Raw genomic sequence first — 56214 nt, forward strand, 5'->3', positions numbered from 1 at the left:
CAGACAAGATAGGCCGCCCCGGCAAATTTCACGGCCATATAGAGCATCGGCACGGCGTGGAACAGGATCGACAATCCGGCGGCGGCGGCAAAAACATGGACATAGCCGCCGAGATGAATGCCCAATGTGGCCATCAGCCCCGACCACCGGCCGCGCGCGATCGTCTGGGCCGCGGCATAAAGCATGGCAGGGCCGGGGATGTAGGCAAAGACCGCGGTCGTGGCAAGAAAGGCGATCAGCAGGTCGGTCGATGGCATTGTCGGCTCCGTTCCGGCATGCGAGGGCGGAAGTCTTCTCTACAATGGAATTGACGGATTGTCGCGCTCGTCGGTCGCAAGACTGCCGGACGCGCGTCAAGCCCAGCGGGAGCGCGCGCATATCGGGCGCAGTACAGAGCGATTTCAAAACCGATAGCGCAAGAGCCAGCCGATTCGCCCAAGGGCCGGGACTGCGGCAAAGGCGAGAATCGTCAGACGCGCCGCCCAGGATAGCCTGGCGATCTGTCTCGGATCGTAACCTTCCGGATCATAGGCCGGCAGTTCAGTCTGCAGTTTCAGCCGCGGAACCTGCTTTTCGAGGTCGCGCGGATCGCTTATCGCCCAACGCAGGCTTGCTCCGGTCGCGCGCACCGAAGGCTGCCAACTGATGAGTTCCAGTCCGAGCCGGCTATAGCCGTCAAAGACCAACTCACCGCGCGAGAGATGCGCGGTAAGCCGCCGCAGCAGCTTCGGGACCTCGTCGGCCGGCAGATAAGGAAAAAGCCCCTCGGCGACAATGATCGTCGGACGGTCGGCGGGCACATCTGCGAGCCAATTCGGGTCCGTCACGGACGACCCGATCAGGCTATAACCGTCGCGCCCGGGATAGAGTTTGCGGCGCAGCGTGACAACCTCGGGATAGTCCACGTCGAACCAGCGGATGTTCGACGCCGGATCGATGCGGAATATGCGACTGTCCAGCCCGCAGCCGAGATGCAGGACGGTCGCGTCGGGATGGCGTGTGATGAAGTCACGTGTCCAGCCGTCGAGAATATGGGCGCGCAACGCCACACTGATCATCACGTCGCGATCGATTTTCAGCCTCGAAAAGTCATAGTCGATCCGGCTGACGACCTCGGCGGCGAAACGATCCTGCAGAAGCGAATCCGGCAGGCGGCTTTCCCCGGCCTTCGCGTAAAGCGTGATGAGGAGGGTTTCCTTCTCTTCGGTCAGCGACACTTTTTCGGTTGTCATTGTGATCCCGCGCCGTCAGAGCCGGCGCACCAAGCCCGTCGTCCCAGCGCAAATATCGTCGGACGACAGGACAGCGATCCCGCTGCAATGCGCGCGAAACTGCACCGAGAGTATAGGCGACAATGCGGTTGTGAACAGGGTCGAGGCGATTAAGGGCAGGCTGGCCGGTCTCGCATCATTGAAAATATGTAACGAAAAAGGGCTGCACCATCAAGTGCAGCCCTTTGAAACTGGCTCCCCGGGCCGGATTCGAACCGGCGACCTGTCGATTAACAGTCGAATGCTCTACCGCTGAGCTACCAGGGATCATCTGCGCGCTGCAGAAGTGAGGCTGCTAATACAAATGCTTTTCCGATTTGCCAAGCGGTTTTTCAAAAAAAGTGCACAATCTTGTCTGACTGTGGAGAACTCCCCATCTGGAGAGAGCGTGCCCGCGCGAAGCGGGAGCAATTGAAATCCCTCTCCGATGGACTGCATCGAGAGTTCGACAGGTGAGTTTATGGCAGAACCGCAGAAAACGAAAAAATTCGGTATCGATGCGAGCACGCATGAACTCATTCTCGGGTCGTGGCGCCTGCGCCTGCCTCAATCGCGGGCCTTGCGCATTGCCCTTGGCGCCGTGCTGCTCTTTGGCGGCATCCTGGGTTTTCTGCCGGTTTTGGGATTCTGGATGGTGCCCCTGGGCCTGATCGTGCTGTCGCATGACCTCGCCTTCGTCCGGCGCCAGCGCCGCAGACTTTCCGTCTGGTGGGCGCGCAAGCGGCAGACGTCGTAAATCCGGTGCCAATCTGCAAAGGCGCGCCGGGGCCGGAAGGCCTTCAACCATGACGTGGCAGGATGGCTTTCCTAGCCGCCGGAACCGGTTTGCGGGGTCGGATCCTTGTCGGTCGGGGCTGGTTGCATCTGTTTGCCTGTCGCCGGCGTATTGTTGACGGTACCCTGATCGGCCGGGGCCGCATCCTTGGCCGCAGGCGTCGTTTCCTGAACCTGCGTTGCGGCATCATTGCCGGTGCTTTCGCCGAACATCTCGGCGCCCGCCAAGGCAATGAGGGCAAGCACGAGGCTGCCGATCAGAACCATTAATACCGGGCGGCCCAGCAACCCCTGCCACGCCTCGACCGCGCTGACCTTCACGGTCCGGTTCGTGTCTTCGGTCGAAACCTTGTTGCCGCGTTCATCGGCATGGCCTGCCATTTCAGCCTCCTCGCAACGGCGCCAGACCGTGCCGCTCCAATGGGTTCAACATGGGCGGAAAACGGACGGACGGTTGCAAATGTTCCTTGGCGGCGTGCTGAATGCCGGTTTTCGGCGCGGCATGCCAAAAAATTCGCGCTTTGAAAAAGTTCAACGAATTTTAGGGGCTTGCGGAACACATATGGAACATATAGTGTTCGTTCTTGATTTGTTTCTCGATTCCGGAGTGATCTTTCATGCTGACCCGCAAGCAACAGGAACTGCTTCTGTTCATTCACGAAAGAATGAAGGAATCGGGCGTGCCGCCGTCCTTCGACGAGATGAAGGATGCGCTGGACCTCGCTTCCAAGTCCGGCATTCATCGGCTGATCATGGCGCTCGAGGAGCGCGGCTTCATCCGGCGTCTGCCCAACCGGGCTCGCGCGCTTGAAGTTATCAAGCTGCCGGAGGCCTATTCCATGAGCCTCCAGCCCAAGCGCGGCTTTTCGCCGAGCGTCATCCAGGGCAGCCGCGGCGCTCCGCCGGCGCCGACCGCTGCCAAACCCGCAGCGGCCAACAATGAGAACAGTTCTGTCTCCATCCCCGTCATGGGGCGAATCGCGGCCGGTGTGCCGATCTCGGCGATCCAGAACAATACGCACGATATTTCCGTGCCGCACGAGATGGTCGGGGCCGGCGAACATTATGCGCTGGAAGTGCGCGGCGACTCGATGATCGAGGCCGGCATTCTCGATGGCGACACCGTCATCATCCGCAATACCAACAGCGCCAACCCCGGAGAGATTGTCGTCGCCCTTGTGGACGATGAGGAGGCGACTCTGAAGCGGTTTCGCCGCAAGGGCGCATCGATCGCGCTCGAGGCTGCCAACCCTGCCTATGAGACCCGGATTTTCGGCCCCGACCGGGTGAAGATTCAAGGCAAACTGGTGGGTCTGATCCGACGTTACCATTAAGCGGCAGGCCGAATACGAACGCCAGCGGATGCAGACGGCTGATTTTCTTTGGAAATTGACGGTAGCGGCGGCGTGACAATGAGCGCTGGCGGACTGGCGCATCCAGCAATGCGCGGCATTTCCTGACGAAGCGAAGCGGCAACGGATGGGAGACTGGTTTCGCCCATGAGAAAAAACTGGAATTCGGTCAAGGCGTCTTGCACTGGATCGGAAATCGGTCTAAACGCCCGTCACGATTAAGTGATGATCGTTACGAGGCCTCGTGGCGGAGTGGTGACGCAGAGGACTGCAAATCCTTGTACCCCGGTTCAATTCCGGGCGAGGCCTCCAAAATTTTCCACAATATTCGCAATTGGATAGGGTCGCCGCTTCAACTATGTTGGCAGCCTTGTTGCATCACGCCGCCATGAACGGATATTGGCGTGATGTTCTCGCCGGCCAGCGGCCGACGACGCGCCTCTCGCCGCGTTGAACGAACAATTCCGACGTTTCGCGAAAACCGGCAAAGGTGCGTTCCATATGCGCCACGGGGCGACGCGGCCGCCGGAGACGATGCAATCCTGTGGAGATAAGCCACGCCGTTCGCAAAACCGAATCAATGGCGACGAAGCGAGGGAGAGCCTCGCTGCGGAATGCGGCCGGTCGTCAATGATAGTAGAAGCATTCGCAATCGGCCTTGCTGTCGTCCGGCGCATTCCAGACGCGGACTGCCAATTTCTTGGCCGCACCGGTCTCATCCAGCCTCAGGCCCAACAGTGACACGGCCGCGAGTTTTGCATTGACCGCATCGATCTCGATCGTCGAGCCGACTTGATGAACGCCCTGTTTTGGCGTCCAGGTGAAAAACTGCACGCTGTAATGCATGGCGTTCTCCTTCACCGCGGATGGGTCAAATCCCAGTCCAAAGACTGCACTGGCGATCCGATAGGCAAACAGAGCCGGGTCGCAACAACCGGTGTGGTCTGCCTCCATGCGGAACCTAGCACAATTTGGCGATCGAGTGAATCGTTATCGCGTGATTCCCGTCAGAAAGTGCCGCTCCGGCTTTCAAAATTCGCGCTGGCCCGACCACCAGCGCGCGGGGTTGGTTCCCGCGGTGACAGCGCCCTATTGTTCAATCTGAAATGCTGTGTTCACTGAACGTCGTCTTCTAAAATTGAACGCCCGGTGCGATATTGTCTTCAGAAAATCTGGATTTGAGATGACTGTGATGAAAAAGAGAGAACCACTGTTTCGTATCGGGGATTTCGCCATTTGGTCGGCCATTTTGGCGAGCGTGGTGGGATACCAGCTTTGGGCGCAGACCAATACACCGGCCCTGACGACGGTCATCGCAATCACCGATAAAGTCACCGGCTGAGCGCTCCTAGTAAGCCGCGGCAATCTAGACTTCCACGTAATGCCTCCCAAGGCTCAACTACTTGGAAAACGCATTCATCCAAACGCCAATACCTGTCACGACGATTGTAATGCCAACAGCTTCTGACAATTCCATACAATTCCCTCCTTGCGCGCCGGCGGATTTAGGCACGAGTAGGCTAGCGCGGTAATGCTAATTGCGATCAAAGACGCCAAACGGAACCCCAATGCAAAAATGCTCGAGGAGGCAAGCCGGAATCGCCAGTAATGATTTGATTTATTTGACTTTTTTGGTGAGCGCGCAGGGATTAGAACCCTGGACATACTGATTAAAAGTTTGTTTCTTCCGTCAATCATGAAGGTGAACAAATTCTGCAGCCGTCCGTGTTACCAGGCCGCCCGCAAAGACCAGCGTCACCTCCGGCAATGCGAATGCTGCGGGTCGTCGTTCGTTACGAAGGTGTCAACTTCGAGATACGGCAGCAAGGCGTGTATCTCGAAGATGCACTACTACTGCAAGAAGGCAGCCGTCATCCTGACGTTCCCCACGCTCTCGCCGGCGGTGTTTGATCAGGAGTTCGCGATCGCGGCGTGAACCGGAATGTCCACATCAATAGTTATCTGCATTTTGAATGAACAACTCGATTTCTTCGAGAGTCATGGCTTCATCTGCATCGGCTGCGGAGCTCACCACGATTTTAGACACGTCCAATGCAGCAATCAGGTCTTTGCTTGCGATCCAACTGTTTTCCCAGAGTTTCGCTGACTTTCCGTTCACGATCTCGCATATTGGTTCGGAGCTTACGAATTCAATGCCAACAGACTTTGGTTTTGTCACCCGCTGCAGCCATATCTCGAGATATCCATTGTGAGGCACTCTCGCCATCTTTCTGTGCACGCCTGCCCAGAGTATCTCTTTTTCAGCTTTTGGAGCTAGTGATATCAGGTTGCTGAGAATGCCGGCGATCGCAGGAAAGGTGGATGGAGACACCATCGCAATATCTGTTGCAATTGCCACCTGCACGTCGAGATCGCCGGGATTTAGTTTCTGGCCCGCAACTTTTTTATGAAGACCTCCGACAAGCTTGCGAAGAGCGCCGCTATTTGGAAAACGGCGCCCAAACGCATGGAGCCTTAAAAGTTGTTTTTGGATTGTGGCGGCATTAGCAGTGCCCAAATCTTGCAACTCGATACCAGCCAATTTGTCTTCTTTGACTGAGCCGGCAACGACGTTTGTATTCGAGACTGTTTTCCCGACGTTCAGCTTCATACCAACTGACCGCAGCTTGTCGCTTACTACCTTGAGTATTTGCTCGCATTTTTCATCACTATTCGCGAAAATCCGGAAATCATCTCGATATCTCAAAATTTTAAAGTCGGCCGACTTAGTCAAGACAAGTGAAATTTGTTGGTCTACATAGCCTAAGACAAGCTCGGCAAGAAAGTCCATAAGACTAGAGCCTTGTGGAATGCCATTTGTCTGGCCATACCGGCCCGCCTGAACATGATTGTCGATTTTATTGCCAAGAACCGTTCCTTTGCCTTTCTCTTTTTTTGCGATTTCAAGTCCATGCAAAGCCCAACAGATACTGTGTGTGTAGAGCGATCCATAACAATCGGCGACATCCGTATGCATGATATGACTAAATTCAAGAGAATGGACGATAGATCGTTGTTCAACGCGTTGCCACCAGCTGGATATTTGAGTGGCGTTGTCAGATTGTTCGTCAACCGACAGGACTGGAGCGCTGCAACACTCGACAACGCCTTGCTCAAATTCCTTAAACTTAGAGACAATATGCTGCCAATTGCCTGGCTCGCAAATCAGATTGACCAATGACACATATATAGCCGGATGAATCAGTTCGAGCGGGCGCCAAGCGAATCTGCCGTCCTTATTTGAGATCAAGCTGTAGTTTACGTCTGGAAGATTCGCGGGGTTCTCGCTTTTGAATGCGGAAAAGTTGCCGCCTTTTAAAACCGCTTCAACGCCGTTTAGGATCGGTTCGAAATTCAGGTAGTCGGGGAAGTCTCCGCTGAAGTAGCTGCTACCTTTGAGAAGATGTTTTCTCGCTTCATCCGGTGTTAGGACGCTCCGAACAATAACTGAATCGTCATTTGTCGAGGGTGCGTCTGATTGACTCATGTGCGGGGGATTCCCGGCCGGATCAGATAGACGTATGTCGATGGCATGATCGACGAGGATGGCATCAGATACCGCTGGGAGACAGTGGGGCGCAAGCTCGATGAACGCGGGCGTCGGATGTTCGCGGCGGCCGAGGCGAGCACGGCGGGATGGGGCGGGCTTGCGGCAGTCTCGCGGATCACCGGGTTGGCGCGGTCGACGATCAATCGCGGACAGGACGACCTGGATGCCATGCCTCTGGGGCTGGGTCAGGTTCGGCGTGCTGGCGGCGGGCGCAAGGCGGTGAGCGCGCTTGATCCTGGGCTTGTTGCGCAGTTGAAGCGACTGGTGGAGCCGGCCACGCTGGGCGATCCCGAGCGGCCCTTGCTCTGGGTGTCGAAGAGTATGGATAAACTCGCCGACACGCTGACGGCGATGGGCCACCCGATCAGCGCCGACACGGTGGCCAAGGAGTTGGTGAAGCTGGGCTTTTCGCGTCAGCGCAACCGCAAGGCGGACGAAGGCTCGCACCATCCCGATCGCAACGCCCAGTTCGAGCACATCAACACGAAGGTGATTGCGGCCCAAGCCAAGGGCCAACCGGTCATCTCGGTCGATACCAAGAAAAAGGAACTGGTGGGCAACTACAAGAATGTCGGCAGCGACTATCGCCCGAAAGGCACGCCGATCCGCGTCAAGGTGCATGACTTCGAGGACAAGGAACTGGGCAAGGTGGTGCCTTACGGCATCTACGACGTGACGGCGAACGCGGGCTTCGTCAGCTTGGGCATTACCGCCGATACGGCCGAGTTCGCCGTCCAGTCGATCCGGTGCTGGCTCGATCGCATGGGACGAGAGCGCTATCCCAAGGCAAGTGAACTGACCGTCACGGCCGACTGCGGCGGCTCAAACGGCGCGCGCGTCAGGCTATGGAAGTTGGAATTGCAGAAACTGGCCGACGAGACCGACTTGGTCCTTCACGTCCACCATTATCCGCCCGGCACCTCCAAGTGGAACAAGATCGAACACCGCCTGTTCTGCCACATTACCCAGAACTGGCGCGGCCGCCCGCTCGAAAGCCGCCTGGCCGTGGTCGAACTGATCGGTGCCACCACGACAAAGACCGGCCTCAAGGTCGAATGCGCCCTCGACACCCGCACCTACCACAAAGGCGTCAAGGTCTCCGATGCCCAGATGGCAGGCCTCCATGTCAAAGGCGACGCCTTCCATCCAGAGTGGAACTACACCATCACCCCAAGAAACACGTAGCGGTTATTCCGCGAACTGTCCTAAGGTCAATTAGCCGTTTCATTATCCCTCCCCAAAAATCCGCAGCAAAAAATTAACCCGATCACAAATCCTCTGGTCTTCCGATCGTTGTAGAACGTCCAGGCGTTGTCGGCAGCGCTCGCCAAACGTCAAACTGATCCGTTTCTGCGAGAACCTTGATGTTTTCTTGCCAGTACCTTTTGGCCTCCGGATTATCGTCCATCCAGTTTACGACCACGGTCGCGCCATTAGAGTAGGACGTGGTTTGTCCGCCGAGATCCAAATAGCCCTGTACGAGCCGCCTTGCATCTGAATGATCCATACGATTCCCTCCAAACTGCGGTGGATACTGCACAAGTCGAAAGGCCGGGGCAATGCAGATTCCAAGCATGTCGCTGGCCAGAACCCCAGCGGACCCCAGCGAGCGATGCATGGTTGGGAATAAGTAGGAGGCAGACGTAATTAGCTGATATCGTTTGACTTTTTTGGTGAGCGCGCAGGGATTCGAACCCTGGACCTACTGATTAAAAGTCAGTTGCTCTACCGGCTGAGCTACGCGCTCCCAGAAACCGGGGCGTTTCGTGCCCGGCGGAAGTGGGCGGACATATGCACAGCGGGCTTGTTTTGGTCAACCCAAAAAACGGGCGACAAGTGTAAATTCGATGATTTGCAGGGAGATCGCCAAAAGGTGATTGGTTTGGCGGCGGCATCGGCGCTAAGACGGCGCGAGCTTGTTGCAAGCTGGAGTTCTGAACTGGTGTCGATTGCTGATATTTCCATCTGGACCGCCATTTTGGCGGGCGCGCTGTCGTTTCTTTCGCCCTGTGTCCTACCGCTGGTGCCGCCCTATCTCTGTTACATGGCGGGCATTTCGGTCGATCAGTTTCGCGGCGGCGAAAGTGGGGCCGCCATCGCCGGCACGCGGCGCGCGGTGTTCGGAGCGGCATTCTTCTTCACGCTGGGCTTTGCCACCGTCTTCGTGGCGCTCGGGGCAGGGGCGTCGACCATCGGCCTCGTACTGCGCCAGCATATCGACATCCTGTCGCGCATCGGCGGTATCGTGATCATCATCATGGGCCTGCATTTCCTTGGTGTCTTCCGCATCGGCTTTCTCGGCCGCGAAGCGCGGTTCCAGGGCGGCGGGAAGCCGGCGACATTGTCCGGCGCCTATATCATGGGGCTTGCCTTCGCCTTCGGCTGGACGCCCTGCATCGGCCCCGTGCTGGGCACGATCCTTGGGGTCGCAGCCGCGCGCGACACCGTCGGCGATGGCGCGATGCTGCTGGCGGTCTATTCGCTGGGCTTAGCGATCCCCTTCTGGATCGCCGCCGGGTTCTCCGGCGCCTTCATGAGGTTCCTGTCGCGCTTCCGCCGTCATCTCGGCCTGGTCGAAAAGCTGATGGGCGTTTTCCTGATTCTTGCAGGCCTTGCCTTCGTTTTCGGCTTCATCAGTTCGATGGCGATCTGGTTCCAGGAGACCTTTCCCGTGCTGATGCAAATCGGCTAAGCACGGACCTCAAACAGAGGCTCCGCGGAAGAAAATGGCCGAAATATCCGGTCTGGTATTGCCGTTCTTCGGCCTGATCTTGCTTGGCTATCTGACAGCCAGGCTGGCAAGGAATCCTGCCGGTGAGGGTGCAGACGGCCGTGCTGCTTGCCTCGCTGCCGACGGCGACCAACGTCTTCGTCATCGGCCAGCAATATGGTGTCTGGCAGGAGCGGACATCGGCGACGATCCTGATCACCACCGTCCCGTCGGTCGTGACGGTAACGGCGCTGCTTTACCTGATCGGTTCAGGCGCGCTGCCAGCCGATCTTTTCCCGTATGGAACTGCGCAGCGTTTGCAATGCGCTGCCGGGGTTCAGCCCCTCGTGCATCATCAGATTGCGCAGCAGCGGAACGCTGGCGAGCGCCTGCAGCCCGGCCGCGCGCAGCATCTGCACCGGCAGGAAATCGGACAGCAGTGACCGGTTGAGCAGATCGACACTGACGGTGCGGGTGAGAACGTCTGCTCGCCGCCTGCGGTCATAACGTCCGCCAAAATCGTCCGGGATGGTCGGCAGGTCGGAAAGCAGCGAGGTCGCCGCCATGATGTCGCGAAGGCTGAGGTTCAGTCCCTGCGCGCCGATCGGCGGGAAGGCGTGCGCCGCCTCACCGATGAGAATGGCGCGGTCCTTGCCGAAAGCCTTGGCAGCCATGCCGGAGAGCGGGAAGGATTGCGCCGTGCCTTCGACAGTGACTTTGCCCAGTATAGACTGCATGCGCTGTTCCACCGCCAGCGAGAGTTCCTCGGGTGAAAGCGAAAGCGTCGCTGCGGCGGCATCCGGCTTTTGCACCCAGACGAGGCTCGAACGCGGACCGGGCAGCGGTACTTGCGTGAACGGACCGTCCGGCGTGTGGAACTCGGTCGAGATGTTCTGGTGCGGCACCTGGTGGGCGAAGTTGAGCACCACGGCGCTTTGCGGATAGGACCAGTTGCGGACGTTGATTGCGGCCGCCTCGCGCACTCTCGATTTTCGTCCATCGGCGCCGACGACGAGATCGGCGATGACAGCGCGGCCATCATCAAGGGTCAGGATCGCCCGCTTGGTGTCGAATTCGATCCTCGCCAGGCTGGCGACGACGCGCGTGAGCGACGGGCGGGTTTCGGCCTCCTTTTCCAGCAGCGAGAGGAAGGGGGCATTGGGGATATTGTAGCCAAAGGCGTCGAGGCCCACTTCGGCAGCATGAAAGGTCACTGTCGGTGCGCGCAGCAACCGGTTGGTGCCGTCAATAATGCGCATGGTGGAGAGCGGCGCCGCCAAAGGTTCGATCGCATCCCAGAGGCCCAGCTGCCGGACAAGATCAAGAGAGCGATCCATCAGCGCCGTCGTGCGCGCGTCGGGGTGTGCGGGCACGGGGGGTGCGATCAGCGCGACACTACGCCCGGAATCGGCCAAGGCGAGGGCGGCGAGCGATCCGGCAAGCCCGGCGCCGACAACCGCGATTTCAAAGTGATCCATGACGTTCGTTTCCTGCTCATGCTTGGCGATATTGCACCAATCTTACCCGCCACCGCTGATGATGGAAATGGGGTGAAGTGGCGCAAGCGGCCAAGATGTGTCCACAACTGATTCCCGCGCTTTATGAAGGGCCGGTGATTTTTGCTGGCAGCCAAACTGAAAGGGTGCATATTACCGCCAACACCGCGCGACAAGGCGGGTACGGGAGCGTGGGCCCTCAGCAGGGGCCGGTTTAGCATGCTTCGGGGGGAAAGCGCAGAGTAAGGACAGGGTGCGTCTGCCGATGAAGTTTTTCAATTACAAGCGCGTACCCTACGCCGAAATCCGTGCCTTCTCCGTCCATATCCTCACCGCATCAGGCTCTTTTCTGGCCTTTCTCGGCGTTGTTGCTGCGGCCGAGCACCGGTTCGTCGACATGTTCTGGTGGCTGGGCCTGGCGCTGGCCGTCGATGGCATCGATGGGCCGATCGCGCGGAAGGTGCGGGTCAAGGAAGTGCTGCCGAACTGGTCGGGCGATACGCTCGACAACGTGATCGATTATGTCACTTACGTCCTCCTGCCAGCCTTCGCGCTCTATCAGAGCGGCATGATCGGCGAGCCCTGGTCCTTCGTCGCCGCCGGCGCCATCGTCATGTCGAGCGCGATCTATTACGCCGACATGGGCATGAAGACGGACGAATATTTCTTCTCCGGCTTTCCCGTCGTCTGGAACATGGTGGTGTTCACGCTGTTCGTCATCGACGCCAGCGAGATCGCTGCTTCGATCGTTGTCTTCGTCTCGGTCTTCCTGACCTTCATGCCGATCAATTTCCTTCATCCGGTCCGCGTCCAGCGGTTGCGATCGCTCAATCTTGCCGTCTTTGCCATCTGGTCGGTGCTTGGTATCTACGCGCTGCTGTTGCATTTCGACACGCCCGGATGGGTCGTCGCCGGCGTCGTCGGCACGGGTCTTTATCTCTATATCATCGGCTTTATCTTGCAGATATTTCCCCGCCTCGGGCGGGGTTGAGGAGGTTTTATGGCACAGGCCATTGTCGTGCGCGCTCTTGGCGGGCCGGATGTTCTGAAAATCGAGGGGATCACGCTGACGCCGCCAGGACCTGGCGAAGTCCAGATTCGCCAGGTCGCCGTCGGTGTGAACTTCATCGACGTCTACTTTCGCACCGGCCTCTATAAATCCGCAGAGGGACTTCCCTTCATTCCAGGCAAGGAGGGCGCAGGTATCGTCACGGCGGTGGGCGATGGCGTGAGCACCTTCGCGGTCGGCGACCGCGTCGCCTATGCCTCTTCTGACGGTGCCTATAGCAGCGAGCGCAACATCGAAGTTTCGCAGCTCGTCAAGGTGCCTGATGATATCAGGCTGGAAACGGCGGCGGCGATGATGCTGAAAGGCATGACGGCGCAGTATCTGCTCAACCAGACTTTCAAGGTCGGTTCGGAAACCACCCTGCTGTTCCATGCAGCCGCTGGCGGCGTCGGCCTGATCGCTGGACAATGGGCGAAGGCGCTTGGCGCAACCGTGATCGGCACGGCCGGTTCGCAGGAGAAGATCGACCTCGCGCTCGCTCATGGCTACGATCACGTCATCAACTACCGCACGGATAATTTCGTCGCCCAGGTCAAGGAGATCACCAACGGCAAGGGTGTCGACGTCGTCTATGATTCGGTCGGCCGCGATACGTTTCCGGCGTCGCTCGACTGCATCAAGCCGCGCGGTCTCTGGGTCAGCTTCGGCAATTCCTCCGGGCCGGTCGAAGGTGTCAATATCGGCATCCTCGCGCAAAAGGGATCCTTGTTTGCCACGCGGCCGACCCTGTTCAGTTACGTCTCGACGCGGCCTGCTCTGGAGGCGTGTGCAAACTCCCTGTTTGATGTTGTGCAAAGCAACAAAGTGCGTATCAATATCAACCAGACTTATGCGCTTGCCGATGCAAGCCAGGCGCATGCGGATCTCGAAGCAAGAAAAACGAGTGGAACAACATTGCTGATTCCTTGAGAAAAGCCAAAAAGGCAGACAAGGCAGCAAGATACAGAAAATGAGGGCGGCGTGTCGGCTGAGGGACAACCCGCCAACGGTCCATTGCTGGCTGTTGGCCAACTGACGAAACTGTTCGGCACATTCGCTGCCTGCAACGGCATCGATCTCGATATCAAACCGGGTGAAATTCACGCGCTTCTCGGCGAGAACGGCGCCGGCAAATCGACGCTCGTGAAGATGCTGTTCGGCGTTCTGGCGCCGACGAGCGGCGAGATCGTCTGGCAGGGAAAGCCTGTGCGGATAACCAGCCCGAGTGCTGCGCGCAAGCTCGGCATCGGTATGGTGTTCCAGCATTTTTCACTGTTCGAAGCGCTGACGGTCGCGGAAAACATCGCATTGTCGATGGCGCCGGGCATCTCGCTGAACCGCATTGCCGAGGAAGCCTCCGCGCTGTCGCACAGTTATGGCCTGCCTCTCGATCCGAAGGCGCATGTCGCAGACCTCTCGGTCGGCGAGCGTCAGCGCATCGAGATCGTCCGAGCGCTCCTGCAGAATCCGAAGCTGATCATCCTCGACGAGCCGACCTCCGTGTTGACGCCGCAGGAAGCTGACCGCCTGTTCGAGACGCTGAACAAGCTGAAGGCCGAAGGTCGATCGGTCCTCTATATCAGCCATCGGCTGGAGGAGGTTCAGCGGATCTGCGACCGTGCAACGGTCTTGCGGCACGGCAAGGTCACCGGCGCATGCGACCCGCGCCGGGAAACGCCCTCTTCGTTGGCGCGCATGATGGTCGGCAGCGATGTTGCGCATGTGAGTGCGGAAGGAACGAGCGCAAAGGGCGCCGTGAAGCTGGAAGCCCGCCATCTTTCCGCGTCCGCCAGAACGCCGTTTGCCGTTTCGCTGAAGAACATCTGTCTCAAGGTGCATGCCGGCGAAGTGCTGGCGATTGCCGGCGTTGCAGGCAATGGTCAGGGCGAATTGTTCGATGCGCTGTCCGGCGAATATCCGGCTGGCAGCGATGACGTCGTGCGCATCGCGGATAAACCTGTCGGAACACGCGGCATCAACGCCCGCCGGCTGATGGGCGCCGGCTTCGTGCCGGAAGAGCGCCATGGCCATGCGGCGGTCTCGGCTCTTTCGCTGTCCGACAATCTCGTGCTGGCCCGCAGCCAGTCAGACCGCAGGGCGTTCCTTGGCGGTGGTGTGCTTGGCCTCATCCGCCAGGATGCGGTTAAAAGGGCGGCCAAGCGGATTTCCGAAGCGATGGATGTGCGCAAGAGCGGCGAAAATCCGCCGGCCGGCTCCCTGTCCGGCGGCAACCTGCAAAAATTCATCGTCGGCCGCGAACTCGATCGCCAGCCGACTGTGCTGGTCGTCAACCAGCCGACCTGGGGCGTCGACGCGGGAGCTGCGAGCCGCATCCGCCAGGCGCTCGTCGATCTCGCCAAATCCGGCTCCGCCGTTCTCGTCATCAGCCAGGACCTGGACGAGATTTTCGAGGTCGCGACCGAGATCGCGGTGATCAGTGAAGGCAGGCTTTCGGATATCTATCCCGCGGCCAAGCTCTCGCGTGAAAAGATCGGACTGCTGATGGGTGGCATGTACGGCAAGACCGAGACTGCGGAGACGGCGCATGCGCGTTGAACTGGAAAAACGGCCGAACGTCTCCAAACTATTTTCGATCCTGTCGCCTGTCATTGCGCTTGTTCTGACGATGATCTTCGGCGGCATCATGTTCCTGCTGCTCGGCAAGAATCCGGTGACGGCGCTCTACAGTTTCTTCATCGAACCGCTGATGGAAGTGTGGTCGCTGCATGAACTGGCAATCAAGGCCGCCCCCCTGATTCTGATCGGCGCCGGTCTTTCCGTGTGCTACCGGTCGAACAACTGGAATATCGGTGCAGAAGGGCAGTTCATCATGGGCGCGATTGCCGGCTCGGTCCTGCCGGTGGTCTTCTATGAATGGCATTCGCCGCTTGTGCTGCCGCTCATGCTGTTGCTCGGAATGCTGGGCGGCGCGCTGTTCGCCGGCATTCCGGCATTCCTCAAGGCGCATCTCAACACCAACGAAATCCTGACCAGCCTGATGCTCGTATATGTCGCGCAGCTGTTTCTGGACTGGCTGGTGCGCGGCCCCTGGCGCAATCCGGGCGGCATGAATTTTCCGGAGACGCGGACTTTCGATCCGGCTGCCGTCCTGCCTGAGATGATCGCCTCCGGACGAACGCATTGGGGCTTCGGCTTCGCCATCCTGGCGGCCATCGTGATCTGGTTCATGATGCGCTACACGCTGAAGGGCTTTGAGATCACCGTGCTCGGCCAGTCCGAGCGGGCAGGGCGCTTCGCCGGTTTTTCCTCGCGCAAGATGATCTGGTTTTCTATGCTGCTCTCCGGCGCGCTCGCCGGCCTTGCGGGAATTTCGGAAGTCAGCGGTGCGATCCAGCAGTTGCGCCCCGTCATTTCGCCCGGTTACGGATTCACCGCCATCATCGTCGCCTTCCTCGGACGGCTCAATCCTTTGGGGATCGTCGTGGCCGGCCTTGTGCTGGCGCTGACCTATCTCGGCGGCGAGGCGGCGCAATTGTCGCTTGGTGTCTCCGACAAGGTGACCCGCGTCTTCCAGGGCCTGCTCCTCTTCTTCGTGCTCTCCTGCGACACGCTCATTCACTACAAGATCAAGCTCGTATGGTCGAATCTGACGACCGCTGCGACGGCGGACGGAGCGCATTGATGGGAATTTTCGAAGCCATCCTCCTGACTGTCATTACCGCTGCCACGCCGCTGGTTTTGGCGGCCGTCGGCGAACTTGTTACGGAACGCTCGGGCGTACTCAATCTTGGCGTCGAGGGCATGATGATCATGGGCGCCGCCTGCGCCTTCATCGCCACGCAGGTGACGGGATCGCCGTATATCGGCATTCTCGCCGGCATTGCTTCGGGCGCCTTGTTCTCCCTGCTGTTCGGTTTCCTTACTTTAACGCTTGTGGCCAATCAGGTTGCGACGGGTCTGGCCTTGACCATTCTCGGTCTCGGCGCATCCGGCATGATCGGCGAAGCCTATGTCGGCCAATCCGGCATCAAGCTGCCGCAGATCGTCTTTCCGGTTCTGTCGGACATCCCGTTTCTCGGCCGCCTGCTGTTCAAGCAGGACCTGATCTTCTACCTCTCGATCGCTGTCGTCGCCGGCGTCCACTGGTTCCTGTTCAAGAGCCGCGCCGGACTGAAACTGCGCTCGGTCGGCGATAGCCACGCCTCGGCCCATGCACTCGGCATCAACGTCATCCACATGCGCTATCTTGCCGTCATGTTCGGCGGCGCCTGCGCCGGGCTCGCCGGTGCGCAGCTGTCGCTGGTCTACACGCCGCAATGGGTGGAAAACATGTCGGCCGGACGCGGCTGGATTGCGCTGGCACTGGTTGTCTTTGCCTCGTGGCGGCCGTGGCGGGTGGTTGCCGGCGGCTATCTGTTTGGTGCGGTTTCGATCAGCCAATTGCACGCCCAGGCGTTCGGCATCGGGATTCCCTCGCAGTTTCTTTCTGCTCTTCCCTATCTGGCGACGATTATCGTACTAATTCTCATCTCGCACAATCGGCGCACGACGTTGATCAACACGCCGGCATCGCTCGGCAAACCGTTTGTGCCGGACCGGTAAACAAGAACAACAACGGAAACTCTAGAAACCTACAGGGGCCACAATGAAAAAAATTCTCTTCGCACTCGCAACCACCGCGGCCGTTCTCGGCTTTTCCGCGGCGGCAAGCGCACAGGAAAAGGCCAAGGTCTGCTTCGTCTATGTCGGTTCGAAGACGGATGGCGGCTGGACGCAGGCCCATGACCTCGGCCGTCAGGGACTCGAAAAGGCGCTCGGCGACAAGGTCGAGACGCAGTTCCTCGAAAACGTTCCGGAAGGTCCGGACGCCGAACGTGCCATCGAGCGTCTGGCCCGTTCCGGCTGCGGCCTGATCTTCACGACGTCCTTCGGGTTCATGGATGCGACGGTCAAGATCGCCGGGAAATTCCCGGACGTGAAGTTCGAGCATGCCACCGGCTACAAGACGGCTCCGAACCTTGCCACCTACAACAGCCGATTCTATGAAGGCCGCTATATCCAGGGCCAGATCGCTGCCAAGATCTCGCAGAAGGGCATTGCCGGTTACATTGCTTCCTTCCCCATTCCGGAAGTGGTGATGGGCATCAACTCCTTCGTCACGGGCGCTCGCACCATCAACCCGGACTTCAAGATCAAGGTCGTCTGGGCAAACACCTGGTTTGACCCCGGCAAGGAAGCCGACGCTGCCAAGGCGCTGATCGACCAGGGCGTCGATGTGCTGACCCAGCACACCGACACGACGGCGCCGATGCAGGTTGCTGCCGAGCGCGGCATCAAAGCCTTCGGTCAGGCCTCCGACATGATCAAGGCGGGCCCGGAAACGCAGTTGACGGCGATCGTCGATACCTGGGGCGCTTACTACATCAAGCGCACGCAGGCCTTCATCGACGGCAAGTGGGAAACCACGTCGAGCTGGGATGGCCTGAAGGACGGCATCCTGACGATGGCGCCTTACACCAACATGCCGGATGACGTGAAGGCGATGGCGGAGGCGACCGAAGCCAAGATCAGGTCCGGCGAACTGAAGCCGTTCACCGGCCCACTGAAAAAGCAGGATGGCTCCGAATGGCTGAAGGCCGGCGAATCGTCCGATGACGGCACGCTGCTCGGCATGAATTTCTACGTCGAAGGCGTGGACGACAAGCTGCCGCAATAAATCTTCGGCATCATTTCGATTGCAATCAGGGAGGGCGGCCGCACGGCCGCCCTCTTTCGATTCTGGCCGGGGAAAATTTACGCAAACCGCGCAAAATCCGGTTTACATAAGTCATATAGTATGATTTTTTACCCTCGCTGCTGAGGAGCAGCTTTCTTTGGGAGGACATCATGAAAATCAAGACTGCACTCGCGAGTGCCACGATTCTGGCTGCCTGCATGTTTGGTTCGGCCTCTGCTGCCGATCTGACGATCGGTTTTTCGCAGATCGGGTCGGAATCCGGCTGGCGTGCCGCTGAAACCACGCTGACCAAGCAGCAGGCTGAAAAGCGCGGCATCGACCTGAAATTCGCCGACGCCCAGCAGAAGCAGGAAAACCAGATCAAGGCACTGCGCTCCTTCATCGCGCAGGGCGTCAATGCCATCCTGATCGCCCCGGTTGTGGCGACCGGCTGGGATGAAGTGCTGACGGAAGCCAAGGACGCGGAAATTCCGGTGATCCTGCTCGACCGCACGGTCGATTCGTCCGACGATCTTTACCTGACGGCGGTCACGTCCGATCTCGTGCACGAAGGCAATGTCGCCGGCAAGTGGCTGGTCGACACCGCCGCTGGAAAGCCGTGCAACGTCGTCGAGCTTCAGGGCACGACCGGTTCATCCCCGGCGATCGACCGCAAGAAGGGCTTCGAGGAGGCGCTGAAGGGTCATGACAACCTGAAGCTCGTCCGCAGCCAGACCGGCGACTTCACCCGCACCAAGGGCAAGGAAGTCATGGAAAGCTTCCTGAAGGCGGAAGACGGCGGCAAGAACATCTGCGCGCTCTACGCTCACAATGACGACATGGCCGTCGGCGCGATCCAGGCGATCAAGGAAGCCGGCCTGAAGCCGGGCACGGATATCCTCGTTGTCTCGATCGACGCCGTTCCGGATATCTTCCAGGCAATGGCCGCGGGCGAAGCGAATGCCACTGTCGAATTGACCCCGAACATGGCCGGTCCGGCACTCGACGCGCTCGACGCCTTTCTGAAGGATGGCACCAAACCGGCGAAGTGGATCCAGACGGAATCGAAGCTCTACACCCAGGCCGACGATCCGCAGAAGGTCTACGAGGAGAAGAAGGGCCTCGGCTATTAATTAGCCGCCGGCCGTCGCAAGACCGTGATGCTTCCTGTCTCATGGACAGGAAGCATTGGCCGGAACGCGGTGCTGGTCAAATCGTCGTTAATGCCGTCGAATCTGATGGACGCTTGGCATCCGGATGTCCACCACGCTGGGCGCGATTTGCGGCAATCCGTAAGTTACGGGTAACCTACGTTTCTTAGGACGCTGGTTTTCATGCATAACAATACCAACGATATTCTCACCGCCGTCGGGATCGTGAAAACCTTTCCGGGCGCAATTGCGCTCGACAAAGTCGATTTTTCGCTCCGTCGCGGCGAAGTGCACGCCCTTCTCGGTGAGAACGGTGCCGGCAAATCCACACTGATCAAATGCATGACCGGCGCCTACCGCCGCGATGCCGGGACGTTGACACTCGACGGCACGGAGATCGATCCGCACGACACGCTCGACGCCCAGAAGCTCGGCATCGGCACCGTTTACCAGGAAGTCAATCTGCTCGGAAATCTGAGCGTCGCCGAAAATCTCTTTCTCGGCCGCCAACCGCGCCGGCTCGGTCTCGTCCAGACGGGCGAAATGAAGAAGCGCGCCGATGCGCTGCTCGCGCAATATGGCATAGACATCAACGTCTCGGCAGCACTCGAAAGCTATTCGGTGGCGATCCAGCAGGTCGTGGCGATCGCGCGGGCCGTCGATCTTTCCGGAAAGGTGCTGGTCCTCGACGAGCCGACCGCCAGCCTCGACGCGCAGGAGGTGGAGTTGCTCTTTCGCATCGTCCGCGACCTGAAGGCGAGGGGTCTCGGGATCGTTTTCATCACCCATTTCCTCGAACAGGTTTACGATCTCTCGGACCGCATCACCGTGTTGCGCAATGGCCAGTTGGTCGGCACACGCGAGACTGCGTCTCTGCCGCGTCGGGAGCTTGTGACCATGATGCTCGGCCATGAGCTTCAGTCCGCCGAAAAGGCGGTAGCGGCAGCCGAAACATCGAGCGGGCCGGTTCAGTTTCGTTTTTCCAACTATGGCAAGGCCGGCAAGATCAAGCCTTTCGATCTTGACGTGCGCAAAGGCGAGGTCGTCGGCATCGCCGGTCTGTTGGGCTCGGGGCGCACCGAAACGGCGGAACTGCTGTTCGGCGTCCACAAGGCGGACAGCGGCATCGCCGAAATCGGCGGCCGGCCAGCCAATCTTTCGTCGCCGCGGGCTGCGATCGCCGAACGTTTCGGGTTCTGCCCAGAGGACCGCAAGGTCGACGGTATCATCGGCGAACTGTCGGTGCGCGAGAACATTGCCCTGGCTTTGCAGGCGCGGCGCGGCTGGGCGCGTCCACTGTCAACCGCTGACCAGAACGCCCTTGCAGACCGCTACATCAAGGCGCTCGATATTCGCACCAGCGACCGCGAGAAGCCGATCAGGCTTCTGTCCGGCGGCAACCAGCAGAAAGCCATCCTGGCGCGCTGGCTGGCGACGAACCCGGAATTTCTCATTCTCGACGAGCCGACGCGCGGCATCGATGTCGGCGCCCATGCCGAGATCATTCGGCTGATTGGCGAACTCTGCGGCCAAGGCATGTCGCTGATCGTCATTTCCTCGGAACTCGAGGAACTCGTGGCTTACAGTTCGCGGGTCATCGTGCTCAGGGACCGCGCCCATGTGGCGGAACTGACCGGCAGCGAGATCACCACGGAACATATCGTCAATGCCATCGCCGCCGCGCCCGGCGCGGGAGAACATGTATGATTGAAAGTGCAACACGTCTCAGCCACCGGCTGCTCCCTCAGCTTATAGCGTTGACTGTGATCCTCGTGCTGATCTGGCTCGTCTTTCCGGGCTTCTTTTCGATGGAGATCCAGAATGGCCGGCTCTACGGCAGCTTGATCGACATTCTCAACCGCGGCGCGCCCGTCGCCCTTCTTGCGGTCGGCATGACGGTCGTCATCGCCACCAAGGGTATCGACCTGTCCGTCGGCGCCGTCATGGCCATCTGCGGCGCCGTTGCCGCCGCCTCCAGTGTGCGGGGCGACCCGCTGGTCGTGACGCTGATGCTCGCGATTGGCACAGGCCTCATTTGCGGTGTCTGGAATGGCTTTCTTGTGTCCATCCTCAATATCCAGCCCATCATCGCCACGCTGGTGCTGATGGTCGCAGGGCGCGGCATCGCCCAACTGGTGACCGAGGGCGCAATCCTGACCTTCAATGATCCCGGTCTGATCTTCATCGGCAGCGGCGCTTTCGCGGGCCTCCCAATGCCTGTTGTCATATGGCTGGTATTCGGCATCGCGGTTGCGCTTCTGGTGCGGCGCACAGCGCTCGGCATGCTGATCGAGGCCGTTGGCATCAACCGCCGCGCCAGCACGCTTTCGGGCATTCAGACACCGCTGCTGCTGATGGCGGCCTATATGCTTTCGGGCCTTTGTGCAGCCATCGCCGGCCTGATCGTCACCGCCGACATCAAGGGCGCGGACGCCAACAATGCCGGCCTGTGGCTGGAACTGGATGCCATCCTCGCGGTCGTCGTCGGAGGCACCTCTCTGCTCGGCGGCCGCTTCAGCATCATCGCCTCCCTGGCAGGCGCGATGATCATTCAGGCGGTGAACACCGGTATCCTTCTGTCCGGCTTCCCGCCGGAATTCAACCTGATCATCAAGGCCGCCATCATCGTCATCATCCTCGTCATCCAGTCGCCGCGCGTGCAGGCCGGAGTGACCTTTCTCAGCCGAAAATCCATCCGATGAACCAGAAATACCTTCCGCTGATTGCGACCATCATCATCTTCATCGTTTCCTATGCCGCCTGCGCGGTGCAGTATCCGAACATCCTGTCCACGCGCGTGATCGGCAATCTTCTGACCGACAACGCCTTCCTTGGCATCGCCGCCGTCGGCATGACCTTCGTCATCTTGTCTGGCGGCATCGACCTGTCGATCGGCTCGGTCATCGCCTTCACCGGCATTTTCCTCGCCGTCATGCTTGAAAGCACCAGCATCCACCCGCTCGCAGCCTTCGTTCTGGTCCTTGTCATCACCACGCTATTCGGCGCGATCATGGGCGCGATCATCCACTATCTGGAAATGCCGGCCTTCATCGTCACGCTCGCCGGCATGTTTCTGGCGCGCGGCATGGCCTTCGTGCTGTCGATCGATTCCATCCCGATCAAGCATCCGTTCTACGGCACGATGAAGAGCTTCTATTATAAACTGCCGGGCGGCGGCCGGATCACTTTGATCGGCGGATTGATGCTTCTGGTCGTTGCGATCGGCATCCTGCTTGCCCAGCGGACACGCTTCGGCACCAACGTCTACGCGCTCGGCGGTGGTGCGCAAACCTCGGCTCTGATGGGCGTTCCGGTCGGGCGCACAACAATTCTGATCTATGGTCTGTCGGGCTTTCTCGCCGGGCTTTCGGGAATCGTTTATTCCCTATACACATCAGCAGGTTATTCGCTCGCAACCGTTGGTGTCGAGTTGGACGCGATTGCCGCGGTGGTAATCGGTGGAACGCTTCTGACAGGGGGCGCCGGGTTTGTTGGAGGAACACTCGTCGGCGTTTTGATCCAGGGACTGATCCAGACCTACATCACCTTCGATGGTTCGCTATCGAGTTGGTGGACGAAAATTCTGATCGGTGCTTTGCTGTTTGCATTCATTCTGATGCAAAAGGGCATACTGTTGTTGTCGCGCCAGAACAAAAGGTATTCCTGAGGAGGGAGACACTTGCGTAAGGGGCTGCTCGAAACCGTCATGACCGGTGCCAACACGCGCACAAGCCACGCGCAGGTGGTGGACGAACTGGGCAAAGCCATTGTCTCGGGAGAGTTTCCCGTCGGCTCCATCCTGCCGGGCGACCCCGAACTTGCGATGCGATTCAAGGTTTCCCGCACTGTTTTGCGCGAGGCGATGAAGACCTTGGCAGCAAAGGGCCTGATCGTCCCGCGCGCCCGAATCGGTACAAGGGTCACCGCCAAGAACCAGTGGAACCTGTTCGACGGCGATGTGCTGACATGGCACTTCCACCGCGGCGTCGACGAAGATTTCCTCTACCACCTCAGTGAAATCCGGCTCGCGTTTGAGCCGCATGCGGCAGCCCTTGCCGCAGTCAACGCAACGGAAGCGGAAATCAGCGGCATGATGCGGCTGGCTGTCGCCATGGGTGACCCCGAGCACACGGCCGAGACGCTGGCCGTGGCCGATCTGCGCTTTCATCTCGCCGTGGTCGAGGCTTCCGGCAACCCGTTCATGCGCACCGTCGGCAGTCTGATCGAGGCCGCACTCGTCGGCATCTTCAAGCTGAGTTCGCCCGCATCCGGCCGAGATCAGATCGACGATGTTGCGCGCACTCATATCCGCATCGTCGAGCAGATCAGCCGGCGCGACGAGGCAGGCGCTCGCGCCGCGATGGAGAATGTCATCCGCGTCGGGCGGGACCGCGTTCGCGTGGCACTTCGGGAACTTGCTGAAGCGAAACCTCCAAGCCGATAGGCCTGCCGTCCAGCGGCAAAACCCAGACGTGTTCGTTCTGACAATTGAGCCTTTTGGCAAAAGAACGGCAATTCCACCGTTGCCGCCTTGCTGCCATTGTATCTTCCGCCTATTTGATAGGACTACAGCTTGTGTGCCGCGTATCCGGCGCGCAGATCTCTATTCAACGGTGTCCGAGGGTTATGTTCGAACTGACTGTCATTTTCGTGCTCTTATTGATCAATGCGTATTTCGCGCTTTCGGAAATGGCAATTGTATCGGCAAGCCGGCCTCTGCTGCGGCAGATGGCAAAACAGGGCAACAGCCGCGCCGAACTGGCGCTGCGGCTTGCCGAAGACCCCGGCAAATTCCTCTCGACCGTCCAGGTCGGCATCACGCTGGTCGGCACGCTGGCCGGTACCTATGGCGGTGCCACCATCGCCGAAAAAATTGCGCCGGCGCTCAACACCGTCAGCTGGATCAATCCCTACGGCCATACGGTCGCGCTTGCGGTCGTCGTGACGCTGATCACCTACATGTCGGTGGTGATCGGGGAACTTATCCCGAAGCAACTCGCCCTGAGGAACTCGGAACGCGTGGCGATGTTCGTCGCTGGACCGATGTTGTTCCTCTCGCGCCTGGCGGCACCCATCGTCTATCTGTTCGAGACCTCGGCGGCGCTTTTCATAAGGATGTTCGGCGTATCGATCGACAGCGATCACGTGACGGAAGAAGAGGTGCAGGCGATCATGGCCGAGGGCGTCGAAAGCGGCGCGATCGAGAAGTCGGAGCATGAGATGCTCAGGCGGATCATTCGGCTCGGCGACCGCAACGTCAAATCGATCATGACGCATCGTACCGAAGTGAGCTTTATCGAAGCCACCGATAGTCTCGAAGCGATCCGCGCCAAGATCGAGCAGTCTTCGCATTCGCGCTATCCGGTCCTGGATGCGAGTGGTGAAGTGCTGGGCGCGGTGCTTGTCAAGGAAGTGCTGAATGCGCCGGGCAGGGGCTTCCATATTCGCAATTTCATCAAGGATATCCACACATTGCCGGAAACGGCCTCCTGTTTGAAAGCGCTTGAGGCCTTCAAGTCGTCGCACATCAACATGGCGATGATCGTCGATGAATATGGCAGCATCGAAGGCATCATCACCACCGCCGACATTCTCGAGGCGATCGTCGGCGTCCTGCCGTCCAACTATGACGACATCGAGCACGCGCTGATTCGCTTGCGCGATGACGGCTCTTATCTGGTCGACGGACGCACGCCGATTGATGAAATCCATCTGACGATCGGCATCGATGAAATCGATTCGGACGGAAATTACGAAACGATCTCCGGTTTCCTCGTGCAGCAGTTGCGCAAGAACCCGGAGGAGGGCGATGTCACGGAAGCCTTCGGATATCGCTTCGAGGTCATCGACATGGATGGCCGCCGCATCGACAAGATCCTGGTCTCGCGCGCCGCGCATTGAAGCGTCCTTGAAAAGCAAAAGGCCGGGACAAACCCGACCTTTCCTCAATTCGCCTTGCGTATGACCTGCTAGTCCATCCGTAGTCAGATCAACTGGACGAATTATTCGACTGCTTTGGTTAATAAAGGATTGCCATGTCGATCTCGTGACAAAACCTTGAAGGTTTTTTTAGTTTTCCTGGATCGAAACGCCACCGTCGCCGATCTTGAGTTCGATGTCGGCCGGCTTGGGTTCCTTGTCGTAGAGGTAGACCCCAATGACGACAGCGAGAAAGGCGAGACCGCCGATAATCCGGTAGAGCGCATTGCGGCGCACGTTGGTTCCCTCCCGTCTTCACAATCGTTTGTCCTGCGATAAATAGGTGCGGGCAGCCATTCGGGAAGGGTCGGAGGCTCGCGGCGGAAGAAGCGGTTAGAGAGCCGGTTGCCGCAGGATCATGACATCGCAGATGGTTCCGGCTTTCGCTTCCGGCGCAAACGGCGCTCGGATGATCAGGCAATCGGACTGGGCGAAGACCTGCATCATCGAGGAATCCTGACGCGAGAACGTCTCTGCCTTAAGTGTTCCGTCGCTGTCGCGCGACAGCCGCGCGCGAACATAGTCCTGGCGCTTGTCGTTAGCGGCAAGCACGGTCACAGTCCTTGCCTTGCCGCCGCGGTCGCGCGCGGGCAGGGAGCCGAGATGGCGCAGCAGCGGTTCGAGGAACAGCAGGGCGCAGACGAGGCTCGACACCGGGTTTCCGGGCAGGCCGAGCACGGCCATGCCATCGAGGGTTCCGACCATCAGCGGCTTACCGGGGCGCATGGCGATCTGCCAGAAATCGAGCGTCATACCGCTTGCGACCAGTGTCGATTGGACGAGATCGTGATCTCCGACCGAAGCGCCCCCCAAAGTCACCAGCACATCGGCGCCCGCGGCGCGTGCTTCGGCGACGGCCGCCGCGATGGCGGCCCTGTCGTCGCGAACGATCCCGAGGTCGATGACCTCGGCACCGTTGTCGCGCGCAATCGCTGCTACGCCGTATGTGTTCGATGCGATGATCTTGTCGGGGCCCGGAATGCTTCCAGGCGGCAGGAGTTCGTCGCCGGTTGCAAGGATCGCCACCTTCGGGCGCACGAAAACCGGAAGTTCCGGATGGTTCATGCCCGCAGCGACGGTCAGCCGCCCGGCATCCAGCAGTTCGCCCTTCCGCAGCACCACGTCGCCAGCACGAAAATCCTGACCCTTCGGGCGGATATGGCGGCCCTTTGCGGGAGCGAAGGTGGGGCGGATGCGCTTATCCGCGGTAATCTCCGCATCTTCCTGGATCAGCACAGTATCGGCGCCGGACGGAACGGGCGCGCCGGTGAAGATACGCACGACCTCGCCGGGGCCGATATGGCCTGTAAAGCCACACCCGGCCGCCGATTGGCCGATGACGGTCAGTTCAGCGCCAATGGTTGCGAAGTCCTCATGGCGTCCGGCATAGCCATCCATGGCAGAATTGTCGAAGGCCGGATGCGTGAGCCGTGCGGCGACATCTTCGGCCAGCACGCGCCCCGCGGCCGCGTGCAGCCCGATCATTTCAGAACGCCGTATCGGCGCTGCTCCACGGAGCAACCTGTCCAGCGCATCCGAAACAGGCAGCAAAGCCATCAGCCCTCCTTGCGGACATAATCGCCCGAGCGCCCGCCGGACTTCCGAACAAGCCGGATGCCACCGATCTCCATCTCCCGATCGGCCGCCTTGGCCATGTCGTAGATCGTCAGGCAGGCGACGCTTGCGGCAGTCAGCGCTTCCATTTCGACCCCGGTGCGGCCAGTGAGCTTGGCCATCGCCTCGATCCGCAAGCCGGGCAGGGTCTCGTCCGGAGTAATCTCCACAGAGACCTTGGAGAGCATGAGCGGATGGCAAAGCGGAATGAGATTGGCCGTCTGCTTGGCCGCCATGATGCCGGCAAGACGTGCAGTGGCGATCACATCGCCTTTTTTGGCGTTACCCTTCAGGATGAGAGCGAGCGTTTCCGGCCGCATCCGGACATGCCCCTGCGCAACGGCGATGCGAACGGTCACTTCCTTGTCGCCGACATCAACCATGTCGGCCTCGCCGCCAGCACCGATATGAGTAAGGGAGGGACCGGACATTATTCAGCGGCCAGGATGCCGGCGGAGCCGGTGAGAAGCGCGCGCGTCGCGGCGGTGACATCGTCCTTGCGCATCAGGCTCTCGCCGACGAGGAAGGTGTTAATGCCGCATTTTGCCAGACGGGCGCAGTCCTCGTGCGTGAAGATGCCGCTTTCGCCGACCAGCAGCCGGTCGGCGGGAACCAGCGGCGCCAACTTCTCGGACAGGGCGATATTGACCTCGAAGGTTTTCAGGTTGCGATTGTTGATGCCGACGAGCGGCGAGGCGAGCTTTAACGCGCGCTCGAGTTCTTCCTCGTCGTGGACCTCGACAAGCACGTCCATGCCCAGCAAAAACGCCTCGTCCTCAAGCCTTTGTGCGTCGCTGTCGTTGAGCGATGCCATGATGAGCAGGATGCAGTCGGCACCCCAGGCGCGGGCTTCATGAACCTGATAGGTATCGAACATGAAGTCTTTGCGCAGCGCTGGAAGCGAACAGGCGTTTCGCGCAGCCGTCAAGAACGCGGGCGCGCCTTGGAAGCTCGGACTGTCGGTCAGCACCGAAAGGCAGGCAGCGCCGCCAGCTTCATAGGCCTTCGCAAGAGCCGGCGGGTCGAAATCCGGACGAATGAGGCCTTTGGAGGGGCTTGCCTTCTTGATCTCGGCGATGAGTCCGAAGGCATCTTGGGCTCGCTTCGCGTCGAGCGCCTTAAAGAAACCCCGCGGCGCCTCCTGATCCGCGGCCATCGATCTCAAGTCCGCAAGACTGACGCCGGCCTTGGCTGCGGCGATTTCTTCGCGCTTGTAGATCTCGATCTTCTGCAGAATGTCGGCCATCGAATTTCTCCTTACGCCGCGTTCGAGACGCGGATAAGCCGTTCCAGCGTTGCATTCGCCGCGCCGCTTGTCAGCGACTGACGGGCGAGAGCCATGCCTTCGCTCAGATCAGCGGCGCGCCCGGCAATCACCAGCGATGCGGCGGCATTAGCAAGCGAGATGTCGCGGTAAGGCGTTGCATCGCCCTCGAGGACGCCCTTGAGCGCCTCGGCATTGTGGGCCCCGTCGCCGCCCTTGAGGTCGGCGAGCAAAACGGTCTCCAGCCCGAAATCGTCCGGCGTCAATTCGAATGTGCGGATGACGCCGTTCTCCAGCGCTGCGACCTGCGTCACACCGGTCGTGGTGATTTCGTCCAGGCCCTCGCCATGTACGACCCAGACGCTTTTCGAGCCGAGATCGCGCAAGACTTCGGCCATCGGAACGAGCCATTGCGGGGCAAAGACGCCGACCAGCTGCCGGGTGACGCCGGCCGGGTTGGACAGCGGCCCAAGCAGGTTGAAGATCGTTCTAGTGCCGAGTTCGACGCGAGTCGGGCCGACATGGCGCATGGCCGAATGATGCTGTTGGGCGAACATGAAGCCGAGGCCGGCTTCCGAGATGCAGCGCGAAATCGCCTCCGGCCCGATATCGAGTTTGACGCCGAGGCATGAAAGCGCGTCCGCCGTGCCGGACTTCGAACTCAGAGCGCGGTTGCCATGCTTGGCCACGGGTACACCTGCACCGGCAACGATCAGGGCCGCCAGCGTCGAGATATTGTAGGTCCCAGCACCGTCACCGCCAGTACCAACAATGTCGATGGCGTCGGCCGGCGCCTCCACGGTCAGCATGCGTGCCCGCATGGCGGTAACCGCGCCGACGATCTCGTCCACCGTCTCGCCGCGCACGCGAAGCGCCATCAGGAAGCCGCCGATCTGCGAAGGAGTAGCTTCGCCCGACATGATGATCTCGAATGCGGCGCGCGCATCCTCGCGGTTGAGCGCCTCTCCCGCTGCGGCCTTGGCGACAAAAGGCTTCAAATCCGGCATGCAGGTATTTCCTTTGCTTTACCGCTGCTGCGACAGGGCGAGGTCTGCGAGCTGCTGATTGATCGTCACACCGTAGCCCTTCTGAAGCTCGCTGACCATCTGGTCGAGAATATCGTCGCCGCTGGCCTGGGCGACAGCATTGATCTGCCGGTCGTCATTGTCGAGCGCGTCGCCGGGGTTGCTGTCGTCCACCTCCGTGACCTTCAGCAGGATCTGGCCCTCGCCACCGACGCCGGGAGCATTGGCTACGAGGCCGTTCGCGCCGCCGAAGGCGGCGGTGACAGCCGCAGGGCTGAGAGCCGCGTCTTCCGTGGAACGACGCACTCCCGATTTGGTTTCGACCGAGATGCCGAGCTCGGCGGCAATCGCTGCCAATGTCTCGCCCTTCGCGACGCGGCCTTTCAGCTCGGCTGCCTTTGCCGCAAGCGCATTGCGCTGCTGTTCCGCCGTCCAGTCGGCCACCACCTTTTCGCGGGCTTCGTCGAGCGTCCGGTCGCGCGCGGGCGTGATCTCTTCCACATCGAACCAGACATAGCCGTCGCGGCCCAGATTGACCGGCAGGGTTTCCGCGCCGATCTCGGCCTTGAAGGCCTCGTCCAGCAAGGTTTTCGCCTCGGGAATTCCGGCGATTTCCTCGCCTTCGGCATTGTTGCCTCGCGCGTCGACGGCATTGAGGAGCACCAGCTTGAGATTTGTCTGGTCAGCCGCTTCTTTCATCGACGCGCCGGAAACGCGAGCATCCTCGAACTTGTCATGGATAGCCATGATCTCGTTGCCGGCATTGGCAAGCGCCAGCTCGTTGCGCAGCTCTTCCTTGACGTCGTCGAAGCCGCGAATGGTTTCCGGCTTGATGTTGGTGACGCGCAGGATAACCGGGCCGAATGCGCCATCGGTGACTGGCGTGGTCTGGCCATCGGCTGTAACTGCGAAGGCGGCATCGGCAATCTTGGCATCGGGCATGCGGTCGCGGCTAAAGTCACCGAGCAGGACATCGCTGGCCGTCTTGCCGGCGGCCGTGACCAATTCGTCAAAGCTTGCACCAGCAGCAAGCTGGCCTGCCGCAGCGTCAGCTTCCGCACGTGACGGGAAGGAGAGCTGCTCGACTGTACGCGTCGCCGGCGTGCGGAAGCTGTCCTTGCGCTTGTCGTATTCGGCGCGGATTTCCTCTTCGGTCACCGACGCAGGATCGGCGATGTCGGAGGGTTCCAGCTTCACATAGCTGATCTTGCGGAACTCCGGTGCGCGGTATTCTGCCTTGTGGCTCTCGTACCAGGGTTTCAACACGTCGTCGGACGGGGCCTTGACCGGATCGATGTTCGCATTCGACAGCAGCAGATAGTCTATCGTGCGTGTCTGGTTGCGGTATTGGCGCAGCGCGTCGGCCAGCACCTTCGGCGGGGTGTAGCCGTCCGACAGCGCTTCAACGATCTGCGAGCGCACGGCAACCTGGCTGCGGTTGTTGATGTAGTCCTGCTCGCGCAGTCCGGCGTTGCGCAGGACGCTCGAGAAGGTCAGGCGGTCGAACTGGCCGTTGACCCCGCGAAATGCCGGGTCTTCGCTGATCAGCGTTGCCAGCCGATCCTGCGATAGGCCGAGGTTCATGTCGTTTGACAACTGGTCGAGCGTCGCGCCCGCCACGAGCTGGGAATAGACCTGCGCCTCGACGCCGAATGCCTTGGCCTGCTCACGGCTCAGGCGGGTGCCGAACTGCCGGGAAAGCTGGGCGACCTGGCGCTCATAGGCGAGGCGGAAATCGCTCGGAGATACCTTGACGTCGCCGACCGTCACCACCGCATCGGAAGAACTCGTAACAAGCGACGTGGATACACCCCAAACACCGAAAGACACAACAAGAAGGGCCATAAGCCCTTTGACAACCCAAGTCTGGGCGCCTCTTCTCAGGATTTCAAGCATGGGACTGCATACCTCGTCGCAATTCAGGCCGCCGGACGGCAACCGGTTTCGTTCCTTAGAGCAATCCGGTGCGGAATTGAAGGGTCGAAACATGCAAAAAATCGGAGAAACCGAGCGCCGGGCGGAGCGAAATGGGGCGGGTCCGGTGGCCGGGGCTTGCGGCGGCGCGACGATCGCTTCCCGGCCAGCGTATAGCCTATAGCCGTCTGGCGTTGCGAGGCCTTTTCATGTCGGAATCATTAGCCGGCAATTGAAAAATATCTGTCACAATCCGCCATTGAACGCGTGATCACGTGTCTGAAACTGCTAATGTTGATCCACCAGAGTATGTCGACTCGCCTTGTCGCGAAGCAGCCTTGGCGGGAAAGCCGGAGTGCCCATATGGAATCTACCATTGTGATGGTCAATTTGTTCGGAGCAGTCGCGCTACTGCTCTTTGGCCTTTCCCAGGTCAAGGAGGGAGCGACACGCGCCTTCGGCATCAAACTCAGGACAGGGCTGGCGCAGGGTACAAACGGACAGGCGCGCTCGTTTGTCGCTGGCTTCGTCGCGACGATCGCGCTGCAGAGTTCGACTGCGACGGCACTGATGATTGCCTCTTTCGTCGAAAAAGGCCTGGTGCGGGCGCGGATGGCACAAATCGTATTGCTCGGCGCCAATGTCGGCACGGCAGTTACGGCCTGGATCGTCGCAACCGGTGTCGACTGGCTTTCCCCCTTGCTCATTCTGGCCGGTCTCATGCTCTACCGGGCAGGGCGGTCAAGCGCCAAGCAGGGGGCGGGAACGGCGCTCGTCGGCATTGGCTTGATGCTGTTGTCGTTGCATCTGCTCGGGCTGGCGACGGAGCCGATGCGGCAATCGCCGGCGCTTGCGGCGTTCCTCACCATGCTCGACAGCGCCTGGCCGGTGGCACTCATTTTCGCCGCTGTTCTTGCTTTCGTCTCGTCCTCCAGCCTCGCAGTGGTCGTCCTTATTCTCTCGCTCTCGGCTGCGGGCATTCTGTCGTCAGGCTTGACGATCGCGCTTGTGCTCGGCGCCAATCTCGGCGGCGCGATCCCGCCCTTCGTCGCGACCCTCTCCGCCGCGGCGTCCGCCCGTCGTGTGACTGGCGGCAATCTCGCCGTTCGCGCGATCGGCTGTCTCATAGCGTTGCCGCTGGCCGCACCAGCGGCGGATTTCTTGCAGACGCTCTCCTTGTCTCCGGCAAAATTGCCGGTCGATATCCACCTGTTGTTCAACGTTGCGCTTGCCATTGCCGCCTGGCCGTTCTCGTCGCTTTTATCGGGCGTCATGCTTCGCCTCATTCCGGACGAGCCGAAAGCGGAGACGGGACCGCTCTACCTTGATGACGGCGCACTCGCCACGCCGGTTATAGCGCTTTCGGGGGCGACCAGAGAGGCGTTGCGCGTCGGGGACCTGATCGAGACCATGCTGATCGGAACCATGAACGCCTTTGACCGCAATGATCTCAAAGAGCTCAAGGACATCGGGAAACTCGAGAAGCAGGTGGATATGCTGCAGCAGGAGGTGAAGCTCTACCTGTCCCGGCTTGGACGCGGCGGTTTGAGTGATGAGCACGGCCGGCGGTCCATCGTGATCATCGACTATGCGATCAACCTCGAGCACATGGGCGATATCATCGAAAAAAGCCTGATCGACCAGGTTAAGAAGAAGATCGACAATGGGCTGAAGTTCTCAGAAGAGGGCTATCAGGAACTGATGACGCTCTTCAATCTGACGATCGACAATCTGCGTATCGCCCAGACCATCTTCGTCACGCGGGATACCGATCTCGCCCGCCATCTGATGGAAGTGAAGGTCGATGTTCGCCACATGGAGAAACGGTCGTCGGAGCGTCATCTGGAGCGTCTGCGCGACGGCCGCGCGGATAGCCTGCAGACGAGTTCACTGCATCTCGACATCCTGCGCGACCTCAAGCGCATCAACGCGCATATTGTTTCCGTAGCCCATCCCATTCTCGACGAGGGCGGGCTTCTGATCGAAAGCCGGCTGCGGCTGCCGCGATAAAAGGTCAGGGTCCAGCGGCAAGCCCGTTGCGCACGAAGGCGTCGAAACAGGGTGTCAGCGTGATGCGGCGGTGACCGGCGGCAAGGGCCGGTTCGTAGAGTTTCAGGAGCTTCAACCGCGCCATGGTCGGCGGGCAGGTCGGGTAAAGGGCAAGATCGACCGCGCTGACGGCCTCAAGCACGCGCTGATCCGGCGGCGGTACGGCGCGATAGGGGTCAGCGCCGATGGCGATGTATTTCGGGGCGTGGCGATCCATCAGCCAGGGAAATGGATTGGTGAAATCGATCGTCATGATCGTCTCGAACCGGACCTTGTTGGCGGCCTCGTAGTCGCCGATCGCCGAGATGGCGTTATCGACGGCTCGAAGCCAGAGCACCTGGAAATCCAGGTCGCTGTAGAGCAGGAAAGAGGGAAATTCGCCGGCGGAGGCCAGTGCTTCGTAGGTTGCGCGATAGTCAAGATAGTGCGCCCGCAGGCGCTCAGCCCGCTGGCTGAAGATGTCGCGAACACCGGCGGCGCCCATGCCTTTCAGGTTCTGGTTTTCGAGCGGCGCGGTGTTGACTGCGCCAATCCAGGCGCGCGCCGCTTTTTGGGCGACGCTGACTGCTGGCGGCAGTGCGGCGCCCAATGCGACGATCGCGATCGTTGCAAACGCAGCGGAGGGGCCTTTGCGCCGGTAGCTTCCGAGCAGAATCGCGAGCAACAGAGGCCACAGGAAAATGAAGGCCTGGCTGCCGGTATTCTGGCTTTCGAAGAGAAGGCCCGCGGCAACGAAACTTGCCAGCCAGAAAAAGGATTGGTCGGCGACATCGCCCAGCGACGCAAAACCTGGTTTCGCTGCAAACGCCCGTATCGTCTCAAGGAACCTGGCAAACTCATTGAAGAACAAAACGAAAGAGAGGATACCGCAAGTGAGGATCACACCGAAGTTGATCGACGCTGCCTGCAGCAGACGCGGCAACAGGCTGGCGTCATTGATCGAGAGCAGCGACATGATGTCAGCGGCATAGGCAGAAACGACACCGGTGGCGATTTCAAGAAGGCCGATCGTCACCAAAAATACCACTGCGGCCGTGAGCGCCGCGCGCAATGGCAAGCGCCCGGCCAGAAACGCCATCAGGCAAAGGACGCCGCCAGCGGCAACGCCGGTCACCTTGGTGAAGAGAAGCGCAAGCATCGAAAGCGCGGTGACCGCCGTCAGTATTCGCCAGCCGCGCACGAAGACGAGAGCCGCGGCAAGTGGATAGAGCAACTGGCAAATCTGTCGATTATAGATCCCGAAGCCGTCCGAACCGGGATAGGGGTAGAATTCTCCCGTGTTGAAGGGCAGCAGCGAAAAGAACAGGAAGGGTAGAAGCAGGGCATAGGCGATGGCAGACGAGCGTTTCTGCACGTCGCAGACAACCAGCACCAACAGCGGCACGGTCACCGTCATCATAGACCAACTGGACAGCAGAAGCGCGTGGCCGTTTGGAAACAGATAAAGCCACCCGGCAAAGAGATAGTAGCCGAGGCCGCCAACCGGGGCAAAGAAGTCGATGGACGGGATCTGGCCGTCGAAGATGCGGTTTGCCGCGTCGAGATAGATATAGTGGTCCCAATACATCGGACCGACCGGCATGACGATGGTTCCGAGCAGCGCCAGCGGCAGGGAGGCAACGGCCAGTGCCAACACGATCAGCGGCTGGCGGGCGAGGATCGCGCCAAGCCCGGGTCGTCTGCCGGGCGACACTGTATCGGTAGAAGCCTGCATCGTCGGTATCATTCCCGGCCATTGTCGAACACGATCAGCCCCCGCTTATGACATGATGGAGTTTTATCCGGGTTAACGGTCGCCCGCCGGCCCGGATTATGTTCCTTGCAATATCTTCCTGCTATGTAACGAGCAGAATCGTGCCGGCTGCGAAGCGGGAAGCCATGAAAGCGGGAGAATTTGGGATGACACGAACATGCCTGGCGGTGATTTTGGCAGCGGGCGAAAGCACCCGGATGAAATCGTCCATGTCCAAGGTGATGCACCCGGTCGGCGGTCGGCCAATGATCGCGCATGTGGTCGAATCGCTTGTCAATGCCGGCATTTCGTCGGTCGCATTGGTGGTCGGGCGGGACGCCGATTCGGTTACGTCGGCGGCGAAACGCGGTGACATCGAGATTTCGGCTTTCCTGCAAACCGAACGCCTTGGCACCGGGCACGCCGTTCTGGCGGCGAAGGAGGCGATCGCCAAGGGGTATGACGACGTTCTGGTCGTCTTCGGCGATACGCCGCTGATCACGGCCGCACCGCTGATGGCCGCCCGAAAGGCGCTGGCCGAGGGCAATGATGTCGTCGTCGTCGGCTTCCAAACTGCCGACCCGACCGGATATGGCAGGTTGATTGTCGAAAACGGCGAGCTCCAGGCGATCCGCGAGCAGAAGGATGCGTCCGAAGAGGAGAAACGCATCACCTATTGCAATGGCGGTCTGATGGCGATCAATGGCGAGAGGGTGTTGGACCTGCTTGGCAAGATCGGCAATGCCAACGTCAAGGGCGAATACTACCTCACCGACATCGTCGAGATCGTTCGCGCAGGCGGGGGGAGGGCCATTGCCGTAGAGGCGCCCGAAGCGGAACTGATGGGCTGCAACAACCGCGCAGAATTGGCCTTGATCGAGGCCGCTTGGCAGAAGCGCCGCCGCCACGAATTGATGGTCTCCGGCGTCTCCATGATCGCGCCGGAAACCGTTTTCCTCGCCTTCGACACTGAGATCGGCCAGGACGTGATGATCGAACCGAACGTGGTCTTCGGCCCCGGCGTCACCGTCGAGAGCGATGCCGTCATTCATGCCTTCTCTCATCTTGAAGGCGCCCATGTCAGCGCTGGCGCAACGGTTGGCCCCTATGCACGGCTGCGCCCGGGTGCCAATCTTGGGCGCGGTTCCAAGGTCGGCAATTTCTGCGAGGTGAAGAAGGCCGAGATCGGCGCCGGTGCCAAGGTCAATCACCTGACCTATATTGGCGACGCCTTTGTCGGCGAGAAGACCAATATCGGTGCCGGAACGATCACCTGCAACTATGATGGCGTCAACAAGCACATCACCCGCATCGGCGCGAATGCCTTCATCGGTTCGAATTCCTCCCTCGTCGCACCTGTGTCGGTGGGCGACGGCGCGCTGGTCGCATCCGGCAGTGTTGTGACGGAGGATGTCCCGGCCGATGCGGTTGCTTTCGGGCGCGCGCGCCAGGAGATCAAGCCGGGGCGCGCGAAAATCCTGCGCGAACTTTATCAGGCCGAAAAGGCTGCCCGAAAGAAATGACAGGTTGCCACGCCACCGTTAAAACCTGAAATCGAAAGTGAGTTTCGCGCCGATTGCGCATTTCGCTAAATTCGATACCAAAGCGACACCTGAAAATGGACTTTGGCTGGCGGATATCTAAGGCGCCCGTCTCACGAAAAAATTGCGGAGAAGAACATTTATGTGCGGCATCGTCGGTATCGTTGGAAATCAGCCTGTCTCCGAGCGCCTCGTCGATGCCCTGAAGCGGCTCGAATATCGCGGCTATGATTCCGCCGGCGTCGCGACGATCCACGAGGGCGTTCTCGACCGCCGCCGCGCCGAGGGCAAGCTGGTCAATCTCGAAACCAAGCTGCGCGGCGAGCCACTGGCAGGCAAGACCGGTATTGCCCATACCCGCTGGGCGACGCACGGCGCGCCGACCGAAAACAATGCCCATCCACATTTCACCGATGGCGTCGCCGTCGTTCATAACGGCATTATCGAGAATTTCTCCGAGTTGAAGGACGAGCTTGCCCATGCTGGCGCAACCTTCAGCACGCAGACCGACACCGAAGTCGTAGCGCAACTGCTCGCCAAGCTGATCCGCGACGGCATGAGCCACAAGGATGCCATGCAGGCCATGTTGCGCCGGGTCACCGGCGCCTATGCGCTTGCCGTCATCTTCCAGGATGCGCCGGACACGATCATGGCCGCCCGCAGCGGTCCGCCGCTGGCTGTTGGTTTCGGCAAGGGGGAGATGTTCCTCGGTTCCGATGCCATCGCTCTCTCGCCCTTCACCAATGAAATCACTTATCTTATCGACGGCGACTGGGCGGTCCTGACCGCCGATGGTGTCGAGATCCTCGACCATGACGGCAAGCAGGTCACCCGCCCGCGCCAGGTCTCGGTTGCCGCAGCCTACATGGTCGACAAGGGCAATCACCGCCATTTCATGGAAAAGGAAATCTATGAGCAGCCGGAGGTGATTTCGCACGCGCTCGGCCAATACATCGACTTCATCGAGAACAAGGTGAACCCGATGACGTCGGCGATCGATTTTGCCAAGGTTCCGAGCCTTGCCATTTCCGCCTGCGGCACTGCCTATCTCGCCGGCCTCGTCGGCAAGTACTGGTTCGAGCGCTACGCCCGCCTGCCGGTCGAAATCGATGTCGCTTCGGAATTCCGCTACCGCGAAATCCCGCTGTCGCCGCAGTCCGCCGCCCTGTTCATCTCGCAGTCCGGCGAGACGGCCGACACGCTGGCGTCATTGCGATACTGCAAGGAAAATGGCCTGAAGATCGGCGCCGTCGTCAATGTCAAGGAATCGACGATCGCGCGTGAGTCCGATGCGGTCTTCCCGATCATGGCAGGCCCGGAAATCGGCGTTGCCTCGACCAAGGCCTTCACCTGCCAGCTCTCCGTGCTGGCGGCACTCGCGATCGGTGCCGGCCGGGCGCGCGGCACCGTGTCCGCGGCCGAAGAAAAGGAGCTGGTCCGCCATCTTGCCGAGATGCCGCGCATCATGGGCAAAGTCTTGAACAGCATCCAGCCGACGATGGAGAGCCTGTCGCGTGAATTGTCGAAATGCAAGGACGTGCTCTATCTCGGCCGCGGCACAAGCTATCCGCTGGCCATGGAGGGCGCGCTGAAGCTCAAGGAAATCTCCTATATCCACGCCGAGGGCTACGCCGCCGGCGAGTTGAAGCATGGCCCGATCGCCCTGATCGACGAAAACATGCCCGTCATCGTCATTGCGCCGCATGACCGGTTCTTCGAAAAAACGGTCTCGAACATGCAGGAGGTCGCGGCGCGTGGCGGCCGCATCATCTTCATCACCGACGAGAAGGGGGCGGCAGCCTCCAGGCTCGAGACGATGAGCACGATCATTCTGCCGAGTGTCGATGAGATCATCGCTCCGATGATCTTCTCGCTGCCGATCCAGCTGCTCGCCTATCACACCGCCGTCTTCATGGGCACCGACGTCGATCAGCCGCGAAACCTCGCCAAATCGGTCACCGTCGAATGATGATACGGCCCGAAAATCCGGGTGATGTCGGAGTTATCCATTCCCTGACGCGGGAAGCCTTCAAGGACCGTCCATACAGCGACGGCACGGAGCATTTCATCGTCGATCGCCTGCGCAACGCCGGCGCGCTCAGCCTTTCGCTGGTTGCCGCGGTTCAGGGCGAGGTGGTCGGCCATGTCGCCTTCTCGCCCGTCGAAGTTTCGGACGGTTCGGCGGGATGGTTTGGCCTTGGCCCCGTGTCGGTCCTGCCGTCTCATCAGGGGCAGGGCATCGGCGGGGCCTTGATCCGCAGAGGGCTGGAATTGTTGAGGGAAAGGGCCGCGGCCGGGTGTGTCGTGGTGGGTAATCCCGAACTTTACCGCAAGTTCGGATTTCAGAACGATCCCCGGATGACATTCGCTGATTGTGCGCCGCAATATTTTTTGACACAGCCCTTGTCGTCCACTCCGGCCTCCGGCATGGTGACATATAATGCGGCTTTTTACGGCGGCGTGGACGGATAAACGGAGCGGCATGACGAACAGACAGGCACGCGGATTTTTCACTACGCGGTTGAGGAATTATTTCCTGACCGGTGTGATCATCTGTGCGCCGCTCGCTATCACCGCCTGGATCACCTGGTCGTTCATTCTCTGGGCCGACAGCTGGGTGAAACCCTATCTGCCGTTCGACTACAATCCGGACAATTTCCTGCCCTATCCGGTTCCCGGTTTCGGCTTGCTGACGGCATTGCTGCTGATCACGCTGGTCGGCTTCTTCACCGCCAATCTGATCGGCCGCAGCATCGTCGGCTTCGGCGAGTCTCTTCTCGTTCGCACTCCGCTTGTCCGCTCGATCTACAAGGGCTTGAAGCAGATCTTCCAGACGGTGCTGCAGGATCAGTCGAACTCCTTCAAGAAAGCGGGCCTGATCGAATATCCGAGCCCCGGCCTCTGGTCTCTGGTCTTTATCGCGACGGACGCGAAGGGCGAAATCGCCGTCAAGTTCAGGGAGCGCGGCCTCGATATGGTCACCGTGTTCCTCCCGCCGACCCCGGTGCCCACGGCCGGATTTCTGATTTTCGTTCCCCGCGAAAAGATCGTGCCGCTGGACATGAGCCCCGAGGATGCCGCCAAGCTCCTGCTCTCCGGCGGTCTGGTGGCGCCCGACTATCTGCCAAAGGTAGTGCCGACGCCGGGCGAGACGGTGCCGGTGGCGAACAAACGCGGAAAGTTCTTCAGCCGGCTCTGAGAAAGCGGATCGCCTCGTCGCGCCGGTAAAGATAGAGCAGTGTCCGCAACGCTGCGCCGCGTTCCGATGTCAGCTCCGGGTCGCGCTCGATGACATAGGCTGCATCCTTGCGGGCGATCTCGAGCAGATCGCCATGCGCCTCCAGGCTGGCAATGCGAAAACCGGGCGTGCCGGACTGACGCGTGCCGAGCAATTCGCCTTCGCCCCGTAATTTCAAATCTTCCTCGGCAATCAGAAAGCCATCTTCGGTTTCCCGCAGGATCGACAGCCGCGACCGGCCGTTTTCGCTCAAGGGTCCCTTGTAGAGAAGAATGCAGGTCGAGGCTTCGTCACCACGCCCGACGCGACCGCGCAACTGGTGCAGCTGCGCCAGCCCGAATCGCTCCGCATGCTCGATCACCATGATCGTCGCATCGGGCACATCGACCCCGACCTCGACGACCGTGGTTGCGACCAGAAGCCGGATTTCGCCATTTTTGAAGGCGAGCATGACGGCGTCCTTTTCCGCGCCGTTCATACGGCCGTGAACAAGGCCGACATGGGAACCGAAATGGCTTTTCAATGTCTGGAACCGTTCGTCGACCGACATCAGGTCGGAAGCGTCCGACTCCTCCACCAGTGGACAAATCCAATAGGCCTTCTTGCCGTCGGCGAGCGCCGTATGCAGCCGTGAGACAATTTCTCCCGTTCGCTCGGTCGATACAGTCACGGTCTGGATCGGCTTGCGACCCGCCGGCTTCTCTGTGAGCTTGGAAACATCCATATCGCCGAAGGCGGCCAGCACCAGCGTACGCGGGATCGGCGTTGCGGTCATCACCAGCATATGCGGCGAAATCCCTTTGGCCGTCAGCCGCAGCCGCTGGTGCACGCCAAAACGGTGCTGCTCGTCGACGACCGCGAGCAGCAGGTTTTTGTAGACGACCGTATCCTGGAACAGCGCATGCGTGCCGATGACGATCTGCGTTTCGCCCGAGGCGATGCGTTCCAGAATGGCATCGCGCTCGCGGCCCTTGGTGCGGCCGGTCAGGACATCGATGGTGACACCGGCCGGTATGGCCATTTTCGAGAGTGTGGCGAAATGCTGCCGGGCAAGGATTTCCGTCGGTGCCATCAGCACAGCCTGGCCACCCGCCTCGACGGCCGCCAACATCGACATCAGCGCAACCGCCGTCTTTCCCGAGCCGACATCGCCCTGCAGAAGACGCAGCATCCGCTCCGTTCCCGCCATGTCCTTCAAAACCTCGCCGATCGCCGTCGCCTGGCTGGCGGTCAGCGAAAAGGGCAGGGCGTCGCGCACCGGCTTGCTGAGTTTCCCGGTTGCATGCACCGGCGTACCCGCGACCTTGCGCAATCTTTGGCGGACGAGCGACAGGGATAGCTGCCCGGCCAGAAACTCGTCATAGGCAAGCCGCCGGCGAGCGGGCGCCTGCGGGTCGATATCGGTTTCGTCGCGCGGTTCGTGAAGGGCAAGAAAACAGTCGCGGGCTGAAGCAAAGCTTTGCTTCTCCAGGAGAGCGTCGTCGATCCACTCCGGAAAATCGGGGATGCGGGGCAGGGCCGCTTCGATCGACTTGCGCAGGATACGGGCCGAAAGGCCTGCCGTCAGAGGGTAGATGGGTTCGACCAGCGGCAGGTTTTCCGCTTCCGCCGCCCGCACCATGTAATCCGGATGCACCATCGACGGGCGGCCGTTGAACCAATCCATCTTGCCGCTGACGGTTACGGTCTCGTCGACCGGCAGTGCCTTCTCCAGCCAGTTTCCCTTGACCCGGAAGAAGGTCAGCGCCAGTTCCCCGGTGTCGTCGTGCAGGAAGACGCGGTAGGGCTGGTTGGTTCTGGGTGGCGGTGGCTGGTGCCGGTCGACCCGGCCGCTGATCGTGACGATGGCGCCCTGCGGCGCGCGTGCGATACCCGGCTGATGCCGCCGGTCGATGAGCGAATGCGGCGCGTGAAAAACGAGATCGATCACCCGGCAGTCGTCGATGCTTTCGCGCCCCAGCAGCCGCGCATAAAGTTCGCCCGCTTTCGGGCCGATGCCGGGAAGCGAATTCAGGGAGGCGAACAGGGGATCGAGAAGGGCCGGGCGCATGCGGGCCAGACTGAAACGAGGATTAGGTCTTTGGCAAGGCTGACAATCGTCTTTTCAGCGTTTATAGAGCCACTGCAACGCGCGCTCCCAACGACGCGACGGCAGGAAGGACCTTTCGATGACGGGCATTACACGCACGAGCGCCGATCTTGATCCGCGCCGCAGGCGCATTCTTTTTCGTGCCTGGCATCGCGGCATCAGGGAAATGGACCTGGTGTTCGGTCAATTCGCCGACAATGAGCTCGCTGGTCTCGCGGACACGGACCTCGACGAGCTCGAAACCATCATGGCGGAAGAGGACAACGATCTGGTCAAGTGGATCATCGGCGAAAGGCCTGTGCCGCAGCACTACCGGACGCCGCTGTTTGAGCGCATTGCTTCCTATCGTCCGGATTTCGACAAGCTCCTTGCCGCCGAGAATAAAGACGATCGATGATTGCCGGATTTGACCCCAATAAAGTAGCGCGCGCGACCCGCGAACTGACCATCGGCCCGGTGCCCGCCGGCGTCGAGCCGCTTATCCTTGCCGAACTGGCGCGCGCCAATGGCCCCGTCGCCTACATTCTGTCAGATGGCCAGCGGATCGCCGATGTCGAGCAGATGCTTGGTTTCGCCGCGCCGGACATTCCGGTGCAGACATTGCCCGGTTGGGACTGCCTGCCCTATGACCGCGTATCGCCCAGCGCCGATACCTCGGCCCGGCGTCTGGCGACGCTGAGCGGCCTGATCGCGCATGCGAAGAAGCCGCATCCGGCCATCGTGCTCGTCACCGTCAATGCAGCCCTTCAGAAGATGGCGCCGCAGGAGGTCATCGAGAGCCTCGCCTTTTCCGCCCGGCCGGGTAACACAATCCGAATGGACGATGTCGCCGCGCGGCTTGGACGCAACGGCTTCGAGCGTGTCGCCACCGTTCGCGAGGTCGGTGAATATGCCGTGCGCGGCGGCATCCTCGATGTCTTCGTTCCCGGCAGCGACGAACCGGTGCGCCTCGATTTCTTCGGCGACACGCTCGAATCGATCCGCTCTTTCGATCCCGCCAGCCAGCGCACCACCGGCCAGGCCCGGTCGCTCGACCTCAACCCGATGAGCGAGGTATCGCTGACACCCGAGACGATCAGCCTTTTTCGAACCCAATACCTGTCGATGTTCGGCGCGGCGACGCGGGATGACGCGCTTTATCAAGCGGTTTCCGAGGGCAGGCGCTATGCCGGCATGGAGCATTGGCTGCCTCTGTTCTACGACCGGCTCGATTCGGTATTCGATTATCTCGCCGGTTTCTACATCGTCACTGACCATGTCGCGCGGGAAGCGGCGGCCGAGCGCTCCAAGCTGGTGCGGGACTACTACGAGGCGCGCCAGTCCTCTGCCGCACCGGGCAAGACCCAGATATCGCAGGGAACGCCCTACAAGCCTGTGCCTCCGGAACTGCTCTATCTCAGCGCCGAAGCCTTCAACGCGGCGCTGGTCTCGCGCAATGCCATGCGCCTTTCGCCGTTCAGCGAGCATGAGGGCGAAGCACGGCAGGTGATGACCGTCGATGCGCGGCTCGGCGTGCGCTGGGCGAAGAATGCGACGGAAGGGACGAGCGACGCTGAGCGGGTCAACGTCTTCGACCAGGCGGTAAAATACATCGCGGACCGCCGGGCCAAAGGCGACAAAGTGCTGATTTCAGGCTGGTCGGAAGGATCGCTCGACCGCCTGCTGCAGGTGCTGGCCGAGCACGGGCTTGCAAACATCAAGCCCGTCAAGGCGCTTTCGGAATTGAACGCGTTGAAACCCGGGGAGGCGGCCTCCGCCGTTCTCAGCCTCGAGAGCGGGTTCGAGACCGGCAATCTCGTCGTCATCGGCGAGCAGGATATTCTCGGCGACCGCATGATACGCCGCTCGAAGCGCCGCAAGCGCGGCGCCGATTTCATCGCCGAAGTCGCCGGCCTCGACGAGGGCAGCATCGTCGTGCACGCCGAGCACGGGATCGGTCGCTTCATTGGCTTGCGTACGATCGAAGCCGCTGGCGCCCCGCATGCCTGTCTGGAACTGGTCTACGCGGACGAGGCAAAGCTCTTCCTGCCGGTGGAAAACATAGATCTTCTGTCGCGCTACGGCTCGGAAGGCAGCGACGCCGTACTCGACAAACTCGGCGGGGTCGCCTGGCAGGCGCGCAAGGCGAAGCTGAAGAAACGCCTGCTCGACATGGCCGGCGGCCTCATCCGCATCGCTGCCGAGCGGCTGACGCGGCATGCGCCGGCGCTGACGACACCGGACGGGCTCTATGACGAATTTGCCGCTCGCTTCCCCTATGACGAGACCGAGGACCAGCTGAACTCGATCGAAGCGGTGCGCGAGGATCTCGGCGCTGGCCGACCGATGGACCGGCTCGTCTGCGGCGACGTCGGCTTCGGCAAGACCGAAGTTGCGTTGCGCGCCGCCTTCGTGGCCGCGATGAACGGCGTTCAGGTGGCCGTCGTCGTGCCGACGACGCTGCTTGCTCGCCAACATTTCAAATCCTTCACCGACCGCTTTCGCGGTCTGCCCGTGCGCATCGCCCAGGCATCGCGCCTCGTCGGCTCCAAGGAACTGGCGCTGACCAAGAAGGAAGTTGCCGAGGGCAAGACGGACATCGTCGTCGGCACCCATGCGCTGCTCGGGGCCTCGATCAACTTTGCCAATCTTGGCCTGCTGATCATCGACGAGGAACAGCATTTCGGCGTCAAGCACAAGGAGCGGCTGAAGGAGCTGAAATCCGACGTGCACGTGCTGACGCTGTCGGCAACACCGATCCCGCGTACGCTGCAACTGGCGCTGACCGGCGTGCGCGAACTGTCGCTGATCACCACGCCGCCGGTCGACCGCATGGCGGTCCGCACCTTCATCTCGCCCTTCGATGCGCTGGTCATCCGCGAAACGCTGATGCGCGAGCATTATCGCGGCGGCCAGAGCTTTTACGTCTGCCCGCGTCTCGCCGACCTCTCGGAAATCCATGATTTTCTCAAGTCAGATGTTCCGGAGTTGAAGGTTGCCGTCGCGCATGGCCAGATGCCGGCGACGGAGCTCGAGGACGTCATGAACGCCTTCTACGAAGGCCGTTACGATGTGCTGCTCTCGACCACGATCGTCGAATCCGGTCTCGACGTGCCGACAGCCAACACGCTGATCGTGCATCGCGCCGACATGTTCGGCCTGGCGCAGCTCTATCAGTTGAGAGGTCGCGTCGGCCGCTCCAAGGTCCGCGCCTTTGCCCTGTTTACGCTGCCGGTCAATCGGACGCTGACCGGCACCGCCGAGCGGCGCCTCAAGGTGTTGCAGTCGCTCGACACGCTGGGCGCCGGCTTCCAGTTGGCCAGCCACGACCTCGACATCCGCGGCGCCGGCAACCTGCTCGGAGACGAGCAGTCCGGCCATATCAAGGAGGTCGGCTTCGAACTCTATCAGCAGATGCTGGAGGAAGCCGTTGCCGAGCTGAAGGGTGACGAGGAGATCGCCGACAGCGGCTGGTCGCCACAGATTTTCGTGGGAACGCCGGTGATGATCCCGGACGATTATGTGCCGGACCTGCATCTTCGTCTTGGCCTCTACCGCCGTCTCGGCGAAATCACCGAACTCTCGGAGATCGACGCCTTCGGCGCGGAGCTGATCGACCGCTTCGGGCCGCTGCCGCTGGAGGTCCAGCACCTTCTGAAAATCGTCTACATGAAGTCGCTCTGCCGCACGGCCAACGTCGAAAAACTCGATGCAGGGCCGAAGGGCGTCGTGGTGCAGTTCCGAAACCGGGAGTTCCCCAATCCGGGCGCACTTGTCGGCTATATCGCCAAGCAGGGCATCATGGCGAAGATCCGCCCCGACCACAGCATCTTCTTCCAGCGCGATTTCCCGACGCCGGAAAAACGCCTGGCGGGTGCCGCCGTTGTCATGACGCAGCTAGCGGGTCTCGCGAAGGGCACCTGAGCATCAAACGAAAAAAGCTGCGCAAGCTTTCGCGCGGCTTTTAAATGTGCAGAAACGTCTCTCAATCAGTTGATCTGAGACGCGTTCTTCATCTTTGCGATATCCCGCAGCGCATCGGTCAGGACGTCGACGGATTGTGCGCCCATCACCGCATATTTGCCGTCGACGATGAAGCAGGGCACGCCGGTAACGCCCATGCCGCGCGCCATCTCGATTTCCTCGCTCACGGCATCCTTGTCGGCATTCGATGCGAGCAGGGCAGCGATGACGTTGCGGTCGAGGCCGGCCTCGGCGGCGATGTCGAGCAGCACGGCATGGTCGCCGACATTGCGGCCCTGTTCGAAATTCGCCTTGAACAGCAGCGAGGCAACCTTGCTCTGCATCTCCGGACCCTCGGTCAGCGCCCAGCGGATCAGCCGGTGCGCGTCGAGTGTGTTCGGACTGATTTTCACCGCGTCGAAATCAAACGCGATGTCTGCCTGCTCACCAAGCCCGCACAGCATCTGATGCGCCCGGTCGACGGCCGCCTGGCCGCCGAGTTTAGCAGCGAGATGCGCCTTGTGATCGACGCCCTCGGGCGGCAGGTCGGGATTGAGCTGATAGGGACGCCAGTTCACCGTGACATGAATATCGCCGGCCACATTGGCGATCGCCTGGTCGAGCCGCGCCTTGCCGAGATAACACCACGGGCAGACGACGTCCGAGACAACGTCTATATTTACGAGATCCATGGTGTCAGTTCCTCTTGTTGCAGACCATTGGTCCGCGACATAGTCGCAGGCTTTCCCGGTTTCAATGCGTTACCAAAAGTATACCGGCCTCAAATCTGCATCACTGCACAGTTTCATCCCACCAGGTCGGCAGTTGATAGCCGTAGAGCGGCACGACGCTCGGGCGGCCGATATGCTTTTCCCGCGCGACCCATTGCGCGGCGACATGATAGAGTGGCACGAGGTAGGAATTATTGACCAGCAGCCGGTCGTGGGCCCGAACCGCGGCGATGAAATCCTCCGTCGTCTTGGCCTGGAGGATATTGCTGATCATTCGGTCGACGTCCTTATCTGCGACACCGGCGAAGTTGTCGCTGCCCTGGCGGTCGCGTGATTCGGAAGCCCAGCGGCCGACCTGCTCGATACCGGGAGAAAGCGTTGACGGGAAGGACTTGACGATCACGTCGTAATCGAACGACTGGCTGCGCTGCTGATACTGCGAATCGTCGACGGTGCGCACCGACGCGGTAATGCCGAGTGCCGCGAGGAACCGCTGGTAGGCAAGCGCCAGTTTTTCCTGTCCTTCGTTCTGGGTCATGATCTCGAAGGCAAGCGGCTCGCCCTTCTCGTTGAGCATCTTGCCGTCCTTGATGCTGTAACCGGCTTCGCGCAGCAGCGTCACGGCTTCGCGCAGCACGTTGCGGTCGCGACCAGATGCGTCGGTCACAGGCAGGCGGTAGCTACCGTCGAGCACGGACGGATTGATCCGGTTGCGGGTGTCGCCCAGAAGGCCGAGTTCGCGATCATCGGCCGCGACGCCGAGATAGGACAGGGTTGAATTCTGCCAAAAGCTCTGCGTCCGGGTATAGGCATTGTCAAACAGGTTCTTGTTGACCCATTCGAAATCGAAGACGAGGGCCAGCCCCTGGCGCAGCTTGATATTCTCGAACATCGGCCGGCGGGTGTTGAAGACAAAGCCGAGCATGCCGGACGGCGTCTTCGGCGTGAATGTATCCTTGATCACATTGCCCGACTGGACTGCCGGAAAATTATAGCTGCGCGTCCATTTCGTTGGGCTGCCCTCCGGATAGATATCGACTTCGCCCTTCTTGAAGGCCTCGAACAGCGAATTGTCCTGGAGAAAATATTCGACGGAAATCTCGTCGTAGTTGTCGAAGCCCACCTTGCTTGGCAGATCCTTTGCCCAATAGTCGGGGTTGCGCTTGTAGACGATCCGCTCGCCGGGCTTGACCTCCGCCACTCGGTAGGGTCCCGAGCCGAGGGGGAATTTGAGCGAAGTCTGGTCGAAGGTCGCGACATCCGTCGCATGCTTCGGCAGGATCGGCGTCATGGCAATCAGCAACGGAAACTCGCGGTCGGCCTGGTCGTTGAAGGTGAAACGAATGCTGCGGTCACCGACCTTTTCCATCTTCTCGACCTTCGCCAGCCGGGTGCTGAAAGGCACGCGGCCCTTGTCGCGAAACAGCTCGAAGGTGAAAATAACGTCCTCGGGCGTCACCGGCTGCCCATCCGCCCATTTGGCCTTGGGGTTCAGGTTGAACTGGATGAAGCTGCGGTCGTCGTCCCATTCGACGGTTTCGGCCAGCAGGCCGTAAAGCGAGAAGGCTTCGTCGCGGGAGCGCTGCATCAGCGAATCGTAGGCGAGGTTCCCGTATTCCGGGTCGAGCATGCCGCGCGCCGTGGTGCGCATGCTTTTCAGGATGAAGGGATTGAGGTTGTCGAACGTGCCGACCACGCCGTAGGCCACCCGGCCACCCTTTTTCACGTCCGGTTTGACATAGGGGAAACTCTTGAAATCGGCGGGCAGGGCGGGCTGCCCGTGCATGGCGATGCCGTGGACCGGTTCGGCCCTTGCCGCGACGCCGGTGCCGAGCGCGGCCAGCAGCGAAATCAACCCTAAGAACAATGCGCGCAAGCCCGCCTCCTGCTATCGTCTACTGTGTGAATCACGGCAAACTAGCACGTTGACCGGCATTTCCAACCGGCAGATACTTTAAAAAGTCCGGCGCAAGCCGATAGGCGATCGTAAAAAAATCAAGGAAAGACTGGATATCCGTGCCCGCTCACTGTAACAGGTGTTCCCGGAGACGAGGGTCATGCAATTGCCTTATTTGCCCAACAGGAGAGCGGGCGGCTGACCATAGATGACCAGCGGCGCGAGACCGCTCAGACACCGGAATTCAGGAGACGGATATCGTTATGATCTTCAAGTCGAACTTCACCAAAAAGGCCGCACTTTCGGCGTTTGCCGGCGCTGTTGCCGTTGCCGCGATGCCTGCCGCGTCGCTCGCGCAGGAACAGGCCGCCGGCCGTCCGCCACAGGGCTGGTTCAAGGTGTGCACCAAGCAGGAAGACAATGATGTCTGCATCGTGCAGAACCTGTTGTCGGCCAACAACGGACAGTTGATCACGGCCGTCGGCCTTATCAGCGTTCGCGGCAAGGTAGAACGCAAGGTGATGCAGGTTTCGGTTCCCTCCGCGCGCCTCATCCCGCCGGGCATCCAGATGCAGATCGACGGTGGCAAGGGCATCAAGCTCGACTACGCCATCTGCATGCCGGACAAGTGCATCGCGGAAGTGCCACTGAGCGACGCCGTGCTCGCCAACCTGAAAAAGGGCGGCGAAGTCGTGTTCACCTCGGTCAACTTCCAGCGTGCGCCGAACCCGATCAAGATTTCGCTTAATGGCTTTACCGGCGTGTTCGACGGCGAGCCGATCGAACAGTCTAAGCTTCAAGAGCGCCAGCGCCTGCTGCAGGAAGAAATGCAGAAGAAGGCGGAAGACGCTCGCAAGAAGCTCGAAGAAGCCCAGAAGGCGGCCAAGCAGAACTGATCGCAACGCGATACAACAAAAAAGGCCCGGACTTTCGTCCGGGCTTTTTTGTTTCAGGCCGAATTCCATCCAAGCTGGCTGCTGTCAGTGCTGAACGACAGCTTTCGGCTTATACTGGCCGACACCCTGCTGGTCGAAGAATGCGTTCACCTGCGAATGGCGCATGGGCCTTCCGCTGTCGTCCGAAACGAGGTTCTGTTCGGAAACATAGGCCACATATTCCGCTTCATCATTCTCTGCGAGCAGATGGTAAAACGGCTGATCCTTGCTCGGACGGACTTCAGCGGGAATCGCATTCCACCATTCCTCGGTGTTAGCGTATTCCGGGTCAACGTCGAAGATAACGCCGCGGAACGGAAACACACGGTGGCGAACAACCTGTCCAATCTGAAATTTTGCGTCTCTTTGTTTCATCATGAGAGGTTCCTTTCGCAATAATATGTGGTGGTTTTTCAACAAACATCAATAGCTAAGTCACGGAGGCCGCTACCGCGCGGTGGTTGACGAGGAGGGGCGACAAGCGTGCGGACTGCTGTTGCTTGCCTCCCCCGGAAATTCGTCGTACCTCACTTGAAGGGGAGTTTTCCGTGGCGGATATGGCATGAGCAATCAATGGGGCAGAAACAACCAGGTGACGCGAAGCAGCGGCTCGTCGGGTATGGCACGGCCGATCATTCTCTTCGTGGCGCTGATTGCCGTTTGCGCCTATTTCTGGTTCGCCCGCCAGGCCATGCAGACGGAAATCGCCGCCCTGAAGGCGCAGGCAGTTACCTTGACTGACGACTTGAACCGGGTGAACATAGAAAAAGACAAGGTTACGAATGACTTGGCCGAATTCCGCAAGAACTCCGGCAACTGGGCTGGAGAATTGGAACAGGAATATGCCGACCTGAAGCTCAACGAGGTGCCGAAACTCAACCGGCTGCTCGACAAGCGCGACGCCGATATTTCCACGCTTGAAAAACTGCTTTCAACGGAAAAGGCGGCCGCGAAGTCCGCCGCCGACGATTTCACCGCGACAATCGCGAAAATCAATGAAGAGTTGAGCGCCATGAAGGCGGATGCCGCCGACGCCAAAACGCGGGCCGAAAGTCTTGCTGCCGACAAGCTGGCTTTGAACAACCAGATAGCCAGCCTGCGCTCTGCCGTGGAGCGGGCCACGGCAGACACCCTCGCCGCACGCAAGGCGCTGGAGCAAAAGCAGCTGGAGGCGGAGAAGTCGCCGCCCACGTTCAAGTCCGCGCTTGATCTGGCGCGCGATGTCCAGATCCAGACATTGGAGCAAAGCCTCGGCGAGGAACGCAGGAGGGCCGCTGCACTCGAAAAGCAGCTTGCCGACCAAGCCGCCGCTGCAGCTGCTGCCAGGAATTCCGACGCGAAAACCGCTGACACGCCAGTGGTCAACAATTCCCCAGTTATAGGCGAAGCCGAGCCTGCCGCCGGTTTGACGCCACGCGACAGCCTGCTGGTCGAGAACGTGATCGGCGCGACCCGCGGCCTTGGCTTTCTGGATGAGGAAAAGACACAGCGCCTGAAGGATAAGCTTATAGCCGGCGTCTGTGTGACGGATGCGCTGGAAAGCGTCTTCGACAAGGTGCCGCTGGTCCTGATGCGCAATCTCATGCGCGATTTCAAGAGCGACTGCTGAAACGTGCCTCCGCCTGCCCAAGGCAGGCGGTCTCGGGGGGAGAAAAAATGAAGTTTCGATTGGCTTCCGTTGCCACTGCAATTGTCGCGGCCTTTTCAATGATGCCGGTTTCGGCGGCCGAATTTGAAAAGAACATCATGACCGGCGGCCCGCAGGGCACCTATATCCAGATCGGGCGTGACGTTGCAGCACTCGGCAAGAGTTGCGGGCTGACGCTCAACGTCCAGCAATCCGCCGGTTCGCTCGAAAACTTCGTCGGTGTCAGAAATCGCAAGAATACCCAGTTCGGCATCGTGCAGAGCGATGTGCTCGAATATTTGAAGACCTTCGAGGCTAACGATCCGGAGGTCCAGCAGGCGGTCCGCGGCGTGCGCATTATGTTCCCGCTCTACAACGAGGAAATCCACGTTCTCGCGCGCGCGGATATCAAGGACATGGAAGGCCTGGGCGGAAAGAAGGTCGCCGTCGGCGTCAAGGACAGCGGCACTTTCCTGACGTCCTCGCTCATTCTCGATATTCTGCAGGTGAAGGCCGGCGAACGTGTACCGCTCAATCCGGATGCCGCCCTGCCGAAACTGCTGGCTGGCGAGATTGACGCCTTCTTCTATGTTGCGGGCGCTCCCGCGGCGCTGTTCAAGAACAATCCGATCGACGGCGCCAAGTTCCATCTCCTGCCGATCACAGAGGCGCCGCTGCTCGCAACCTACACGGCTTCGCGCATCGATGCCGGGACCTATGCCTTCCAGAAGGAACCGGTCGATCTGATCGCCGTCAAGGCTGTGATGATGACCTATGACTACGACATCAAGCGCAATGCCTATCAGCGCGAAAGCTGCAAGGCGGTGTCGGAGTTCTCAAGCCTCATTCTCAACAATCTCGACAAACTGCAGAAGACCGGGCATCCGAAATGGAAAGATGTTGATCTGACGGCGCTGCCACCCGGCTGGCAGGTCGGAGTCTGCGTCAAGGCTGGCATGGCGCTGAACTACAAGCCTGCATGCAAGACGCCGGAGGCTGTGGCCGAACAGCCGGATGGAAACGAAGAGTACCTCAACCTGTTGAAGCAGCGCCTGAAACAGAAATAGCGGCCCGAACCGTACAACTGAAAAGGCCGGTCTCTGGCGAGACCGGCCTTTTGTCTGAAGCGGACCGCTTTCGTGGGGCCAAAATCGGTTGTTAGGCCGAATAGTACATGTCGAATTCGACCGGATGCGGGGTCATTTCGAAGCGCATGACTTCCGCCATCTTCAGTTCGATATAGGCATCGATCTGGTCGTCGTCGAAGACGCCGCCGGCCGTCAGGAACTTGCGGTCCTTGTCCAGGCTTTCCAGCGCTTCGCGCAACGAGCCGCAGACGGTCGGGATCTTCTTCAGTTCCTTCGGCGGCAGGTCGTAGAGATCCTTGTCCATGGCCTTGCCGGGGTGGATCTTGTTCTTGATGCCATCGAGGCCGGCCATCAGCATGGCGGCAAAGCCGAGATAGGGGTTTGCCAGCGGGTCGGGGAAGCGAACTTCGACGCGCTTCGACTTCGGACCGGTACCGAACGGGATACGGCACGAGGCAGAACGGTTACGGGCGGAATATGCCAGTAGAACCGGCGCTTCATAACCCGGCACCAGACGCTTGTAGGAGTTCGTCGTTGGGTTGGTGAAAGCGTTGATTGCCTTGGCATGCTTGATGATGCCGCCGATGTAATAGAGGCAGGTTTCCGACAGGCCGGCATATTCGTCGCCGGCGAAGGTCGGCTTGCCGTCCTTCCAGATCGACTGGTGCACGTGCATGCCCGAGCCGTTGTCGCCGAAGATCGGCTTCGGCATGAAGGTCGCCGTCTTGCCATAGGCGTTGGCGACCTGATGCACGACGTATTTGTAGATCTGGATCTTGTCGGCGTTGCGCACCAGCGTGTCGAACTTGACGCCGAGCTCGTGCTGGGCAGCCGCCACTTCATGGTGCTGCTTTTCGACGGTGACGCCCATTTCGGCCATCACGGTCAGCATTTCGGAGCGCATATCCTGGCAGCTGTCGACCGGCGGAACCGGGAAATAACCGCCCTTGACGCGCGGACGGTGGCCGAGGTTGCCGGTCTCGTAGTCGGTGTCGTCGTTGGACGGCAGTTCGGACGCATCGAGCTTGAAGCCGGTGTTGTACGGGTCCGCCTTGTACTTCACGTCGTCGAAGACGAAGAATTCCGGCTCGGGGCCGACGAAGACCGTATCGCCGATGCCGGAGGCCTTGAGATAGGCTTCGGCCTTCTTGGCGATGCCGCGCGGGTCGCGGTTATAGGCTTCGCCGGAGACCGGATCGAGAATGTCGCAGACGATGACCATCGTCGACTGCGCGAAGAAGGGGTCCATGTGCACGGTTGCCGGATCCGGCATCAGCACCATGTCGGACTCGTTGATGGCCTTCCAGCCGCCGATCGACGAACCGTCGAACATCACGCCATCGGCGAACATGTCCTCGTCAACACAGGATACGTCCATCGTTACGTGCTGCAGCTTGCCCTTGGGGTCGGTGAAGCGCAAATCCACGAACTTGACGTCGTTATCCTTGATCTGCTTGAGGATATCATTGGCAGTCGTCATGTTTTGAAAGTCCCTCTCTAGAGATGACGAGGTATTGCCCGGGCCGAATGGCCGGGCGGATTAGATGGCGTCGATGCCGGTCTCACCGGTGCGGATTCGGATGACCTCTTCGATATTGGAGACGAAAATCTTTCCATCGCCAATACGCCCGGTCTGGGCTGCGTTCCGAATGGCCTCGATCACGGCCTCCGCGTTCTCGTCTGCCAGCACGACTTCGACTTTCACCTTCGGGAGAAAATCAACAACGTATTCTGCCCCACGGTAAAGTTCCGTGTGGCCCTTCTGGCGTCCAAAGCCCTTGGCTTCCGTGACGGTGATACCCTGCAGGCCAACCTCCTGAAGGGCTTCCTTCACTTCGTCAAGCTTGAAAGGCTTTATGATCGCTTCGATCTTTTTCATGAGAAAATGTCTCTCCGCTTCTCCCGTTATAGCAGGCTTATGCCCGCTCGCCCTCAATATGCATTTTACATGCCAGATATGGCAAATGCGATGCCGTTTTGGATGAAAACTCCTCCAACAGAGACGATCATAGCCGTTTCTCCAGAATAAACAGCGCCTTTTGCCTATTTTTTATGAATTTTTGTATTTCGCTGGTCACCACGGATGCCCTGCTTGACAGAGGGCTGTATTAAGCGGCACGGATAAGCGCTAAATATGTGCAAATGCATAAAAAATGAACATTTGCCGTTCGTGTTTTAGCCTTGCAGGCGCGTCGGCGGCAGGGCATTTTGAGGCCATGCCAGCTGATAGAAACCACGCCATCGTGACGCCCGCCGAAATGACCGCGATCGATGCCGATGCGGCTCGCTCGGGGATCGACAGTTTCAGCCTGATGACATCCGCCGGAATGGCCGTTTCGGCGGCGGCCTTGCGGCTTTATCCCGGTACCTTGCGGTTTGTCGTCCTGTGCGGTCCCGGCAACAATGGCGGGGATGGCTATATCGCCGCCGCCGCCTTGCGCGGCAGCGGCGCTGATGTCGAAGTCCATGCCTTGGGCAATCCGGCGGCTTTGAAAGGCGACGCGGCTCATGCCTACGCGGCCTGCGGAGTTGCGGTGAAACCGCTTGCGGAATATCGCCCGATTGCCGGAGACGTCGTCATCGACGCTTTGTTCGGAGCAGGCCTTTCACGCGCTGTTCCGCCGGAGGCGGCAAGCGTGATGCGGGCGGTCGAGAGCCAGGACCTCCCGGTCATCGCCGTCGACCTGCCCTCCGGTGTCGATGGCCGCAGCGGACAGGTGCTGGGAGCAAGTTTTCACGCCCGTCACACGGTGACGTTCGTCGCCCGGAAGCCAGGACATCTGCTGATACCGGGGCGGATGCTTTGCGGCACGCTGGAGGTGTTCGACATCGGCATTCCCGAGCGCATCCTGCGTGCTCGTGCAGGCCCGCTTTGCGAAAACGGACCGCATCTCTGGCAGGAGCATGCCTTTGCCCTGGACCCTGCCGCGCATAAGTTCAAGCGCGGGCATCTTGCGGTTTTTTCCGGCGGCCCGCTTTCATCCGGGGCGGCGCGGCTATCGGCGATCGCCGGATTGAGGGCAGGGGCCGGATTGGTGACGATCGCTTCGCCCGCCGCGGCCCTTAATCCCAATGCGTCTCATCTGACGGCGGTGATGTTGAAACAGATCGAGGGCGAAGACGACCTCTCGCACTGGCAGGCCGACAAACGCATCAGCGCCTTCGTACTCGGCCCGGGATTTGGCGATCTGGAGACGGCGCGTCAGTACGCCCTGATTCTCCGTGGGCGAAAACTGGTGCTCGACGCCGATGGCATCACGGCTTTCAGGGACGATCCGGCGTCGCTTTTCAAGGCCTACGCCAAAGGTGAAACACGCCTGGTCATAACACCGCATGACGGCGAGTTCGCCCGGCTGTTTCCGGATATCGAGGCCAATAAGGCCCTTTCCAAGGTCGACCGCGCCATCGCCGCCGCCAAACGCAGTCATAGCGTCGTCGTCTACAAGGGAGCCGACACTGTAATCGCGGCGCCCGACGACCGCGCTGCAATCAACACCAATGCGCCGCCGTGGCTGGCGACAGCGGGGTCGGGAGACACACTCGCCGGCATCATCGGCGCGCATCTGGCGCAGGGTATGCCGGCCTTCGAGGCCGCCGCCGCCGGCGTCTGGCGCCATGGACGGGCCGGCGCGAAAGCAGGCGAGGGGCTGACGGCGGAAGACCTCGCCACCGCAATCGAACCGCTTTCGGCCTGATCAGTCCACCCGCTTCTGCAGTACCCGCGCGCCGTTCGGTGCTTTGACCTTGCCCTCGGTGATGAAGAAGGCAAAGATATCGCGGGGCTTCTTTTCAGGCTTGTGCGCGGGATCGCCCAGTTCCAGATCGTCAACCACGCCGCCTGAAGCCCAAGTCTTCAGCCGATCGGTCCAGAGATCAAGCCGCTTTTCATCGTAGCAAGTCTCGACATCATCGCTGCCGGTCTGCAGGCGCGCATAGACGAAGTCCGAAGTGACATCGGCGATCATCGGGTATTCGGCGTGATCGGCGCAGACTACGGCGACATTGTACTTCGTCAGCAGCGCAATGAATTCCGGCGTCCGGAACGATGGATGGCGCACCTCGACGACGTGCCGCAGCGTCAAGCCATCCTGCTTCTCCGGCAGCAGCGCCAGGAAGGCACCGAAATCATCGGCATCGAATTTCTTCGTGGGCATGAACTGCCAGAGGATCGGGCCAAGGTGCGGACCGAGTTCGCTTAGTCCTTGGCCGAGAAATCTGCTGACGGATTCACCGGCCTCTGCCAGCACCTTCTTGTTGGTGGCAAAGCGGCTTGCCTTCAGGGAAAAGACAAAATCCTCCGGCACTTCGGACGTCCATTTGGCAAAGGTTTCCGGTTTCTGCGAACTGTAATAGGTGCCGTTGACCTCGATGACCTTCAACTGGCGGCTGGCATATTCCAACTGTTTCTTCTTCGAGAGGTTGGCGGGATAAAACGTTCCTTCCCAAGGATCGAAGGTCCAACCGCCAATACCGCAGCGGATCGTGCCTGATTTCGTCATGCTGTCTCCCCCTCGCGTTAT

50 protein-coding genes, 3 tRNA genes and 1 pseudogene (1 of these 54 only partly in view) are annotated in these 56214 nt (G+C 60.2%); 31 read left to right on the forward strand and 23 right to left on the reverse strand.

The window, feature by feature from the left end; all coding sequences use genetic code 11:
* From ACSQ3F_RS16840 to ACSQ3F_RS16850, 3 genes are all read right to left on the reverse strand, one after another.
* Positions 1–257: the 5' portion of a LysE family translocator gene (locus tag ACSQ3F_RS16840; protein WP_436101278.1), read on the reverse strand. Its footprint begins 376 nt before the window's first position; the window shows 257 of its 633 coding nt (coding positions 1–257); the start codon lies at positions 255–257; its stop codon lies off the left edge, out of view.
* Between the two features lie 144 nt (positions 258–401).
* Complete coding sequence (locus ACSQ3F_RS16845; RefSeq protein WP_436101279.1) at positions 402–1232, reverse strand: class I SAM-dependent methyltransferase; 831 nt, start codon at positions 1230–1232, stop codon at positions 402–404.
* 231 nt (positions 1233–1463) lie between these two features.
* Positions 1464–1538 (reverse strand) — tRNA-Asn (locus ACSQ3F_RS16850).
* 193 nt (positions 1539–1731) lie between these two features.
* On the opposite strand from ACSQ3F_RS16850, the gene ACSQ3F_RS16855 reads away from it, so the two are divergent.
* Positions 1732–2007, forward strand: coding sequence for a hypothetical protein (locus tag ACSQ3F_RS16855; RefSeq protein WP_436101280.1), 276 nt, complete (start codon positions 1732–1734; stop codon positions 2005–2007).
* A 71-nt stretch (positions 2008–2078) separates the two neighbouring features.
* Here ACSQ3F_RS16855 and ACSQ3F_RS16860 read toward each other — a convergent pair whose 3' ends face one another.
* Positions 2079–2426, reverse strand: a complete 348-nt coding sequence (locus ACSQ3F_RS16860) for a hypothetical protein (protein ID WP_436101281.1) — start codon at positions 2424–2426, stop codon at positions 2079–2081.
* A 236-nt stretch (positions 2427–2662) separates the two neighbouring features.
* Between ACSQ3F_RS16860 and lexA the strand changes: the two genes are divergently transcribed.
* Both lexA and ACSQ3F_RS16870 read left to right on the forward strand, forming a co-directional pair.
* Positions 2663–3379 carry a transcriptional repressor LexA gene (gene lexA / locus ACSQ3F_RS16865; protein WP_436101282.1) on the forward strand — a complete coding sequence of 239 codons (717 nt, stop codon included), beginning with the start codon at positions 2663–2665 and terminating at the stop codon, positions 3377–3379.
* 256 nt (positions 3380–3635) lie between these two features.
* Positions 3636–3709, forward strand: a tRNA-Cys gene (locus ACSQ3F_RS16870).
* A 315-nt stretch (positions 3710–4024) separates the two neighbouring features.
* Here ACSQ3F_RS16870 and ACSQ3F_RS16875 read toward each other — a convergent pair.
* The gene (locus tag ACSQ3F_RS16875; protein WP_436101283.1) at positions 4025–4243 is read right to left on the reverse strand and encodes a hypothetical protein; all 219 of its coding nucleotides are present in this window, start codon (positions 4241–4243) and stop codon (positions 4025–4027) included.
* A 337-nt stretch (positions 4244–4580) separates the two neighbouring features.
* Here ACSQ3F_RS16875 and ACSQ3F_RS16880 point away from each other — a divergent pair, with 337 nt between their 5' ends.
* Both ACSQ3F_RS16880 and ACSQ3F_RS16885 read left to right on the forward strand, forming a co-directional pair.
* Entirely contained in the window at positions 4581–4739 is a 159-nt protein-coding gene (locus ACSQ3F_RS16880) for a hypothetical protein (protein ID WP_436101284.1), read from the forward strand.
* A 459-nt stretch (positions 4740–5198) separates the two neighbouring features.
* Positions 5199–5333: a hypothetical protein gene (locus ACSQ3F_RS16885; protein WP_436101285.1), complete on the forward strand. Its 135-nt coding sequence runs from the start codon at positions 5199–5201 to the stop codon at positions 5331–5333.
* Positions 5334–5348: 15 nt separating this feature from the next.
* Here ACSQ3F_RS16885 and ACSQ3F_RS16890 read toward each other — a convergent pair whose 3' ends face one another.
* A complete protein-coding gene (locus tag ACSQ3F_RS16890) occupies positions 5349–6884 on the reverse strand; it encodes an RNA-directed DNA polymerase (protein WP_436101286.1) in 1536 nt (511 codons plus the stop codon).
* Positions 6885–6929: 45 nt separating this feature from the next.
* Between ACSQ3F_RS16890 and ACSQ3F_RS16895 the strand changes: the two genes are divergently transcribed.
* The gene (locus ACSQ3F_RS16895; protein WP_436098414.1) at positions 6930–8132 is read left to right on the forward strand and encodes an ISAzo13 family transposase; all 1203 of its coding nucleotides are present in this window, start codon (positions 6930–6932) and stop codon (positions 8130–8132) included.
* An 82-nt stretch (positions 8133–8214) separates the two neighbouring features.
* Here the strand turns inward: ACSQ3F_RS16895 and ACSQ3F_RS16900 are convergent, their stop codons facing one another.
* The gene (locus ACSQ3F_RS16900; protein WP_436101287.1) at positions 8215–8454 is read right to left on the reverse strand and encodes a hypothetical protein; all 240 of its coding nucleotides are present in this window, start codon (positions 8452–8454) and stop codon (positions 8215–8217) included.
* A 164-nt stretch (positions 8455–8618) separates the two neighbouring features.
* Positions 8619–8694 (reverse strand) — tRNA-Lys (locus ACSQ3F_RS16905).
* 195 nt (positions 8695–8889) lie between these two features.
* Here ACSQ3F_RS16905 and ACSQ3F_RS16910 point away from each other — a divergent pair.
* Positions 8890–9639 (forward strand): cytochrome c biogenesis CcdA family protein, encoded by a 750-nt coding sequence (locus tag ACSQ3F_RS16910; RefSeq protein ID WP_436101288.1) that lies wholly within the window; start codon positions 8890–8892, stop codon positions 9637–9639.
* Positions 9640–9758: 119 nt separating this feature from the next.
* Positions 9759–9956, forward strand: a pseudogene (locus tag ACSQ3F_RS16915) (AEC family transporter); the annotation flags it as partial.
* Here the strand turns inward: ACSQ3F_RS16915 and ACSQ3F_RS16920 are convergent.
* A complete protein-coding gene (locus ACSQ3F_RS16920) occupies positions 9927–11135 on the reverse strand; it encodes a UbiH/UbiF family hydroxylase (protein WP_436101289.1) in 1209 nt (402 codons plus the stop codon). The pseudogene ACSQ3F_RS16915 and the gene ACSQ3F_RS16920 overlap by 30 nt on opposite strands.
* 283 nt (positions 11136–11418) lie before the next feature.
* Here ACSQ3F_RS16920 and pcsA point away from each other — a divergent pair, with 283 nt between their 5' ends.
* From pcsA to ACSQ3F_RS16980, 12 genes are all read left to right on the forward strand, one after another.
* On the forward strand, positions 11419–12144 hold the full coding sequence (gene pcsA, locus ACSQ3F_RS16925) for a phosphatidylcholine synthase (RefSeq protein WP_436101290.1): 726 nt from the start codon (positions 11419–11421) through the stop codon (positions 12142–12144).
* A gap of 9 nt (positions 12145–12153) precedes the next feature.
* Positions 12154–13131, forward strand: coding sequence for a quinone oxidoreductase family protein (locus tag ACSQ3F_RS16930; protein WP_436101291.1), 978 nt, complete (start codon positions 12154–12156; stop codon positions 13129–13131).
* Between the two features lie 51 nt (positions 13132–13182).
* Positions 13183–14757, forward strand: coding sequence for an ABC transporter ATP-binding protein (locus tag ACSQ3F_RS16935; RefSeq protein WP_436101292.1), 1575 nt, complete (start codon positions 13183–13185; stop codon positions 14755–14757).
* Positions 14747–15844 (forward strand): ABC transporter permease, encoded by a 1098-nt coding sequence (locus tag ACSQ3F_RS16940; RefSeq protein WP_436101293.1) that lies wholly within the window; start codon positions 14747–14749, stop codon positions 15842–15844. The genes ACSQ3F_RS16935 and ACSQ3F_RS16940 overlap by 11 nt, the downstream gene beginning before the upstream one ends.
* Positions 15844–16764 (forward strand): ABC transporter permease, encoded by a 921-nt coding sequence (locus tag ACSQ3F_RS16945; RefSeq protein WP_436101294.1) that lies wholly within the window; start codon positions 15844–15846, stop codon positions 16762–16764. The genes ACSQ3F_RS16940 and ACSQ3F_RS16945 overlap by 1 nt, the downstream gene beginning before the upstream one ends.
* A 43-nt stretch (positions 16765–16807) precedes the next feature.
* A complete protein-coding gene (locus ACSQ3F_RS16950; RefSeq protein ID WP_436101295.1) occupies positions 16808–17878 on the forward strand; it encodes a BMP family ABC transporter substrate-binding protein in 1071 nt (356 codons plus the stop codon).
* 170 nt (positions 17879–18048) lie between these two features.
* Positions 18049–19011, forward strand: coding sequence for a galactofuranose ABC transporter, galactofuranose-binding protein YtfQ (ytfQ, locus tag ACSQ3F_RS16955; RefSeq protein ID WP_436101296.1), 963 nt, complete (start codon positions 18049–18051; stop codon positions 19009–19011).
* A 201-nt stretch (positions 19012–19212) separates the two neighbouring features.
* Complete coding sequence (ytfR, locus tag ACSQ3F_RS16960; RefSeq protein ID WP_436101297.1) at positions 19213–20736, forward strand: galactofuranose ABC transporter, ATP-binding protein YtfR; 1524 nt, start codon at positions 19213–19215, stop codon at positions 20734–20736.
* Positions 20733–21731, forward strand: coding sequence for an ABC transporter permease (locus tag ACSQ3F_RS16965; RefSeq protein WP_436101298.1), 999 nt, complete (start codon positions 20733–20735; stop codon positions 21729–21731). The genes ytfR and ACSQ3F_RS16965 overlap by 4 nt, the downstream gene beginning before the upstream one ends.
* On the forward strand, positions 21728–22696 hold the full coding sequence (yjfF, locus tag ACSQ3F_RS16970) for a galactofuranose ABC transporter, permease protein YjfF (protein WP_436101299.1): 969 nt from the start codon (positions 21728–21730) through the stop codon (positions 22694–22696). Before ACSQ3F_RS16965 ends, yjfF begins: the two co-directional genes overlap by 4 nt.
* 39 nt (positions 22697–22735) lie before the next feature.
* Positions 22736–23473: a FadR/GntR family transcriptional regulator gene (locus ACSQ3F_RS16975; RefSeq protein ID WP_436102175.1), complete on the forward strand. Its 738-nt coding sequence runs from the start codon at positions 22736–22738 to the stop codon at positions 23471–23473.
* A 182-nt stretch (positions 23474–23655) separates the two neighbouring features.
* Positions 23656–24930, forward strand: a complete 1275-nt coding sequence (locus ACSQ3F_RS16980; protein ID WP_436101300.1) for a hemolysin family protein — start codon at positions 23656–23658, stop codon at positions 24928–24930.
* Positions 24931–25098: 168 nt separating this feature from the next.
* On the opposite strand, the gene ACSQ3F_RS16985 is transcribed toward ACSQ3F_RS16980, so the two are convergent.
* The 6 genes from ACSQ3F_RS16985 to ACSQ3F_RS17010 form a co-directional block, all read right to left on the reverse strand.
* Positions 25099–25245, reverse strand: a complete 147-nt coding sequence (locus ACSQ3F_RS16985; RefSeq protein ID WP_436101301.1) for a hypothetical protein — start codon at positions 25243–25245, stop codon at positions 25099–25101.
* Between the two features lie 96 nt (positions 25246–25341).
* The gene (locus ACSQ3F_RS16990) at positions 25342–26565 is read right to left on the reverse strand and encodes a molybdopterin molybdotransferase MoeA (RefSeq protein WP_436101302.1); all 1224 of its coding nucleotides are present in this window, start codon (positions 26563–26565) and stop codon (positions 25342–25344) included.
* Positions 26565–27053, reverse strand: a complete 489-nt coding sequence (moaC, locus tag ACSQ3F_RS16995; RefSeq protein WP_436101303.1) for a cyclic pyranopterin monophosphate synthase MoaC — start codon at positions 27051–27053, stop codon at positions 26565–26567. The genes ACSQ3F_RS16990 and moaC overlap by 1 nt, the downstream gene beginning before the upstream one ends.
* Positions 27053–27868, reverse strand: a complete 816-nt coding sequence (gene trpC / locus ACSQ3F_RS17000; RefSeq protein ID WP_436101304.1) for an indole-3-glycerol phosphate synthase TrpC — start codon at positions 27866–27868, stop codon at positions 27053–27055. The genes moaC and trpC overlap by 1 nt, the downstream gene beginning before the upstream one ends.
* An 11-nt stretch (positions 27869–27879) precedes the next feature.
* A complete protein-coding gene (gene trpD, locus ACSQ3F_RS17005) occupies positions 27880–28893 on the reverse strand; it encodes an anthranilate phosphoribosyltransferase (RefSeq protein WP_436101305.1) in 1014 nt (337 codons plus the stop codon).
* A gap of 18 nt (positions 28894–28911) precedes the next feature.
* A complete protein-coding gene (locus ACSQ3F_RS17010; protein ID WP_436101306.1) occupies positions 28912–30807 on the reverse strand; it encodes a SurA N-terminal domain-containing protein in 1896 nt (631 codons plus the stop codon).
* 381 nt (positions 30808–31188) lie between these two features.
* Between ACSQ3F_RS17010 and ACSQ3F_RS17015 the strand changes: the two genes are divergently transcribed.
* Positions 31189–32835 carry a Na/Pi cotransporter family protein gene (locus tag ACSQ3F_RS17015; protein WP_436101307.1) on the forward strand — a complete coding sequence of 549 codons (1647 nt, stop codon included), beginning with the start codon at positions 31189–31191 and terminating at the stop codon, positions 32833–32835.
* Between the two features lie 4 nt (positions 32836–32839).
* Here the strand turns inward: ACSQ3F_RS17015 and ACSQ3F_RS17020 are convergent, their stop codons facing one another.
* Entirely contained in the window at positions 32840–34588 is a 1749-nt protein-coding gene (locus ACSQ3F_RS17020; protein ID WP_436101308.1) for a hypothetical protein, read from the reverse strand.
* A gap of 185 nt (positions 34589–34773) precedes the next feature.
* Between ACSQ3F_RS17020 and glmU the strand changes: the two genes are divergently transcribed.
* The 4 genes from glmU to ACSQ3F_RS17040 all read left to right on the forward strand — a co-directional run bounded on the left by glmU (position 34774) and on the right by ACSQ3F_RS17040 (position 39346).
* Entirely contained in the window at positions 34774–36129 is a 1356-nt protein-coding gene (gene glmU, locus ACSQ3F_RS17025) for a bifunctional UDP-N-acetylglucosamine diphosphorylase/glucosamine-1-phosphate N-acetyltransferase GlmU (RefSeq protein WP_436101309.1), read from the forward strand.
* 160 nt (positions 36130–36289) lie between these two features.
* Positions 36290–38116, forward strand: a complete 1827-nt coding sequence (gene glmS / locus ACSQ3F_RS17030) for a glutamine--fructose-6-phosphate transaminase (isomerizing) (protein WP_436101310.1) — start codon at positions 36290–36292, stop codon at positions 38114–38116.
* Positions 38113–38619 carry a GNAT family N-acetyltransferase gene (locus ACSQ3F_RS17035; protein ID WP_436101311.1) on the forward strand — a complete coding sequence of 169 codons (507 nt, stop codon included), beginning with the start codon at positions 38113–38115 and terminating at the stop codon, positions 38617–38619. The genes glmS and ACSQ3F_RS17035 overlap by 4 nt, the downstream gene beginning before the upstream one ends.
* 10 nt (positions 38620–38629) lie before the next feature.
* On the forward strand, positions 38630–39346 hold the full coding sequence (locus ACSQ3F_RS17040; protein WP_436101312.1) for a DUF502 domain-containing protein: 717 nt from the start codon (positions 38630–38632) through the stop codon (positions 39344–39346).
* Here ACSQ3F_RS17040 and recG read toward each other — a convergent pair.
* The gene (gene recG / locus ACSQ3F_RS17045; protein WP_436101313.1) at positions 39333–41435 is read right to left on the reverse strand and encodes an ATP-dependent DNA helicase RecG; all 2103 of its coding nucleotides are present in this window, start codon (positions 41433–41435) and stop codon (positions 39333–39335) included. The two genes, ACSQ3F_RS17040 and recG, sit on opposite strands and share 14 nt — an antisense overlap.
* 118 nt (positions 41436–41553) lie before the next feature.
* On the opposite strand from recG, the gene ACSQ3F_RS17050 reads away from it, so the two are divergent.
* Positions 41554–41871, forward strand: a complete 318-nt coding sequence (locus ACSQ3F_RS17050) for a succinate dehydrogenase assembly factor 2 (protein ID WP_436101314.1) — start codon at positions 41554–41556, stop codon at positions 41869–41871.
* Positions 41868–45377 (forward strand): transcription-repair coupling factor, encoded by a 3510-nt coding sequence (gene mfd / locus ACSQ3F_RS17055; protein ID WP_436101315.1) that lies wholly within the window; start codon positions 41868–41870, stop codon positions 45375–45377. Before ACSQ3F_RS17050 ends, mfd begins: the two co-directional genes overlap by 4 nt.
* Before the next feature lie 65 nt (positions 45378–45442).
* Here mfd and ACSQ3F_RS17060 read toward each other — a convergent pair whose 3' ends face one another.
* Together ACSQ3F_RS17060 and ACSQ3F_RS17065 are read right to left on the reverse strand one after the other, a co-directional pair.
* Entirely contained in the window at positions 45443–46108 is a 666-nt protein-coding gene (locus ACSQ3F_RS17060; RefSeq protein ID WP_436101316.1) for a DsbA family oxidoreductase, read from the reverse strand.
* Between the two features lie 100 nt (positions 46109–46208).
* Positions 46209–48014 carry an extracellular solute-binding protein gene (locus ACSQ3F_RS17065; protein ID WP_436102176.1) on the reverse strand — a complete coding sequence of 602 codons (1806 nt, stop codon included), beginning with the start codon at positions 48012–48014 and terminating at the stop codon, positions 46209–46211.
* Positions 48015–48307: 293 nt separating this feature from the next.
* Here ACSQ3F_RS17065 and ACSQ3F_RS17070 point away from each other — a divergent pair, with 293 nt between their 5' ends.
* Positions 48308–48940 carry an invasion associated locus B family protein gene (locus ACSQ3F_RS17070; protein WP_436101317.1) on the forward strand — a complete coding sequence of 211 codons (633 nt, stop codon included), beginning with the start codon at positions 48308–48310 and terminating at the stop codon, positions 48938–48940.
* A gap of 84 nt (positions 48941–49024) precedes the next feature.
* On the opposite strand, the gene hspQ is transcribed toward ACSQ3F_RS17070, so the two are convergent.
* Positions 49025–49354 carry a heat shock protein HspQ gene (gene hspQ / locus ACSQ3F_RS17075; protein WP_436087821.1) on the reverse strand — a complete coding sequence of 110 codons (330 nt, stop codon included), beginning with the start codon at positions 49352–49354 and terminating at the stop codon, positions 49025–49027.
* Positions 49355–49541: 187 nt separating this feature from the next.
* Here hspQ and ACSQ3F_RS17080 point away from each other — a divergent pair, with 187 nt between their 5' ends.
* Positions 49542–50588 (forward strand): hypothetical protein, encoded by a 1047-nt coding sequence (locus tag ACSQ3F_RS17080; protein WP_436101318.1) that lies wholly within the window; start codon positions 49542–49544, stop codon positions 50586–50588.
* A 47-nt stretch (positions 50589–50635) separates the two neighbouring features.
* Positions 50636–51673 carry a TAXI family TRAP transporter solute-binding subunit gene (locus tag ACSQ3F_RS17085; RefSeq protein ID WP_436101319.1) on the forward strand — a complete coding sequence of 346 codons (1038 nt, stop codon included), beginning with the start codon at positions 50636–50638 and terminating at the stop codon, positions 51671–51673.
* A gap of 91 nt (positions 51674–51764) precedes the next feature.
* On the opposite strand, the gene glnA is transcribed toward ACSQ3F_RS17085, so the two are convergent.
* Positions 51765–53174, reverse strand: coding sequence for a type I glutamate--ammonia ligase (glnA, locus tag ACSQ3F_RS17090; RefSeq protein WP_436101320.1), 1410 nt, complete (start codon positions 53172–53174; stop codon positions 51765–51767).
* Between the two features lie 60 nt (positions 53175–53234).
* A complete protein-coding gene (locus tag ACSQ3F_RS17095) occupies positions 53235–53573 on the reverse strand; it encodes a P-II family nitrogen regulator (protein ID WP_018324798.1) in 339 nt (112 codons plus the stop codon).
* Positions 53574–53910: 337 nt separating this feature from the next.
* On the opposite strand from ACSQ3F_RS17095, the gene ACSQ3F_RS17100 reads away from it, so the two are divergent.
* On the forward strand, positions 53911–55389 hold the full coding sequence (locus ACSQ3F_RS17100) for an NAD(P)H-hydrate dehydratase (RefSeq protein ID WP_436101321.1): 1479 nt from the start codon (positions 53911–53913) through the stop codon (positions 55387–55389).
* Here the strand turns inward: ACSQ3F_RS17100 and ACSQ3F_RS17105 are convergent, their stop codons facing one another.
* Positions 55390–56193, reverse strand: a complete 804-nt coding sequence (locus tag ACSQ3F_RS17105) for a DUF72 domain-containing protein (protein WP_436101322.1) — start codon at positions 56191–56193, stop codon at positions 55390–55392. It lies immediately after the preceding gene.
* Between the last annotated feature and the right edge of the window lie 21 nt (positions 56194–56214).

The sequence above is a fragment of the Pararhizobium sp. LjRoot238 genome (genome assembly GCF_964252955.1).
GTDB lineage: Bacteria > Pseudomonadota > Alphaproteobacteria > Rhizobiales > Rhizobiaceae > Pararhizobium.

Bases quoted from the DNA above. Each gene is read 5' to 3' on its own strand.
- ACSQ3F_RS16845 (WP_436101279.1), bottom strand. From the start codon at position 1,232: ATGACAACCGAAAAAGTGTCGCTGACCGAAGAGAAGGAAACCCTCCTC.
- ACSQ3F_RS16855 (WP_436101280.1), top strand. From the start codon at position 1,732: ATGGCAGAACCGCAGAAAACGAAAAAATTCGGTATCGATGCGAGCACG.
- ACSQ3F_RS16860 (WP_436101281.1), bottom strand. From the start codon at position 2,426: ATGGCAGGCCATGCCGATGAACGCGGCAACAAGGTTTCGACCGAAGAC.
- lexA (WP_436101282.1), top strand. From the start codon at position 2,663: ATGCTGACCCGCAAGCAACAGGAACTGCTTCTGTTCATTCACGAAAGA.
- ACSQ3F_RS16875 (WP_436101283.1), bottom strand. From the start codon at position 4,243: ATGCATTACAGCGTGCAGTTTTTCACCTGGACGCCAAAACAGGGCGTT.
- ACSQ3F_RS16880 (WP_436101284.1), top strand. From the start codon at position 4,581: ATGACTGTGATGAAAAAGAGAGAACCACTGTTTCGTATCGGGGATTTC.
- ACSQ3F_RS16890 (WP_436101286.1), bottom strand. From the start codon at position 6,884: ATGAGTCAATCAGACGCACCCTCGACAAATGACGATTCAGTTATTGTT.
- ACSQ3F_RS16895 (WP_436098414.1), top strand. From the start codon at position 6,930: ATGATCGACGAGGATGGCATCAGATACCGCTGGGAGACAGTGGGGCGC.
- ACSQ3F_RS16900 (WP_436101287.1), bottom strand. From the start codon at position 8,454: ATGGATCATTCAGATGCAAGGCGGCTCGTACAGGGCTATTTGGATCTC.
- ACSQ3F_RS16920 (WP_436101289.1), bottom strand. From the start codon at position 11,135: ATGGATCACTTTGAAATCGCGGTTGTCGGCGCCGGGCTTGCCGGATCG.
- pcsA (WP_436101290.1), top strand. From the start codon at position 11,419: ATGAAGTTTTTCAATTACAAGCGCGTACCCTACGCCGAAATCCGTGCC.
- ACSQ3F_RS16930 (WP_436101291.1), top strand. From the start codon at position 12,154: ATGGCACAGGCCATTGTCGTGCGCGCTCTTGGCGGGCCGGATGTTCTG.
- ACSQ3F_RS16940 (WP_436101293.1), top strand. From the start codon at position 14,747: ATGCGCGTTGAACTGGAAAAACGGCCGAACGTCTCCAAACTATTTTCG.
- ACSQ3F_RS16945 (WP_436101294.1), top strand. From the start codon at position 15,844: ATGGGAATTTTCGAAGCCATCCTCCTGACTGTCATTACCGCTGCCACG.
- ACSQ3F_RS16950 (WP_436101295.1), top strand. From the start codon at position 16,808: ATGAAAAAAATTCTCTTCGCACTCGCAACCACCGCGGCCGTTCTCGGC.
- ytfQ (WP_436101296.1), top strand. From the start codon at position 18,049: ATGAAAATCAAGACTGCACTCGCGAGTGCCACGATTCTGGCTGCCTGC.
- ytfR (WP_436101297.1), top strand. From the start codon at position 19,213: ATGCATAACAATACCAACGATATTCTCACCGCCGTCGGGATCGTGAAA.
- ACSQ3F_RS16965 (WP_436101298.1), top strand. From the start codon at position 20,733: ATGATTGAAAGTGCAACACGTCTCAGCCACCGGCTGCTCCCTCAGCTT.
- yjfF (WP_436101299.1), top strand. From the start codon at position 21,728: ATGAACCAGAAATACCTTCCGCTGATTGCGACCATCATCATCTTCATC.
- ACSQ3F_RS16975 (WP_436102175.1), top strand. From the start codon at position 22,736: ATGACCGGTGCCAACACGCGCACAAGCCACGCGCAGGTGGTGGACGAA.
- ACSQ3F_RS16980 (WP_436101300.1), top strand. From the start codon at position 23,656: ATGTTCGAACTGACTGTCATTTTCGTGCTCTTATTGATCAATGCGTAT.
- ACSQ3F_RS16990 (WP_436101302.1), bottom strand. From the start codon at position 26,565: ATGGCTTTGCTGCCTGTTTCGGATGCGCTGGACAGGTTGCTCCGTGGA.
- moaC (WP_436101303.1), bottom strand. From the start codon at position 27,053: ATGTCCGGTCCCTCCCTTACTCATATCGGTGCTGGCGGCGAGGCCGAC.
- trpC (WP_436101304.1), bottom strand. From the start codon at position 27,868: ATGGCCGACATTCTGCAGAAGATCGAGATCTACAAGCGCGAAGAAATC.
- trpD (WP_436101305.1), bottom strand. From the start codon at position 28,893: ATGCCGGATTTGAAGCCTTTTGTCGCCAAGGCCGCAGCGGGAGAGGCG.
- ACSQ3F_RS17010 (WP_436101306.1), bottom strand. From the start codon at position 30,807: ATGCTTGAAATCCTGAGAAGAGGCGCCCAGACTTGGGTTGTCAAAGGG.
- ACSQ3F_RS17015 (WP_436101307.1), top strand. From the start codon at position 31,189: ATGGAATCTACCATTGTGATGGTCAATTTGTTCGGAGCAGTCGCGCTA.
- ACSQ3F_RS17020 (WP_436101308.1), bottom strand. From the start codon at position 34,588: ATGCAGGCTTCTACCGATACAGTGTCGCCCGGCAGACGACCCGGGCTT.
- glmU (WP_436101309.1), top strand. From the start codon at position 34,774: ATGACACGAACATGCCTGGCGGTGATTTTGGCAGCGGGCGAAAGCACC.
- glmS (WP_436101310.1), top strand. From the start codon at position 36,290: ATGTGCGGCATCGTCGGTATCGTTGGAAATCAGCCTGTCTCCGAGCGC.
- ACSQ3F_RS17035 (WP_436101311.1), top strand. From the start codon at position 38,113: ATGATGATACGGCCCGAAAATCCGGGTGATGTCGGAGTTATCCATTCC.
- ACSQ3F_RS17040 (WP_436101312.1), top strand. From the start codon at position 38,630: ATGACGAACAGACAGGCACGCGGATTTTTCACTACGCGGTTGAGGAAT.
- recG (WP_436101313.1), bottom strand. From the start codon at position 41,435: ATGCGCCCGGCCCTTCTCGATCCCCTGTTCGCCTCCCTGAATTCGCTT.
- ACSQ3F_RS17050 (WP_436101314.1), top strand. From the start codon at position 41,554: ATGACGGGCATTACACGCACGAGCGCCGATCTTGATCCGCGCCGCAGG.
- mfd (WP_436101315.1), top strand. From the start codon at position 41,868: ATGATTGCCGGATTTGACCCCAATAAAGTAGCGCGCGCGACCCGCGAA.
- ACSQ3F_RS17060 (WP_436101316.1), bottom strand. From the start codon at position 46,108: ATGGATCTCGTAAATATAGACGTTGTCTCGGACGTCGTCTGCCCGTGG.
- ACSQ3F_RS17070 (WP_436101317.1), top strand. From the start codon at position 48,308: ATGATCTTCAAGTCGAACTTCACCAAAAAGGCCGCACTTTCGGCGTTT.
- hspQ (WP_436087821.1), bottom strand. From the start codon at position 49,354: ATGAAACAAAGAGACGCAAAATTTCAGATTGGACAGGTTGTTCGCCAC.
- ACSQ3F_RS17080 (WP_436101318.1), top strand. From the start codon at position 49,542: ATGAGCAATCAATGGGGCAGAAACAACCAGGTGACGCGAAGCAGCGGC.
- ACSQ3F_RS17085 (WP_436101319.1), top strand. From the start codon at position 50,636: ATGAAGTTTCGATTGGCTTCCGTTGCCACTGCAATTGTCGCGGCCTTT.
- glnA (WP_436101320.1), bottom strand. From the start codon at position 53,174: ATGACGACTGCCAATGATATCCTCAAGCAGATCAAGGATAACGACGTC.
- ACSQ3F_RS17095 (WP_018324798.1), bottom strand. From the start codon at position 53,573: ATGAAAAAGATCGAAGCGATCATAAAGCCTTTCAAGCTTGACGAAGTG.
- ACSQ3F_RS17100 (WP_436101321.1), top strand. From the start codon at position 53,911: ATGCCAGCTGATAGAAACCACGCCATCGTGACGCCCGCCGAAATGACC.
- ACSQ3F_RS17105 (WP_436101322.1), bottom strand. From the start codon at position 56,193: ATGACGAAATCAGGCACGATCCGCTGCGGTATTGGCGGTTGGACCTTC.